Annotated in this window: 47 protein-coding genes, 3 pseudogenes and 1 riboswitch (1 of these 51 running past the window's edge); of the genes and pseudogenes, 12 read left to right on the plus strand and 38 right to left on the minus strand. The window is 33.7% G+C overall.

The window, feature by feature from the left end; all coding sequences use genetic code 11:
- Positions 1–299: 299 nt before the first annotated feature.
- From WQ54_RS33580 to WQ54_RS13210, 3 genes are all read right to left on the minus strand, one after another.
- Positions 300–446 carry a hypothetical protein gene (locus WQ54_RS33580; RefSeq protein ID WP_156177935.1) on the minus strand — a complete coding sequence of 49 codons (147 nt, stop codon included), beginning with the start codon at positions 444–446 and terminating at the stop codon, positions 300–302.
- A gap of 1148 nt (positions 447–1594) precedes the next feature.
- Positions 1595–2248 carry a hypothetical protein gene (locus tag WQ54_RS13205; RefSeq protein WP_052737777.1) on the minus strand — a complete coding sequence of 218 codons (654 nt, stop codon included), beginning with the start codon at positions 2246–2248 and terminating at the stop codon, positions 1595–1597.
- A 227-nt stretch (positions 2249–2475) separates the two neighbouring features.
- Positions 2476–3162 carry a YukJ family protein gene (locus WQ54_RS13210; RefSeq protein WP_046517297.1) on the minus strand — a complete coding sequence of 229 codons (687 nt, stop codon included), beginning with the start codon at positions 3160–3162 and terminating at the stop codon, positions 2476–2478.
- Between the two features lie 1290 nt (positions 3163–4452).
- On the opposite strand from WQ54_RS13210, the pseudogene WQ54_RS35475 reads away from it, so the two are divergent.
- The 5 genes and pseudogenes from WQ54_RS35475 to WQ54_RS35645 form a co-directional block, all read left to right on the plus strand.
- Positions 4453–4575 (plus strand): annotated as a pseudogene (locus WQ54_RS35475) (hypothetical protein); the annotation flags it as partial.
- Positions 4576–5082: 507 nt separating this feature from the next.
- Positions 5083–6990, plus strand: coding sequence for an esterase-like activity of phytase family protein (locus WQ54_RS31920; protein ID WP_052737778.1), 1908 nt, complete (start codon positions 5083–5085; stop codon positions 6988–6990).
- A gap of 1510 nt (positions 6991–8500) precedes the next feature.
- Entirely contained in the window at positions 8501–9457 is a 957-nt protein-coding gene (locus tag WQ54_RS13230) for a Na/Pi symporter (protein WP_231597524.1), read from the plus strand.
- Positions 9458–10339: 882 nt separating this feature from the next.
- Positions 10340–10519, plus strand: a complete 180-nt coding sequence (locus WQ54_RS35640) for a Na/Pi symporter (protein WP_084822031.1) — start codon at positions 10340–10342, stop codon at positions 10517–10519.
- On the plus strand, positions 10501–10650 hold the full coding sequence (locus WQ54_RS35645) for a Na/Pi symporter (RefSeq protein WP_369094757.1): 150 nt from the start codon (positions 10501–10503) through the stop codon (positions 10648–10650). The genes WQ54_RS35640 and WQ54_RS35645 overlap by 19 nt, the downstream gene beginning before the upstream one ends.
- Before the next feature lie 110 nt (positions 10651–10760).
- Here WQ54_RS35645 and WQ54_RS32635 read toward each other — a convergent pair.
- From WQ54_RS32635 to WQ54_RS13265, 7 genes and pseudogenes are all read right to left on the minus strand, one after another.
- Positions 10761–11012, minus strand: a pseudogene (locus WQ54_RS32635) (hypothetical protein); the annotation flags it as partial.
- A gap of 343 nt (positions 11013–11355) precedes the next feature.
- The gene (locus tag WQ54_RS13235; protein ID WP_046517301.1) at positions 11356–12630 is read right to left on the minus strand and encodes a hemolysin family protein; all 1275 of its coding nucleotides are present in this window, start codon (positions 12628–12630) and stop codon (positions 11356–11358) included.
- Between the two features lie 1045 nt (positions 12631–13675).
- A complete protein-coding gene (locus WQ54_RS13240) occupies positions 13676–13897 on the minus strand; it encodes a PepSY domain-containing protein (RefSeq protein WP_046517303.1) in 222 nt (73 codons plus the stop codon).
- 413 nt (positions 13898–14310) lie between these two features.
- Positions 14311–15609: a cation:proton antiporter gene (locus WQ54_RS13245; protein ID WP_046517304.1), complete on the minus strand. Its 1299-nt coding sequence runs from the start codon at positions 15607–15609 to the stop codon at positions 14311–14313.
- Between the two features lie 548 nt (positions 15610–16157).
- Positions 16158–16421 (minus strand): hypothetical protein, encoded by a 264-nt coding sequence (locus WQ54_RS13250; protein WP_046517306.1) that lies wholly within the window; start codon positions 16419–16421, stop codon positions 16158–16160.
- Positions 16422–16652: 231 nt separating this feature from the next.
- Positions 16653–17990 carry a S8 family peptidase gene (locus WQ54_RS13255; RefSeq protein ID WP_046517372.1) on the minus strand — a complete coding sequence of 446 codons (1338 nt, stop codon included), beginning with the start codon at positions 17988–17990 and terminating at the stop codon, positions 16653–16655.
- Between the two features lie 1424 nt (positions 17991–19414).
- Positions 19415–19672, minus strand: coding sequence for a hypothetical protein (locus WQ54_RS13265; RefSeq protein WP_046517310.1), 258 nt, complete (start codon positions 19670–19672; stop codon positions 19415–19417).
- A 648-nt stretch (positions 19673–20320) separates the two neighbouring features.
- Between WQ54_RS13265 and WQ54_RS13270 the strand changes: the two genes are divergently transcribed.
- From WQ54_RS13270 to WQ54_RS13300, 6 genes are all read left to right on the plus strand, one after another.
- A complete protein-coding gene (locus WQ54_RS13270; RefSeq protein WP_046517312.1) occupies positions 20321–20530 on the plus strand; it encodes a hypothetical protein in 210 nt (69 codons plus the stop codon).
- Between the two features lie 524 nt (positions 20531–21054).
- Entirely contained in the window at positions 21055–21678 is a 624-nt protein-coding gene (locus tag WQ54_RS13275; RefSeq protein ID WP_046517314.1) for a histidine phosphatase family protein, read from the plus strand.
- Positions 21679–23160: 1482 nt separating this feature from the next.
- Complete coding sequence (locus tag WQ54_RS13285; protein WP_046517318.1) at positions 23161–23784, plus strand: histidine phosphatase family protein; 624 nt, start codon at positions 23161–23163, stop codon at positions 23782–23784.
- Between the two features lie 333 nt (positions 23785–24117).
- The gene (locus WQ54_RS13290) at positions 24118–25701 is read left to right on the plus strand and encodes a PhoX family phosphatase (protein ID WP_084822035.1); all 1584 of its coding nucleotides are present in this window, start codon (positions 24118–24120) and stop codon (positions 25699–25701) included.
- A 478-nt stretch (positions 25702–26179) separates the two neighbouring features.
- Positions 26180–26386: a hypothetical protein gene (locus WQ54_RS13295; protein WP_046517319.1), complete on the plus strand. Its 207-nt coding sequence runs from the start codon at positions 26180–26182 to the stop codon at positions 26384–26386.
- 63 nt (positions 26387–26449) lie between these two features.
- Complete coding sequence (locus WQ54_RS13300) at positions 26450–27391, plus strand: Na/Pi symporter (RefSeq protein WP_046517321.1); 942 nt, start codon at positions 26450–26452, stop codon at positions 27389–27391.
- 398 nt (positions 27392–27789) lie between these two features.
- Here the strand turns inward: WQ54_RS13300 and WQ54_RS35280 are convergent, their stop codons facing one another.
- The 13 genes and pseudogenes from WQ54_RS35280 to WQ54_RS13350 all read right to left on the minus strand — a co-directional run bounded on the left by WQ54_RS35280 (position 27790) and on the right by WQ54_RS13350 (position 36452).
- Positions 27790–27915 carry a hypothetical protein gene (locus WQ54_RS35280; protein WP_269431571.1) on the minus strand — a complete coding sequence of 42 codons (126 nt, stop codon included), beginning with the start codon at positions 27913–27915 and terminating at the stop codon, positions 27790–27792.
- 261 nt (positions 27916–28176) lie between these two features.
- Positions 28177–28550 (minus strand): annotated as a pseudogene (locus WQ54_RS34715) (IS21 family transposase); the annotation flags it as partial.
- A gap of 119 nt (positions 28551–28669) precedes the next feature.
- Positions 28670–29122, minus strand: a complete 453-nt coding sequence (locus tag WQ54_RS13310) for a hypothetical protein (RefSeq protein WP_046517327.1) — start codon at positions 29120–29122, stop codon at positions 28670–28672.
- Between the two features lie 40 nt (positions 29123–29162).
- Positions 29163–29600, minus strand: coding sequence for a hypothetical protein (locus WQ54_RS13315; protein WP_046517328.1), 438 nt, complete (start codon positions 29598–29600; stop codon positions 29163–29165).
- Between the two features lie 177 nt (positions 29601–29777).
- Entirely contained in the window at positions 29778–29927 is a 150-nt protein-coding gene (locus tag WQ54_RS33585) for a hypothetical protein (RefSeq protein ID WP_156177937.1), read from the minus strand.
- Positions 29928–30636: 709 nt separating this feature from the next.
- Positions 30637–31410: a TerC family protein gene (locus WQ54_RS13320; protein WP_046517330.1), complete on the minus strand. Its 774-nt coding sequence runs from the start codon at positions 31408–31410 to the stop codon at positions 30637–30639.
- Positions 31411–31766: 356 nt separating this feature from the next.
- Positions 31767–32180 (minus strand): hypothetical protein, encoded by a 414-nt coding sequence (locus tag WQ54_RS13325; RefSeq protein ID WP_046517332.1) that lies wholly within the window; start codon positions 32178–32180, stop codon positions 31767–31769.
- 858 nt (positions 32181–33038) lie between these two features.
- Positions 33039–33209: a hypothetical protein gene (locus tag WQ54_RS33595; RefSeq protein ID WP_156177939.1), complete on the minus strand. Its 171-nt coding sequence runs from the start codon at positions 33207–33209 to the stop codon at positions 33039–33041.
- 13 nt (positions 33210–33222) lie between these two features.
- Positions 33223–33591, minus strand: a complete 369-nt coding sequence (crcB, locus tag WQ54_RS13330; RefSeq protein WP_046517333.1) for a fluoride efflux transporter CrcB — start codon at positions 33589–33591, stop codon at positions 33223–33225.
- Positions 33588–33965 carry a fluoride efflux transporter CrcB gene (gene crcB / locus WQ54_RS13335; protein ID WP_046517335.1) on the minus strand — a complete coding sequence of 126 codons (378 nt, stop codon included), beginning with the start codon at positions 33963–33965 and terminating at the stop codon, positions 33588–33590. Before crcB (WQ54_RS13335) ends, crcB (WQ54_RS13330) begins: the two co-directional genes overlap by 4 nt.
- A 57-nt stretch (positions 33966–34022) precedes the next feature.
- Positions 34023–34082: riboswitch (Fluoride riboswitch) on the minus strand.
- A 669-nt stretch (positions 34083–34751) separates the two neighbouring features.
- Positions 34752–35549: a hypothetical protein gene (locus WQ54_RS13340; RefSeq protein ID WP_046517337.1), complete on the minus strand. Its 798-nt coding sequence runs from the start codon at positions 35547–35549 to the stop codon at positions 34752–34754.
- A gap of 376 nt (positions 35550–35925) precedes the next feature.
- Positions 35926–36126, minus strand: coding sequence for a hypothetical protein (locus tag WQ54_RS13345; RefSeq protein WP_156177941.1), 201 nt, complete (start codon positions 36124–36126; stop codon positions 35926–35928).
- 110 nt (positions 36127–36236) lie between these two features.
- Positions 36237–36452: a hypothetical protein gene (locus WQ54_RS13350; protein WP_156177943.1), complete on the minus strand. Its 216-nt coding sequence runs from the start codon at positions 36450–36452 to the stop codon at positions 36237–36239.
- 445 nt (positions 36453–36897) lie between these two features.
- Between WQ54_RS13350 and WQ54_RS13355 the strand changes: the two genes are divergently transcribed.
- The gene (locus WQ54_RS13355; protein ID WP_046517343.1) at positions 36898–37095 is read left to right on the plus strand and encodes an alpha/beta-type small acid-soluble spore protein; all 198 of its coding nucleotides are present in this window, start codon (positions 36898–36900) and stop codon (positions 37093–37095) included.
- Positions 37096–37435: 340 nt separating this feature from the next.
- Here WQ54_RS13355 and WQ54_RS13360 read toward each other — a convergent pair whose 3' ends face one another.
- The 15 genes from WQ54_RS13360 to WQ54_RS13430 all read right to left on the minus strand — a co-directional run.
- Positions 37436–37717 (minus strand): GNAT family N-acetyltransferase, encoded by a 282-nt coding sequence (locus WQ54_RS13360; protein ID WP_052737779.1) that lies wholly within the window; start codon positions 37715–37717, stop codon positions 37436–37438.
- Positions 37718–38106: 389 nt separating this feature from the next.
- Entirely contained in the window at positions 38107–40086 is a 1980-nt protein-coding gene (locus tag WQ54_RS13365; RefSeq protein ID WP_231597525.1) for a family 43 glycosylhydrolase, read from the minus strand.
- 452 nt (positions 40087–40538) lie between these two features.
- Positions 40539–41684 carry a glycosyl hydrolase family 8 gene (locus tag WQ54_RS13370; RefSeq protein WP_084822036.1) on the minus strand — a complete coding sequence of 382 codons (1146 nt, stop codon included), beginning with the start codon at positions 41682–41684 and terminating at the stop codon, positions 40539–40541.
- Positions 41685–41748: 64 nt separating this feature from the next.
- Positions 41749–42762, minus strand: a complete 1014-nt coding sequence (locus tag WQ54_RS13375) for an endo-1,4-beta-xylanase (RefSeq protein WP_046517346.1) — start codon at positions 42760–42762, stop codon at positions 41749–41751.
- Positions 42763–42901: 139 nt separating this feature from the next.
- Complete coding sequence (locus WQ54_RS13380) at positions 42902–44056, minus strand: endo-1,4-beta-xylanase (protein WP_046517348.1); 1155 nt, start codon at positions 44054–44056, stop codon at positions 42902–42904.
- 159 nt (positions 44057–44215) lie between these two features.
- Positions 44216–45781, minus strand: a complete 1566-nt coding sequence (locus tag WQ54_RS13385) for a glycoside hydrolase 43 family protein (RefSeq protein ID WP_046517350.1) — start codon at positions 45779–45781, stop codon at positions 44216–44218.
- 91 nt (positions 45782–45872) lie between these two features.
- Positions 45873–46757, minus strand: a complete 885-nt coding sequence (locus WQ54_RS13390) for a carbohydrate ABC transporter permease (RefSeq protein ID WP_046517377.1) — start codon at positions 46755–46757, stop codon at positions 45873–45875.
- A gap of 41 nt (positions 46758–46798) precedes the next feature.
- Positions 46799–47707, minus strand: coding sequence for a sugar ABC transporter permease (locus tag WQ54_RS13395; RefSeq protein ID WP_231597527.1), 909 nt, complete (start codon positions 47705–47707; stop codon positions 46799–46801).
- 226 nt (positions 47708–47933) lie between these two features.
- A complete protein-coding gene (locus WQ54_RS13400; protein WP_046517355.1) occupies positions 47934–49592 on the minus strand; it encodes an extracellular solute-binding protein in 1659 nt (552 codons plus the stop codon).
- A 340-nt stretch (positions 49593–49932) separates the two neighbouring features.
- Positions 49933–51675 (minus strand): sensor histidine kinase, encoded by a 1743-nt coding sequence (locus WQ54_RS13405; RefSeq protein ID WP_046517356.1) that lies wholly within the window; start codon positions 51673–51675, stop codon positions 49933–49935.
- 25 nt (positions 51676–51700) lie between these two features.
- A complete protein-coding gene (locus tag WQ54_RS13410) occupies positions 51701–53317 on the minus strand; it encodes a response regulator (RefSeq protein WP_052737780.1) in 1617 nt (538 codons plus the stop codon).
- A gap of 32 nt (positions 53318–53349) precedes the next feature.
- Positions 53350–53991 carry a YesL family protein gene (locus WQ54_RS13415; protein WP_046517358.1) on the minus strand — a complete coding sequence of 214 codons (642 nt, stop codon included), beginning with the start codon at positions 53989–53991 and terminating at the stop codon, positions 53350–53352.
- 945 nt (positions 53992–54936) lie between these two features.
- A complete protein-coding gene (locus tag WQ54_RS13420; RefSeq protein ID WP_046517360.1) occupies positions 54937–56241 on the minus strand; it encodes a CitMHS family transporter in 1305 nt (434 codons plus the stop codon).
- A 68-nt stretch (positions 56242–56309) separates the two neighbouring features.
- Complete coding sequence (locus WQ54_RS13425) at positions 56310–57263, minus strand: hydroxymethylglutaryl-CoA lyase (protein WP_084822038.1); 954 nt, start codon at positions 57261–57263, stop codon at positions 56310–56312.
- Between the two features lies 1 nt (position 57264).
- Positions 57265–57671: the 3' end of a CaiB/BaiF CoA-transferase family protein gene (locus WQ54_RS13430; RefSeq protein ID WP_046517362.1), read on the minus strand. It continues 799 nt past the right edge of the window; the window shows 407 of its 1206 coding nt (coding positions 800–1206); the start codon falls outside the window, past its right edge; it ends in the stop codon at positions 57265–57267.

Genomic DNA, 57671 nt, shown 5'->3' on the forward strand with positions numbered 1-57671 from the left:
CGCTCACTTCCTTCAGATTCCATGTCACCATAGACACCCTTGTGTTAGGCTAACTGTTACTTCTGTCTTCACAGTTCGGGACTTTCACCCTATAGATTACACCCATGCTGGGCGCACTTAAAAAAGGATCTCCAATTTTATTTGAAGATCCTTTTTCATATGCCAAAAACGTTTTAGTTGGTAGGTGTTTATATATTATTCACTTCTTAACAAAATGTGTAATTGTTATCTTCGAATAGGAAGTTAGTCTTTATTTCAAAGAGTATCGCATTAGATTTGTCTAATTATGTACACCTTTTTTATTCATATTGTTTTAAATGAAAATACCCACATTTAGCGCAGCGAATAGATCCAGTTGCGTAATTATTTACATATGGCTTTCCTTTTTTGCATTGAGGACAAAATCTTAAATTCGTTTGTGTTATTTTTTCAATTGTTTTATTCATATTAAAACCACCTTTACATATAAAAATCAATTTTAATTTAATGCTGCAGATAATGGGAATAGACATTTTCATTATTTTAGCCAAAATCAATATAGGTGTGTATATAAATAAAAAGTGACTACCAAGGTGGGATGGTAGTCAAAGAAATAACAAAAGTCAAGAAGATGAATTTCAAATTATTTATATGTTAAGATCTTTGAGAAAATGGCAATAATTATCATAATGAAGCATTATCGGAACCATAAAAAGGGTTTTCCAAATTGGGATATCCACTTACAACATATTCTTCTAAAGGAGTTTTTTCAACCTCTTTAGAACTTGTCCTATATACAGACACTTCGATTGATGGCTCTGAATAACTATTATCAACATTCTATTTTGTATTATTCGAAAATGGTACTACTAAAATAGAAGGTACTATCAAAACTAAAATAAATAGTGTAGGAACTATCCAAAGTAATGGTTGTAATTTGTTCATTGTGCCTCCTTTAATAAATCATATTATTAAAGATTATGAATGATTCAGATTACTAATTACCAATTTTTACCAACAGCAAGCAAGATAAACAATATAATAATTAGAGCAATACCTGCTCCTATTTCACCATATCCAAACATTCTATTCACCCTTTCTTAATTGCTAATAACAAAATATGAATAAATTTAGAAATTGATAGGGCTTTAGTCAAAAATAGAAAAACCCCTTAACAATAAGGGATGAGGTGCCTAAATGTAGACATCTTTGCTCTGTAATACGATATACAAAACTAGTTAACATAAGGTCAATGATAGAAAGTAAGCCAAAGGACCAAACCCAGTAGTATCAAGGGTTTGGCTCTTGTCCATTTTTTATCGTTTATGCAGAATTTTATACATCCTAGTTGTAACAAGGTTTTAAGGTATATAGATTTTTCTAAAAGAAAATTTTTTTACATAAAAGCCTGTATATAATTTCATAATAAAAATGCCGTAATGAAATACCTAGTCAACGGTACACCATACACTTTTCGGAAATCATCTCTTATTGGAGATGATTTTGTTTTAACACACATACCCCCATCCTGCTTTTAATGGGGGTAAAATAATGTTTTATTCAACAATCGCGCCCGATCGTATTATAAAAAATACTATAAGAAAGTTCGCTTTACTTAGTTATCACTATCACAACTATATTTATATTTAGGTCCTGTTTGAATAAAGTAACCGCTTCTTACTTTTGCAGCCCAATTGTGTAGGACTTCCTCCCATTGAACACTATTAAAAAATTCATCAACAGGATCCTCACCTTCATTAGAAAACCATATTACAGGAGTAAAAGGTGCGAGTTGTCCACCGCCTCCCCAAATACCACCTGCTTGTTGCATAGTATTTTCTATTACTAGAAGTAATGGAAGTCCGCGTTGAAAAGCCATTGATGGTTCAATCTGTAAAAAAGGGGAATATGGTTCAAATTGATTTGGGCTTGGAATCGGTTGAAGAAGAGCAGCTGCCAGGCCATAACTTGAGTTAATCATTGTACGAACATTTTCTAATGTAGTATTAGGAAACTGGTCAGTGTTAGCTAATGTTCGAGGGAAAAGAAGTACACTTTTTATTTCGTTGAACATACGAATAATAAATCGTTGTCGAAGAGTGTTAAGAGAAAAAAGACCTTGATGGCTAAAAAAAATAGGAATTCTAAATAATGCTGAAGTAGCATCATTAAAATCTCGTACTTCTTTGTTAAATTGTTTAATTTTTTCCTTACTTAGACTTATCTTAGGCTGTTTCGTCTTTTTCTTCTTTTTATCTTTGCTTGACATGTTATCACCTCCATACTAAAGCTTATGCAGGTTGATAGAGAGTGTTTGGATAAAGATCATTATCGAACTAAGTGATTGTGTATGTCTTTGTGTTGTATATCATATACAAATCTAGTTTTTTTAAAAACGTCATCAATTTCATCGAGTGCAGCACCCCAACTGAAACGAATTCCTCATAAAAAATTCTTATATAGTATAGTTTGTTAAAAACATTTATATATATGTCTCTACTGATTATTACGATTTTTATGATTACATTCTTCAACTGGTTTGATTGCATCTCCATTTTCATCTGTACACCAGGATTGAGATTGGAAAGCTAGAAAAATTGCTACCCATCTTTTTTCTTGGTCAAAATGAATTAGAATTCCCCCGTCTTGCCAAATACCGTTATCATTTTTCCAGCGTCCCACATTTCCCTGGTTCATATGAATATCATGTATACCATTACCAGGTAAGAAATTAAAATACTTATCTGGCTTATCATCCTCTGGACCCCATAATTCCCCGAAAGCGTATATTATTGCATCATTATCAATAGCTTGTTGAATATATTTTTGAATTTTTTCGTTTAAATCGTTATCTGGACCCTCCAAATCTGCAGGTAGAGGAATCATCTTAGTAGAATCTAATAAATTTCCTCTAATATAATCAAGTCCAATGTCTGGATTATTATTTTGTATAAAAGTAAAACCAAATTCTAAATCAGGTAACTTTGTAATGTTTTCAGAGCTAAAATCCTCACCAACAAAGTATAATACTTCTGATGGATAGGATTGAGATTTTATATTAATGGCTATTCGATAGTATATACCTTTCTCATCTCTGATTAGTACTTGATAATGAGGCTTTTTTCCTCTTCCCATCATCGATTTGACTGCTTTTCCTTTTAAAATTCCATATTTTAAAGACAAATTTTATTCCTCCTGTTTTATTAATAAATATCAGGATTATGCGGATTTACAACGTTAAGGCAGAAAACCTTGTATCAATAGGGTTTAATCTATTGGGACATAACCGATTTTACGTCAAATAAAGCTTGCTAGTGTCTCGTATAACTTGTCTCAAAAGTCTTATCGTTGTTATATCCTTCATTTTTAACGCTGCAAACAGCTTAACGTTGTAAATCCGCATTTTCGGGACGCTACCTCTAGTAAAAAATGAGGCGGATATAAAATATTTTCCTAAATCTATTCTGGTCGGTAAAAGAGCTCTCCCTCCCTTATTCAAGTGAAGATTTTAAGTTGCTTAACACCCCGGACCATGCCATTTCATGCCACTTTAATGTTTGATCCTACTCTACTCTATTTCTCCATCTAGTGTGCCTTACTGAACTTCAGTCATGTTTTCATCCCTTGTTACATATGGGATTAGATTTTTAATCATCATGTTTCTTTTGCTTAACTCTTAAAATTTTACCTGATGTTGCATCAACCCCTACTTTGAACCTTTTACTATCTTCTGTTAAAATATAGAATTCATAAAACATAAAACCATACTCTAACTCCATATCTACATCTTAAATATTCCTAGGTACCCGTTTAAGGGCGATACCTTGAGCATGTTTCTCTGAAATTATTTTTTTATACTTTTTATAAATATCCTCCTAATTAGATTTCAATTTATTTATATATATGTATTAGAAAAATTATTGGTGTAACTTAATTCTTTTTTAAACTACCTATCTTCAGTAATTATTTATAAATTCTAACGTAAACAATAATAGGACTTTACTTGGAGAGGTGGGCATGAGAGGTTCGTTTCTATGCTTTGATGTAAAAAAAAAAATAAAGGGTGCATTCTATTAATATTTTTAGATTGATAATGTATATAACTTCCATTTTGTTTAACAAGAAAGAATGTTTCCATAATCTTATTTTTTAGGATCCTGCAAATCTATTACATAGTTTTAAAAAGATAATGTTGATTACCTGTTTGTTAAATAAAAGGTGTCTTGATTTAGTATGGATCAAGACACCTTTTATTTAATATAACGTTTATTATTAATTATCTTTTTTTGATCTAGAATTAAATTCTCATCTCCTGGCATTAGTCTCCATTTCCTTTTTAGTACGTAAATGGAACCAAACACCAGGTAAGAAAGAAGTCATTAATGCATAACAAGCACGGAAAAAAACTCCTGATGTTACGCTGGTTATTTTATGGATAAAGAAACTAATTTATATTAACTTCAAGCTCATTATTATGATCCTGAAACATCTGAATTTATTTCCAGAGACCCAGATTCTGGTGATGCAGATGATCCTATTACACAGAATGGATATACTTATGCTAATAATGATCCAGTAATTTACCAGTCAAAGTGAAACTGTTTTTATTCTTGTTGGAAAAGTATCTATTCTAATGCCGTTTTATAGAAAAATTTATATTAATGTTAAAGTTAATGTTTTTTTAATCTAACGAATAGTCAGCTATCTCAGGATCAATTTAGATGAAATCGACCTAGCCCATCATGAAAGTCAAGATTTTTGATTAATTTGCGATAAAAGGCGTATCGAAAAAACAATTTCCTCTTATGAAAGGCGATACTATCTTCTTTTTTCACTAACGATACAGATGAAGCCGAAGACTTAAAGGTTGAAGAAGAATAGATCAACGACCCTCTCTTCAAAATACAAATGGAAACAAAAGATGTGAGAAATATTACGGTGGTTGCAACCATTTGTATTACTAAAATTTCCTATTAAAAGGCTTTTACACTTACTGAAAATGAAGTTATTACATAATATAAAGTATCTTCTATCATGACTGAAGTGCTAGATAGGAGACTTCCCTATATAAAACTAGTATTATTCGCGTTTAGAAGTTACCTTATGAAAAAGGTAGGTTCAAATTCATTTGCTTATGTAATGATAAGGTTAAAAATGAAATGGGGTGAATTTATGTTAACGATTTATTTAGTTTGTAATGGGGAAACGCAATGGAATAAAGAGAATCGTGTACAAGGGTGGAAGGACTCTCCGCTTACTGATAAAGGAATAAAAAATGCTCAATCGTTAGGGAAAAGATTATCGAATATTGAATTTAATGCAATTTATACAAGCCCAATCGAGCCTGTCGTTAAAACGGCAGAATATATTCTTTCAGGAAGAAACATTCCTACTAAAACAGAAGAAAACCTAAAAGAAATTGGTTTTGGCGAATGGGAGGGGATGACAAAAGAAGAAGTTAGGGAAAAATATAAAAAAGAGAATGATAATTATTGGAACACCCCTCACCAATATGACCATCGACCACATAAAGGAGAAGGGTTAGCCGATTTTAGAAATAGAGTCGAGGGTGTTTTAAAAAGAATTCTTGCAGAAAACAATTGTGGAAATATTTTAATTGTCACACATGCTGTTACAATAAAAGCCCTTTTGGCCTATATCATGGATCTCCCTACCGAAAAAATTTGGGATACTCCATTCATTCATGGGGCTAGTCTTACTGTCTTTCATTGGGATGGAGAAAGGTTTCAGGTTGAAATGATAGGTGATACATCAAAGCGTTTTAACGTTTTAAGTGTTGCTGCATTAACTTCTCTTTTAGCTTTATCTCCTACTATTAATGCTGTTGAACATAATTCATCGCAGGAAAAAAATGAACAATCAATGAAGAAAAAAGATAGAAAAAACGATATAAACCAATTACATTCCGTTGGGAGCCTAAAGATGATTGGCGAGCAAAGGATCCCATTCAATGAGGAATTTAAAGGAACTGTTGTAGGTGGTCTTTCAGGACTCAGGTACGATTCTATAAATGACACATGGTTAATGATAAGTGACGACGGATCAAGTAACAATCCTGCACGTCTTTATTATGCCCAACTTAACTACGATATCAACAATTTTAATTCCATTAAATTAACCGATATGAAGTTTTTCAAGCAACCAGATGGTTCTAATTATCCGAATCAAACACAATACATTGCTCAGGGTGGAGAAGTCCCAGATTTTGAATCAATAGACTTGGATCCCATTGATGGAAGCATTTGGTACACAAGTGAAGGTGATCGTAATCTTGGCTTAAATCCTTTTGTGAGACAAGCCACTATAGACGGACAATACCTGTCTACTTTACCCTTACCAGAAATGTTTAAAGTATCACCAACAAAAGCGACTGGACCACGTAATAACATGGTCTTTGAAGGCTTTACTTTTGCAATAGATGGTAATTCGCTATGGGTGTCAATGGAGGGACCTTTATATCAGGACGGACCTGCACCTTCTATAGACTCTGGAGCATTTTCACGTATCACTCAATACGATCGTGCCGGGAATGTATTATCACAATATGCATACTCTATTGATCCAATTCCAGAAGCGCCTGGCCCTGGTAAATATGCAGTTAATGGTGTGGCAGAGATCCTATCGGTAAACGACTACAAGTTTCTACTAATTGAACGTGCCGGAGTTCAAGATGAAGATGGAAGCTTTAAAAATTACATTCGTCTTTATGAGATTGATATTAACGGAGCAAGTGATATTAGCAACATAGATTCGTTACAAGAAAGCAAATTTAAGCCTGTCAAAAAGCGTCTTATTCTTGATTTGAATACGTTAGGTTTATCTAAGCTCGACAACATCGAAGGCATCTCTTGGGGACCAAAACTTGCGAACGGAAATAATAGCCTCGTACTGATTTCAGATAATAATTTCAATTCTAGCCAGGTGACACAATTCCTTGCATTTGAAGTATTGCCAAAGAAGGACCAAAAGGAAACTAATAGTAAAATTTAACTTAGTATAATTGGACTGAACTCAGGGGTTTTGAACATAACTACCGTTTTTGAGTCTACTGGACACTATCATGAACCTGTTCTTGAGGAAAGTAAAATAACCTACTATTTCGTATTATAAGGTTAACCAAATTTTGGTTGACCTTTTTTATATAGTTTTATTATATCGGTAGTCGTGGGAGAACGTGGCACCCGTGGGAAAACATCCCGTCAACTAAACTGTTCACCCCTTACTTGTATAATCATGTTTCAGGCTAGTTGGATTGATGCTTTCATCCCATTAAATCCTATAGGTATGGAAAACGAGTAGAAGACCCCTTTCATTATGGCAAGGAGAATGATAAAGTTATTTACCCGGCTGGCCACCCAAGACTACTTACTTTTCTAATGTTCGAAACAAATCACAGGCAACAAAAATTGAATCCCACATATGCGCCGTATTGCATATATTTTAAATCCAAAATTATTATATATCATTAGATTGTTTTAAGTGGGTAAATCAAAGCTTATTCTTTCTTTTAGAGTATTATAGTAAACTCTAAAAACTTAAGAGTGTGTTCATTTTGTGGTCATGTGGTCAAATTGTTATCACCTCAAAATAAGTAAGGAACATGTTATTAATATAGAAATAGAAAAACTCAATAAAATAGGTAGCAATTAAGCTACTTTTTTTATTTTTAAATTGTTTAAACCAATATCTCAAAGTATGTTGTATTCTTTTTTAAGGGGGTTTTTTATGAAATATTACATCCAAGCCTATGTAGAACAATGATAAAAGGGATCACTTTCAACAGATAGTAAGTATTCTAATGGTTTAATCACATGTTCTGGATACCTTGTAATAAATATACTCTCTTCTAGATCATCGTAGTAAAGCGTTTGCTCTATGGAAAAAATAGGACTTTTAATAATTTTTTCAATCACTCCTTTAATTACTTCTAATTGTTTTGACCATTGCAACATACTTTCTTACTTATAGGATAAATTAAAAGGGGTGAGTCTGGTTTAATAAAATGAATCTATGCAATCAAACTTTAAGTTTAGGTACTCTTTAATTCTTCCATTGGACTTATTTAACAGTCTTTTGTATCAAAATTTTTAAGGCATATTAAGATTCTATATATTTATACTTTTAAATATTACATCCGCCCGTCATTCATTTTCATATTAAATAGCAAGAAATAGTTTATAAAAAAGGCAGTAAATCAACATTTATAAAAAGTTAGACATATTTGTTTTAAATGCAATATTAAACATCGGAGGACAAATTTAATTCATATTAAAAGCCCTTCTCATCTAAAGGAGAGGGCTTTGTTATTTTACCTCTTGTTGAAATCTTGTCCTGTCCGAATCACACCTACATACGGACTTAAACACTCTTTTCCCTCTTGTCATTTAACCATGTTAATTTTATTTCCTTTTAAATTTTTACACATTTTAACTAATTTTACTATTCCACCCAAGAATGTCCCTTTTTAAATACATATATTAAATTAAAAGGGGGTAATGGCATGCTCCAACTATTATTTTATGAGTTAATGCCCCAATTATTTTTATTTTATAGAAAAATGTTCGAAATTTTATCGTTTTTTCTCTTTATAGGATTATTCATTTTAGGAATGACGTTATTGAGGTCTGGACTATCTACCCTGTCTGCGACTTCTCTAAAGAAATGGATAACTACTTCATCAGAATCCACCTGGAAAGGATTAGTAACAGGTATTTTAATTACAACAATTTTTCAAAGCAGTTCTGCAGTAATGGTAATTAAATTAGTTTCAGTTAGATTGGTTACAGTTTTCCAATCCATTGGAATCATTCTAGGAACTAGTATTGGGACAGCTATGATAAATGAGTTTATAACGTTAGACATTGGTTCGCTAATTATCCCAATCATAGTTATTGGCTGCATTCTTATATTTAGGAAAAGTAAAAAGGTCCATAATACCGGGAAGATATTACTTGGTTTAACTTTAGTTTTTGGATCTATGTGGTTTTTTGAATATTTAGCAGTTCCTTTAAATGAATTGGATATAATCAACAAAATCATTCTAGGTATTAGTAATAATCATTTTTATGCTATTTTAGCTGGTATTGTAATTGTAGGATCGGTTCAATCAAGTAATGCTATTTTAGGAATTGTTATGGGATTCCTTTCAGCAGGGATAATGGAATTAGATACAGGAATTGCTATTATGTTAGGAGCAAACATTGGTACATGTATAGATGTATTATTTATGGGATTTATGTCTCGTGGTAAGGAAGAAAGGCTTGCTGCCTATGCATATACCTGGATTAATGTAATAGGGGTTGCAGCATTTTATCCCTTTATTGGCCTTCTTACTACATTTGGACAACAATTATCCATGCATCCAGATGTACAACTCGCGCATGTAAGCGTGATCGTTACTATAGTAACTTCATTTATTGTTCTACCATTTGCTAGCCAACTTAAAAGGTTGTTGTAAAAATTCTCGGTGGCAAAAAAAAAGTTTTTAATTAACAACAATATTTTATAGCTAGGGATTTTTTTCATTTTTTGTGAAGTTAGTAAAAATTATGGTATTCCTAATTAGAAAGTTAATTTGTCTATACAAATTCCCGTTCCTCATTGAACTTAAATACTATCGTTCTTTTATATTAATTTATTCTTGTAAATATCAATCTAAGGAACAGGTTCAAAAGGAAAAGTGGTCATAGATTCAGATCAGAATAATCAAACTAAGGTGATTAAACGTAAAGTCCTTGGCTTTCAACGTTATGATCATTAGAGAATAAAAGTTTTACCGCATCATTAATATAAATCAATTGATTTTCAAGGTTAAGGAGTAGGAGTATTACTCCTACCCTAACTTTTTAGATGTAGAGCCCTTTTTAGAAAAGTGCAAGCGCCCGTTTAGTGACGTTTAGTCAGGAGCAGGTTAAGAGTTAACTTGTATATTTTAAGAGGAAATCCGATTCGTTTAAGAATTTCAGAATTCCAAACATATGTTGATAGTAATTAGATATAAGAAATATGATTCAATTTATTCTATCTATTTTCCCTAGTTATTTTTTCAAACTTGAGATTACACTCTTAAAAAGGCTTTTGCCCATCAAAGTAATAAATGCATAAAGAAATAGTAGAATTCTAGGATTCCTAATCTAGATCATAACGAACTAAATACACATGAAATCAAATTCTTGTTTTTAATAAAGCAACTAGTACTTATAAGACTTATACTTAAATAAGTAATCCATGTCTATTATCTGCAAATTCAGGTCCTAAAAATATATCCATTCAGACGGAAGGGAAAAAGACCATGCTTGAATTGTTACTTTTTACCCTTTTTATAGGTATTCATTTTTGAATTTCCTTATTTGGCAAAGGACTATATAACTTTTCTGGAGATTCTCTAAAGAAATGGATTACTAAAATAGCAGATGTGCCATGGAAAGATCTAATAGTCAGCATTGTTGTCACAGCTATTCTGAATAGCAGTTCTGCAGTAATGGTCAATCAATCGGGCTCATTTCAGCAAGAATACTAACATTTCCACAAGCCATAAGGATCATACTCGGAACTAACATTGGGACAATTGTTGATGCGGAAATTATTACGCTAGACATCGATTCAGTAAAAATACCTATGTCAGTTGTTGGTGCAATCTTTTCAATATAAAAAAGGAAAAATAATACCCAATTCAGGTATTATTTTACTATTCTGTATTATATGGAATAGTGATTGCAGGAACGACACAATCAAGAGTGCTACTGTAGGAATTACCAAGATTATCGAAGATTGAATTTAACTGCCCTGTGAAAGCAGAATATTTTTCTTTTAGGAAGAGAAATTCCTATTACTGGATTTTTCCTTGTTGAAAATATTGCTTTTAGATCACTGATTAAACAACAAAATAAACCATGCTTTTCAAGTATAACGTTTGCAGCGATATCAAAATTCAAGGATCCTGCCGTTAGGAAGCCCATTATAATGACTGTAGTGGCTGTGCTTGATTGAATAATTCGGGGAAAAACTGTGCCAAATAAGACAGGATAAAAATATTAGTCCATGTTTTGTTAAATGGCTTTCTTCAAATAGTGGGTGTATGGAAGTATATACAACAAGGCAGCGTTTATACTAACGTCTAACAAAGGACCAGATGAATGGGGAAAATTCCTGGTGATTCAGCATTTATTACATTAATCTTAAACCGCCTTTTTCATCGAAGTGAAATATTGATCATTAACTAAGAGCAAGACAGTATCAGAATAAAATATAGAAAAGCATTATTCAATAATCAAAAAATTTGAATCTTAGGAGGAATAATATTCAATAAAAATATGGGAGTATTTTGTAAAATAACCCAAAAATATTCCCACCATTTTAAGAGGTATAGTCATCAGCTTTGTTATTGCTTTGAATTTCTACTTTAATTCTTTTGATCCTTCGACCTTCGACTTCATCCACAATCATTTTTAAATTCTCATATCTAAAAGAAGCTCCTTTAGAAGGTACAGTCTCCAGATTCTCTATAACCCACCCTCCTATTGTTTTATAGGAGCTTTTTGGCAATGGGATATTTACCATTAGAGAGAAATTATACAATTGATATTTAGGATGAAAAGTATAAACATTCTCACCCACTTGAGACATTAACTCCACTGTATCATCACGGTCATCCAATATCTCACCAACAATCAATTCTAATATATCTTTTAATGTTACTATCCCTGCTGTTCCGCTAAATTCATCTAAAACAACTGCCATAGGGACCTTTTGCTTTTTTAATTGAGGTAATAAAGATGAGACTTTCATTGATTCTACCACAAATAATGGTTCTCTTAAAATTTCCCTTATATTAGTATTATCATTTGCTAATAAATGGATAAAAAAATCTTTTTCTGTTAAAACACCTATAATATTATCAATGTTTTTTTCATAAACTGGAATTCTAGAAAAACGATTTTCAAAAAATAGCTCAATAATGTCCTCTATAGGTTGATTTATATTTATTGCAACGATATCAATACGTGGGGTCAAAATTTCTTTAATAGGGGTTTCATCCAAGTACATGGAACGGAGTATTAATTTCCTTTCTATTTTATCAATAACCCCCTCTTTCACACTTATATCCATTATTACCTTAATTTCCTCTTCTGTGACAGAAGGTAAAGGGTCTCTTTCCTTGAACAATTTTAATGAATACTCTGTCATTTTGGTAAAGAGTATATTGATTGGGCTACATATTTTAATCAGAATATTCATTAAGCCTGAGAAATATATTGCCAAACCTTCTGTATTTGCTTTCCCCATGGTTTTAGGGAGTACTTCGGCAAAAATAAGAATAATGATTGTCATTACTACTGTATTTAGTATTACTCCTAAATTTCCACCAAGTGTTTCAATAAATATCTGAGCCGATATAGTTGCTGCGGCTGTATTTGTAATATTATTCCCAATTAGGACCGTAGATATCATGCTATCGAAATCCTCAGCAATTCGAAGTGCCTCTTTACTTCCAGGTCGTCTTTCCTTTACAAATTGTTTCAACCTTATTTTATTCACGCTTGAATATATGGTTTCGGCACCTGAAAAAAAGGCAGAAAGAACTAATAATATAACTAACAAAAATATTGAACCCAATGGTATAAACTCCAAAAATTCCACCTCCTGTTATTTTTTCAATAATTTGTTTATAACATTCCATTCTAGTAATTATGAAGTGTACATAAAGCTAGATCATATCCTGAAAGAACAATGAACAAGTAAGCTTATCTATCTTATCCTCCTTACTTACCTAATACTAAATTATGCTTGTTTATTCTATTGGAATCTGCATTTGTCCTACTTTCAAAGCACATTCAAAAAATATGATGCTATAGTGAACTTTTTAGAACAAAAAAAGCATGGAACACGTCTCCTGATTTTTAACTTACTCTAAATTTTTATACATTTTTTGTTCGAATTTAGTAAGTTACTATACTTTATGCATTTTATCGGCTATGGAATGTGTGTTTATTAGAACAGATCAAAAATGTGCATTTGTTTTAATATTAATATTTTCATAACTGTTATTTATCGCATTTTTTCCATTTATAGGCGTTCTCGCTAAACTAGGAACGATGTTGGCAGATCAGCCTGATGTGCAGGTCGCTCATATAAGTGTTAATTTTAATTTTGATCAAGGTCTTCGACTACTGGTTTTCGGTCGGAATCACTATATAAAATATTTAGTCTATGAAATGTAAGATCTTTAATATTTTTTATTGTTTTGGAGTAATAAATAACTATATACTTAATGAAAAAAAGTACAAATAATAGAAAGGCTGAGTAACAGTTAAGCAGAGCAAAGTTAGAAGAGTTAGTTATAGGAGATAAAGTTTTATATCAAGATGAAATTTATAGTATTATACATATTTATGAATTAGGTTATTTCGAAATTAGTAAAGATAAATTTAAGGATGAGTTGGTTCATTACTTAGTAATTAAAAAGGTAGATCAGTTAACATAATAGCAACTATCTGCAAAAAAGGGTATAGTAACTAAAAGGTACTAAACCCTTTTTTGTTTTGGTCACTTTTCATATATATCTAGAAAATCGGCTAATGCTAAATGCAATACATAGGATTTATTAATCTTTTCAGTTTTACAAACTCATCTAAAAAGTTACCGCAAAACGAGAAAACAAGAGAAACTATTGTTATTAATCATCCTGTTTCTTTTGCTTAACTCTTAAAATTTTACCTGATGTTGCATCAACCTCTACTTTGAACCTTTTACTATCTTCTGTTAAAATATAGAATTTATAAAACATAACACCATACTCTAACTCCATATCTACATCTTGAATATTCCCAGGTACTCGTTTAAGGGCGATACCTTGTGCATGTTTCTCTGAAATTATTTTTTTATACTTTTTATACACTTTAAAATATCCTCCTAACTAGATTCCATTTATTTATATATATGTAATGGATAAAGAATTGGTGTAACTTAATTCTTTTTTTAAACTACCTATCTTCAGAAATTATTTATAGTTTCTAACGTAAACAATGATAGGACTTTACTTGGAGAAGTGGGTACAATAGGCTCGTTTCTATGCTTTGATGTAAAAAAGATAAAGGGTGCATTCTATCAATATTTTCAGATTGATACTGTATATAACTTCCATTTAGTTTAACAAGAAAAAATGTAGTTTCCATAATCTTATTTTTATAGGATCCTGCAAATCTATTACACAGTTTTAAAAAGATAATGTTGCTTTCCTGTTTGTTAAATAAAAGGTGTCTTGATTAAGTACTGGATCAAGACACCTTTTATTTAATGTAACGTTTATTATTAATTATCTTTATTTTGATCTGGAACTAAATTCTCATCTCCTGGCATTAGTCTCCATTTCTTTTTTAGAACGTAACGGAACCAAACACCAGGTAAGAAAGAAGTCATTAATGCTAGCATAACGAGTACGGAAAAAAACTCCTGATTAATAATTCCTGTCGTATATGCTACTGAAGCGAGGACAATTCCTGGACCTCCACGGTCATTTACGGCTATAGCAAGGTTAAGACTAGTTAAGTGGTCCTGCTTGATCAGCCTCGATGTTAGATAAACGGATAGAGTTTGAATGAAACAAGCAAATAATAGAAAACCAAGGAAATAAAATGGATCAAAGTGATTAATCAGATCTAATTGTAGCCCGACTATTGCAAAATAAATTGGAATAAACCAAGAAAAACCAACTTTTGAAACAACATACTCAACTTTATCCACTTCGTCTGCTGGAATGGCGAATTTGATCATAATCCCAGCAAGAAGAGCTCCAAAAATACTCTCTACATGAAGGTACCCTGCAATTGATGCTAGCATAAACATAACAAATAAGAAATAACCTAGGTGTGATGCTCGAAAAAGGAAATTATTTTTAAAAAATGTGAAACGATTAAATAAAAAGTGTGCTATGAAAAGTACCCCACCTATAAACCCAATGTTTATTAAAATTGTTTTGAGTCCTAAACTCCATGTAATGATCCCTTCATGGCTGGCTAGAGCTGTTGCATATCCTAATGCTACCCATAGTAAAATATCGTGTATCCCAGCACATGCAAGTACAATTTTAGCGAATCTAGTACGCATGATTCCTAAATCGTTAAATATTTTTGATATGACTGGTATTGATGTAACCGCAATGGATATAGCGATAACAATTCTTATAGCAAGTGGATCGTTTGCACTTCCTAAGTAGGCAGTGACATTTAAAAGATCAGCAGCAAACCAACCGACTACAAATGCTGGGATAGTTGCCCCCACCACTAATGCAGAAGTAATTTTTGTATCCTCTTTATTAAATTTTGTCTGGAATTTTAACCCTGAACTAAACATGAGCATAAGCAAGCCAATTTGATAAAAAATTCCAAACAAATGACCTTCCCCATCGAAACCTAAAAACATCCATTGGAAAACATCAGGAAAGAAATAACCTAACAATGTTGGTCCGAGCACAAGCCCTGCCGATATCTCACCAATAACTCTAGGAATCATGATACGTTCTGCTAAAAAACCTAATAGGTGAGCTAACGCTAATAGGAAGCCCATAACAAATAGAAAATGAGCGACATCTACACTCTGTATACTAAACAAAAGTATCCTCTTCTCTATGATTTTTTATATATATTATGCAAATAGGTGGAAGTATGTAAAGGTATAAGTACAATTAGATAAAAAAGGCCATTTTTAAGTTTCATTATCATGTCAGGTTTCCAAGCCAGATTAGATAACACAGCTAATTAAATAAATAGTAATAAACTAGCCCAGTCTTTATCTTTTCTTGTTCGTATTAATAGTTATTTATTCTCTCAACACATAGGTATCTACACTTCTCGGCTAATAGCGAATAGTGGCCCCTTAATCTCGAATGTTTTCCATACCCCTAAAGGTACGCCTTCGATGATTAAAAGCTAATTTTCTTTGTGTGTTCTCTTGTTTCTAAACTTAGATATTCATTACTAAAATGATTAAGATTAACTATCAACACAAATACTTTAATAGAATTGCAAATATCGGCATAAAAAGAGGTTGGGTACCTTTTATTTAGATACCAACCCTCTTTTTTTATATTTTCCAATTGTTGCAAGTGTTCAAAAACGAATAAAACAATTTCTCTCCTGTGAAGTGGTATATACCACTTCTTATTCTTGTTCTTGATCTTGATCTTGGTCCTGATTAGAATCAGCTTTGGCATTAACTTTTGCTTTTGATTTACTATCTACTTCAATAAAAATATCCACTTTGGAATTACCACTATTAATGACTTTTGCATTATTAACGTTTTTATCTTTTAGTTCAATATCATTTTCGTTATCTAATTCATTACCTAAGCGATTATCGACATTTGTCTTGTTATCTGCCTCTGCCTTTGCATGTGCTGACTTATCATTTTTCCATGAACCCATTTGTTCCACCCCTTTATTTTCTTACTAGCAATATATTCAAAGGAGCAATTGATAGAGTGGACAAAATTCCATAGTCAAGGATACATTTCCCAATGTTTACGTAATTAAAAAGAACTGTAAACACGTTTTTTGATTTGCTATTTAATCAAGGTTTTTAATGCGACGTTAGTGGCATTGAAAAAAAGATCTTCTAATCGAAGATCTTTTTAAGGGTTTTTTAAGGTTAACTAACTATGGAATCGAATTTTCAGCGTTAATATAACCTGCACCATATATGTTCGGATTTCGCTCTTTCGATAAAACAGCACCATTTTTTAGTAATTCTTTTACTTCATTTGGTGTTGCATCTGGTTTAGTCTGTAAAACGAGGGCTGCGATTCCTGCACATATCGGTGTTGCCATTGAGGTACCTGATAAGACGAAGTAATCAGACCCAACACGGCTTGATTTTTGTACCTTATCTAAATAAGAATTGGGGGAACGTAATGAAATGATATTGACACCCGGGGCTAAAATATCAGGTTTTGATATTCCGTACAGCGTAGGTCCTCTGCTTGAGAAGCTTGCTACATGGTCATGTTCTCTTGTCTCGGTAGTGTTTAGGTCATCCAAAGCACCAACGGTAATAATTTGATTGCTAATACCTGGACTGGCGATCGTTTGCGCTTCTGGTCCCTCATTACCTGCTGCTACACAAACAACTATTCCACGGCTCCATGCTAACTCCACATACTGAACCATAGGGTCATCATCTTCCCTATCATGTGCTTCTGGAGAACTTCCTAATGACATGCTAATAATATCAATTTTAGAAGTGTTATTAGTATCTTCATTGTATTTAATGCACCAATCAATTCCTTTCATTACCGTCTCCAGTGATCCTGACCCCAGTTTATTTAGTACTTTAACGCCAATTACATTCGCTTCAGGTGCAGGGCCCATATACTTCTTCTCTAAAGAAGCAGCCCCATTACCTGCTGCAACTCCGGCACAATGAGTGCCATGCCCATTATCATCATATGGCTCTGTTTTTTGATTAATAAAATCTACAAAATCTATAATTCTTCCTTGAAGATCATTATGGGAATAAATTCCAGTATCAATAATTGCAATGGTTACTCCCTTCCCTGTTAATGTTGTTCCGTTTCTCTCAATATTTTTTGCATTGGCAGACGGAACTGCTACATCTAACAAAGCGTGAACTTCACGGTTTAAATAGACTTTTTTTATCCATGAACAACTTTCGAGCATTTCTTCTAATGCTGATGGTGTTATTTCTGCACTTACACATGATACTAGTGAAAACTCTTGTTTTATTCCGCTTTTCCAATGTCTGCTAGCAATGTCATTCAATTCATGAAGAGCTGTTTCAAAAGAGGTTTCACTTTTTTCGAACTCTACAATCAACTCTAGTCTTTTTGAATTTTTAACCCACCCTTCTAACATCACATGCAAAAAACTGGGTGTCCATTTAAATGGTTTATAAAGATTTAATAGTGTTTTACGTAAGGGTCGATCAAGCTTGTAAGCATGTGTCTGTACCATTTTGACCATTGAATAACCAAACATCATTCCACCTCACCTCTATCAACTTTTTTACAATCTATGAAATAGATAGCAAGGCGGTAACGGTGTTTGTCCTATCTGATGCAAAAAGATTATTAAACTTAGACATACTTAGAATTAATAAAAACAGGTACATACTCCATGCATTTTCAGTTAACATAATCCTAGTGTTATCGGTAATAGAAAAGGAACTTCAATCTGAACCCAATAAGTTAGACGCGAAATTTAAGCAACTTCCTGGGCATGAATTCAGCATTGAACCGGACTCATGCCATTTAACTTCTCCTTATTCTTTTGTTAATAGTGTATATATTTTTCTAATTCTTGTTTGAAATGATGTTCCATATTTAAAATCTTAAGGATAAAGTAAGTCACTCTCTTTAATAACCCACAGAAACTCTCCATGGCGCTGGCATTATCAGATGAAGCAATATCAGAAGGCATTGAAAGAACAAGGGGATTACATAAAGCATGTCTCGAAAAGGCAACTGTTTAGATAACGCATGATCTGAATGAAGGATAGGGGAATCTCCTTCTTTTAAAGTTTCAAAAGCCTTATCCAACATCTTAGTAATAACGGATAAATTGGACGTTATTCAACATTATATGCAATAATTTCTCCGTTATATAAATCGAGGAAAGGTGATAAAAATACTTTTCATCGTGTAAATGGAACTCTGTTACATCTATTACTATTACCCACTTTTCATTAGGCATGGTTGCTTGGAAATCACCCTCTAAATATTTGCGGCGATTTTTCCTACTTTACCTCGGTATAAGCGATACTTTATTATACGGGCTAGACATTCTAAATTCATTTCTCTCATTAAACGACGGAAAGTTTTATGATTTAGAAAATAGCTTCTATTATCAAGAGTTTGGCTCTTCTCCGTTTGTTATTGATTATGCAGGATTTTATACATCGTTGATTTATCAATGTTTTTGGCTACTCAAAAAGCCTGGCAGCTGCATAAAAAGTTGAGGTTTTATGCAGATTTTTTTAAAACAATAAATAAGTATTAATAGAATCTATTTTTCCTTATATTGTAAATTTATATACAAGGTCATTAATTATGCTTCTATTTACAAACAAATTCGCAAACCTCATCATGAAAATTTATGAACGTAAAGCTACTAATTCATTAATCCCACACTTTTTATACTAATTATTAAAAAACATCTCCAAGGCAGGAGATGTTTTCATAAGGATAAAACTGTAAAAGTTAACCTAATCTTAGGCAAACAAAAAAACTATATACAATTCTACAGAATGACTAAAACACACGATCTTTTAATTTAAGTGCCTTTTCCTACACATAGCAGTATGTCTTAAGGGTCCCTCTATTTCATCCTCTTATAGGTCTACTTGTTAATATACCGATTTAGATAAAAATATATAGTTTACTTTTTGTTACGTACTTCTCATCTTAAAATAACCATGACTTGGGAGGGTTCTCTTTACTATTCTTTTGTTCTTCCTCTGTTGTAAATTCAATCATGTCTATTCTTTCACCGATACATATAAAAGTACTACCGGAATCATTTGTGAAATATGCGAGGTCTCTAAATTTGTCATATTTTACAAATCTCTGAACTCGTGAAACATCTTCTCCATTAATCATTAATTCCTTTACAAGAGTGTTAGTAGGGGTTACTTGCAAAAGTTTACTAAGTGGTGAACTCAACTTAAACACATCCTTTACTATTGTTTCTATATTTTATTCCTATCCGGGGCTTTTGTATGTGCATTTGATGAAGTATTATAAAATGTGCATTTGTTTATCAAATGTTTTTGAAAGTAGTGTAAGGAAACCAGTATCTAATAAGTTAAGTTAAAATGACATTCCATCTTAATAGTTTTCTACACATTTTGGTCTTCTTTAATATCCGGCTCAAGCATATACATTCCTATCACATAAAGTAACTAATTAGGGGGGGGGAATAATATGCTATAAAAATTCTTATATTCACTTATCTTCAGTTTATTTATATATGGAATATATATTTTAAGATTTCTTACAAAACGTCAAATAAACAACACTATTAAAACTTTTGTAAAAGATCGAGTGAACGGTGGATTAAATCCCTCTCTTTCTTGTTAATAACCCCTTCTGTTTCACTTTCATTTTCATTCATTAACTTTTTAACTTGCTAATATCTATAGATCTTCCTGTTTTCACTTATGTAGCATAGTTCCCAAGCGCCTATTTCCCTTTTACTTTCCTCCTACTAGTTTTTTTAAAAATTTTACGCATGTTTTTATATTTTCTACTCCCTCTACCCAACCATATCGTTTCCACCAACATATATTATCTGAAAAGGAGGTTTTTAAATTGTCAAAATCACTTTGTAAACTATTAGAAAAAACACCTTCTGGAACACCTGTGAATCAAATACTGGTAAAGGGAGAAGATTGGACAGGGATGGATAAATTTATAAAATATGATAAAAAAACAGGCCTTGCTTACTTCATTAATAAATCCAATCATACGTTTGTAGCAGTCGCTGAAAGAATTGATATGATTGAGTTTACGCACGAGTGACATGTGTAAAAAAATTCATATCCTTGCTCAAACTAAACCGTTCCGTTTTGAGGTGCATTTCACATAATTGGCAATAGAAATGGCGTGTAAACTGACACCAGTTTGGCACGCCATTTTTCTTATTTATTCCGTTAAAGTGTTACTTTTTACAGATAAGCTCAAGATCTAATAGATAAAAAATAGAACTATTATTTTCCCCTGATTTTTTGAAAGCTAGCTTCTATTCTTAGGGACTTTTTATTTAATCTATTTTCCAAGATGAAAAACTAGATTGAGAAATATTATAGAAGTCGTTGCTATTTGTACTACTGACCAACTTCATATAAAACAGGCTTTTGCACTTACTAGAATTGCAGATATTACATAGTATGAAAGTATATTTTAACCTGTCCAAGTAGTATATGGATAATTCCTGTACACATCCAGGGATATTCGGTTTTACAAATCTCATTTGAAAAAAGCATTTCAAAGGAGAATTTGCATATGTCACGATCAGGTTAAATTTAAAGTAAGGAGGAAAGTTTATGTTAACGATTTATTTAGTTCGTCATGGAGAAACACAATGGAATACAGAGAAACGTCTACAAGGATGGAAAGACTCGCCACTTACTGATAAAGGAATAAAAAATGCTCAATTGTTAGGGAAAAGATTATCAAAGATTGAATTTAACGCTTTTTATTCTAGCCCAATTAAACGTGCTTTACAAACAGCGGAATATATTCGTTTAGGAAGAGACATCCCCATTTTAACAGATGAAAACCTAAAAGAAATTAATTTTGGAGAATGGGAGGGTAAGACAAGAAAAGAGCTCAAGGAAAAATATGAAAAAGAATTCTCTAATCTTTGGAACTCACCTCACAAATTTGACCATAAATCAATTAAAGGGGAAGGGTTAACCGATTTTAGAGAACGAATCGAGAAAGCCTTAAAGAGAATCATTACTGAAAATCCTAACGGAAATATTTTAGTTTTAACACATGCCATTGCAATACAAGCAATTTTGTCCAATATTCTAAAGTACCCTACCGAAAAGATATGGGATCATCCATTCATTCATAATGTCGGTTTAACTGTCATTAGTTGGGACGGAAATAGATTTCAAATTGAAATGCTAAATGATACAACACATTTAAAAGATAATAATTAAGTGTAACAATAGTAAAAGGGTACGAGGAAACCATTTGTAACCAGTTAGTTTCCCCCAATCTATTGCGGTTACTTCTATATCAGTTATATCCAAAATATTTAATAATTTAAGAATTATACGTACTAGATTTACTAAAATTGTACTTGCATGTGCAGGTATACACGATATTATACTATGGATGTCTTTATGATATGCATCAACTATAGCAGCCAAGAAGGTATTATTACATTTAACCTAGGGCTTAAAACGCTTTTAATAAACCTTAGCTTTATAGATGGAATTCTTGCATACTTTTTATTTAATCCCTCACCATTAAATAAGCTGATATTTTTCTGAAATTTGTGTTTTCTTGAAGAAAACTCACTAATTGGTTTTTTAAACTTACGATATCCTTTATGATTCCTTGTTTCAGTGCTTTTTGCACTGTTCTCACGTATAACTGTAATAAAGTAAACATAACTTAATTAAGAAATTCCATTCTCCGCTCCATTAATTCATTTCTGTCTGGCTTTAATATTTTTATAGAGCATGATTATTTTTAGGGTTAGCAAACGGAAAAGAACCAGAAAAGAAAACCCTAGCTTATTTACTCTTTTTCCTAAAATGGTGAAAGTGCGCTTACAGCTCATCTATTAGAATTAATGAAAGAGCTTGTCCCAAATAAGGCAACCAAAATATATACCAGGTAAGTCAGAAAAGGTGGTCATTCCAGATGACAAGGACTCTATTTCTATTACACCACTTTCAATCTTAAAAATGATTGATTCTTCTTGAAAAGAAATTGAAATCAAACCATTTTGGAAAAATATCCTTAAAGGTATTATTAAAAGCCCCATACTTTTCTAAGTCATTTGTTAAAACTTATAAATTCCTTATTTATATGAGGTAGTTGGCATTTATAAGCCGGTATAAATATCCCCTCTTTGGAAGCGTTACTACTTCTGAGATATGAACGTCCACTGCAGGAAATGGGTCTGTATAGACCTATTGATAAATACTAACCTTTTGATTCACAAGTAAGGTTATACTTCCTTTTTTATCTGTTGAATTTGTAACGTCTTCCATTCCTTTCAATTCAGAGTTTAATAGTTTATTTAAGATGTGCAGAAGTGTTGTTTTGCCTGAACCATTATACCAACAATCAAAGTCATTCTTGGATGAAAGTGTAATTTGATAGATTGAAATTGATTCCACTTTTGAATTGATAATGCTTTCACAATCATTTTCTCACCTAGTGATAATAGTTTTTGTTCAAGTTAATTTATGTAAATGAGACAAGAATGTATAGATATACACAAATGAATCAGAAAATTTGTATTAAATTATATTACAGTGGTTAAAGTCATTTGGATGAATTACCAATTTCATATAAAAAAGGCTTATACACTTACTGAAATTCATGTCAATACATAATATAAAGTATCTAATGTCACTACAATGTTTTATCCAATGACTTAGAAAAAATTGAAATGGGGTGAATTTATGTTAACGATTTATTTAGTACGTCATGGGGAAACGCAATCGAATAGGGAGAATCGTTTACAAGGGTGGAAGGACTCTCCTCTTACTGATAAAGGAATTAAAAAAGCCCAATTGTTAGGGAAAAGATTATCGAAAATTGAATTTAATGCGGTTTATCAAAGTCCAATCGAACGTGTAGTTAAAACGGCAGAATATATTCTTTCAAGAAGAAACATTCCCACTATAACAGAAGAAAACCTAAAAGAAATTGGTTTTGGCGAATGGGAGGGGATGACAAAAGAAGAAGTTAGGGAAAAATATAAAAAAGAGAATGATAATTATTGGAACGCCCCTCATCAATATGACCATCGACCACATAAAGCGGAAGGATTAGCTGATTTTAGAAATAGAGTAGAGGATGCTTTAAAGAGAATTCTAGCAGAAAACGATAGCGGAAATATTTTAATTGTTACACATGGTATTACAATAAAAGCCATTTTGGCCTATATCATGGATCTCCCTACCGAAAAATTTTGGGATACGCCATACATTTTTAATACTAGTCTTACTGTCTTTCATTGGGATGGAGAAAGATTTCAGTTTGAAATGGTAGATGATACATCTCATTTTGAAAAAGACTGTTAATTGAATCAATTTCATAATGTAGTTTTTTAAATATTGTTAGACTAATTAAGCAGCAGTTTTCCCCCCTACTTGGTTGTCAAGAATCATTGGTTCCCTTATGTTTTGATGAACTAGTATAGGAAACCATAAACTAAGGACAAAAGTCATCGATCGATGGCTTATTTGTCATGCTCTTTTGATTGGAATTAGTGTTAGCACAAGATATTTCAGACATATTCTCCTCTGTTATTACTATCTAAAGATTCTAAATATCATTTAATATACAAATTTCTTAGAACGTGCGCATATACATGAAATGCGTAAGTCTAATTCCTAAAAAGAGGTGAATTCCTTTTGACTAATTGGTATTATCCTTTTCATTTGCAAAATTCCGGTGAGCAATATCAACAGTATTTTCCCTACGTATCCCAATCTCAAGGATTAATGAGTAATAACACAACTCCATTCTCTCAATTTCAGGCAATCCGGCCATCTGGTCAAGATCAGCTTATTCTTCCAAGAGGATATAAATACGATATTATTGCGACTTGGGGAGACGATATAGGCAATGGGGAAAGATTTGGGTTCAACAATGACTTTACCTGTTATTTTCCAATTGACTCATATGAAGGTTTATTGTGGGTGAATCATGAATATGTCCATAACATGAGTCTTTTCGTCAGCGGTTTTAACCATTATTCCAACGGTGTCAGAACAGCTGAGCAAATCGATATTGAAAAATATAACCTTGGTGGTTCGGTCATCCATATTCGCAAAGAAAACGGGGCTAATTGGCGCATGATTAAGGGCTCTAACTATAACAGAAGAATCACCGCCAACACCCCAATTGATTTGACAGGGCCTGCAAAAGGGGACTCTGCAGTCGGGGGCGTGACAGAAGTGGTTGGAACGTTTGCCAACTGTTCAGGTGGAAAAACACTTTGGAATACAGTTTTTTCCTGTGAAGAAAATTTTCATGACATGGTCGGGGATTGGGCTGGAAATCCTGATGTACCTGAATTAGATCCTACCCATTACGGCTGGGTCGTAGAGGTTGATCCATTTGATCAGACATCTAAGCCGAAAAAACATACAATGCTCGGAAGAATTGCCCATGAAAATGCCATGATGACACTAGGCAGAAGCGGCCGCATTGTCGTGTATACTGGGGATGATGCTAAGGATGAATGTGTCTATAAATTTGTGAGTGATGATGTTTATCGTCCAGAACTTGGAAAAAGGAATAGCTCCCTGCTTGAAAAAGGAACACTTTATGTGGCCGATATGGGGGCTAATAAGTGGATACCACTTGATCTAAATAAAACCCCTAAACTAAGAGAAAAATTTAAAACGCAAGGTGAAGTACTAGTCAACACTCGAGACGCTGCAAAGTTCGTAGGCGGGACACCCCTAGACAGGCCAGAAGATGTAGAGATTCATCCGTTTGATGGTTCAGTATATATAGGATTTACAAATAATAAAAATCATGGAAATTATTTCGGACAGATTTACCGACTTGTTGAAGAAGACAATAACCACGAAAGTACATCTTTTGTATATGAAATTTTCGCATCAGGAGGGCCTCAGAGCGGTTTTTCCTGCCCGGACAACTTGATGTTTGACCAGTTGGGAAATTTATGGGTCTGCACCGATATCAGTTCCGAATTACTTAATAAAGGAGCGTACAAACCGTTTGGAAACAACGGATTGTTTATGATTCCAACAGAAGGACCTAATAGAGGAAGAGCGATACAATTTGCCTCTGCACCCGTGGAGGCCGAACTTACTGGAACATGGCTCTCACCTGATGGAGAAACCTTATTTATGTCCGTGCAGCACCCCGGAGAAGAGACTAAAGATATCTCCAACCCTACCAGCAGTTGGCCTTTTGGTGATATTCCAAGGTCATGTGTTGTTGCCATCTCAAAACTATATTAATAAAATCTTTTATTTCCCAAAAATAGATGTTAGCGTCTGCTAGCATCTATTTTTATAGGTCATGCAGTTTTTATGACCAGAATAACTGGATGTATCTCATTTCGCATAATCACTTATGATGCCATTCATTACACTCGCCTAAATAACTCATATTCATAATGTTTTCCTATTAAGGGCATCCTAATATCCCATTCAAGTTAGTTTTAAACTCAAAAAAAGCTGTCGAGGCCTTCTTGAGCTTGTCAACATCTTACTTATTTTCCTACTCTTTGATAGAGAGATTTTTTCCAATAATCGACAGATTGAACTAGACCATTTGAATTCCTCCTTTACTTCGTATTACTTATCTGTATTTTATTCAGCCTCTTTTTATCCCCATTTAATCATCCATTTTTCACACATTTTTTCTATTCAATCATCATTTATCCAAGCATTCCAGAATGGCAAACATATATTAATAGAAAAAGGAGGTGAGAACATGCTCCAATTAATGTCTTCTATTTTTCTCGTTGGCCTATTCATTCTTGAGGTTGCCCTTTTAAGAATGCTTATTGCCCACCATACTAGCACAACTCTTAGCAAAATCGTAAAAGAACTTAGTTTTGTTCCTGAAAAAAACAATCTGCGAGCACACAAAGACCTAAACTTTGTTATGAAAAGTGTACCTACTCGTATCAAAGACTAGTAGTTTTATAGAAATCAACTAGGTCATGGGTAAAAGTAGACTAGATAGAAAGGAGGTTAGAAAATGCTTGAATTAGTTCTACTTCTACTTTTTGTAGGTACATTCATTTATGGTATGTTCTTATTTAGCAAAGGGTTATTTAATTTCTCTGGAGAATCCCTTAATAGTTGGCTCTTCAAATTAACAGGTTCACCTTGGAAAGGCCTGCTAGTCGGTACCATCGTCACAGCCGTTCTAAATAGCAGTTCTGCAGTAATGGTCATTACGATTGGACTGATTTCGGCTAGAATACTGACATTTCCACAAGCCTTTGGAATTATTCTCGGAGCGAATATTGGGACAACTATCGATGCGGAAATTATTACGCTGGACATTAATTCTCTCATCATTCCCATGGCAATTGTCGGCGCCATCCTTGCATTGGTAAAAGGAAAGGTACTTCATAGCACTGGGATTATCTTACTTGGTTTGGCTGCAGTTTTTGGAGCTATGTGGGGATTCGAATATTTAGCAGATCCATTGGTAGAATTGCCATTTATCAACAACATACTTGAAGCTATCGGTAACAATGCTTTCTATGCTGTTTTAGCTGGAATCGTGATTGCAGGAACGATTCAATCAAGCAGTGCAACCGTTGGGCTTGCAATGGGATTCCTTTCAGCAGGCATTATGGAATTAGAAACAGCAGTGGGGATCATGCTAGGGGCAAATATTGGTACTTGTGTAGATGTACTGTTTGCAGGTTATGTCTCACGTACAAGGGAAGCATTACAAACTGCCTGGGCACATGTTTGGATTAATGTATTAGGGGTTGCAGCCTTTTTCCCTTTAATTGGATTGCTTACTTCGCTTGGAGAAAAATTAGCATCAAGCCCAGATGCTCAACTCGCACATGTTAGTGTAATCTTTAATGTAATGGTTTCACTTATTTTCTTGCCATTTGCAAAACCATTTGGAAAATTAATTGAAAAAATATACGGCGGTAAAAATAGCACTTCGTTATAAATGAGCATTGAAAAAGCAGAATCGGCTACACTTAACGGGACAATAAAATTAAGGTTAAGTAGACTTACCACCAAAGTATTTTAAATTCTTTAAAATGTTTAGGACGTTGCATTACGTCAGCTTCTTTGCTATTTAGATTATAAAATATCTAATTAGAGCTTTCCAATTTCAATTTGGGGCTATAGAGTTTTAATGTTTAACAAACATTTTCCCCACAGCACCACTTGGACTCTAATCTTCTATGGAGTACTTGAAGGTATTGATCTATTCGGTTGGTTTATATAAATGTCAATGATAATATGTACATTTTTGATCATTTTTAGAATAGACAATTTTGTTCCCCCAACCTTTTTAAGGGACGGGGGAATATTAGGAAATAAAATGGTATAATCCTTAGTTTATCTTCTAACTTTTCTTTTTCCTTTCTTAAATGATATTTCACTTTTTAATTCAGCTACTTCTTCTAACAATCTTGCAATTTTTGATTGATCATCTATTCCTTCTTCATATGCTGTGCTGTCCATCTACAACACTCATAAAATTCGTAAAGATCATCCTCACAAACTTGATGATCGTAATCCTTTGTGGTGGAAGTAGCGTTAAACCACTCTTCAACCAACTTCTCATCACTATTTACTCTGTATGAACGAAAGAACTTTATCGCTTCTGTTAAAGCCAATACATACATATTTATCTATTTCCTTGTTTTTTGTTTTCTTTATCAAATTGGTACTTTAGACGATACTTTGAGCCTTTGAGATAGATAGGTTAAATGTTTGAAATCATGAATGGCCAAGTAAAAGTACACAAACATTTACATACAATATCTCTCCATCTTTGTGACACTCCTTCCTTCCAATCCAATTGAGCATGTTATGCTGGAGGTGTTTCGAATCGAATTACTTCAGTGTTTGAGCTCTTGCGTTTCCCCAAATCAAAATAACGTTGAAATTCAGCTTTACTTGATATGTACTTTCTAAAATTGAATTGACTGCCTTTTAATCCTTGATTATCTTTTAAATATTGCCATAAGACTCGTTTGCAATAAAAAATTTGCTTAGATTCTTCCGAAAGCAATAACGATAATAACTTCATAATAATCATCTATTTTTGATGTCCGTTTTCGAATACTTTTAGGTTCAAAGCCCTTGAGATACTCAAAGCTAAATTGCAATAGGCAACAAGAAAGAAAAGAGAAAGATGAGTGACATTAATGGCATATTCCAGGTATAAAAACAAGAGCTACTGCCTTTTTAAGTCGCAGCTCTTGTTTTATTGCTAATCCTTTATTATCAATAATCTTTTCACAATACCAAGCAGTTGTCGAAATCTTATCTGATTTTCTAAAGGCTCTATACTTATGATAAAGTGAAATGTGGCGTCTATGCGTGCTCTGGGATCAGTGACTCTTCGAAATACATTCATAGTTAGAGGATTTGAACAGAGGATATTAGAAATTTCAAGTTCTTGCCTGGTAGTTTCACTAAAAATGGGGTCAATTTCTTCCACTTGCATTATTATTTTAAGATTTACTTCATTTTCGAAAAATACATTCAAAAGATTTTGTTTCACTTCAAAAGTATAAGGATAAGGTCCTTTATGAGGGACATTTCTTCTCACTTTAAGAATTCTATCAAATGAACTCAATGTAAAGAGATATTCATCTCTTCCTATTTCGTTATTTCCGTTCACTTTAATTTCTTGCAGATCAACTTTAACAATAAATGGCAAAAATGATGCACCTCCCTTTAAGGATATTACCTAAAAATATCTACTCTGTAGGATTATTAATAAATGGTTCAATTTTTACTTGAAAAGTTAATTTTCCAAAGATACCTTTTAATAAGTAATTAAAATTATAGTTAGTAACATCAAAAGATAGTGTCATCAAAAGAGAGTTTTGACCAGGTAAATCGACGATAATGGCGGCTTGATTTATATCATCGAAGATAGGTTCATCTACATTTATACTGGCGGAAATGTCAATTTTCAAATTCTCATCTTCAACAATTTGTGTAAATATATTTTTATTAAAAAAAATAGTGTCAAAACCAGTTTTACTAGTTTGAAAATGACCTGAATGATGGTGGTGAGTGATGAAATTATTTACTTTTACCGTAATGGTACATTCGTCTTTTCCAGTCCCTTTTTCTAATAAACCATCTTCGAAAGACATATCAAGCAGATCTACTCTAACAAGATAAGACAAATTCATTCACCTCCATAAAATCTAGTATTCTTGCATATTATTATATTCAAAAACAATTTAATTGCCTGTCCGAAGTCCCACAAATCAAAAAAATTGTTTTTAAGTTTTCATCTAAAGGCCATTCAGACACCTGATTTTGCATTAACCTCTACTTTTTTCATCTTCTGCTATCTTCAGTTAAAATAGTGAACTTATAAAACATAAAGGCTTTCCCCCTACATTAACAGGAGACATATTACCACCAAGCTCATAATACAGTTCTTTTGAAATAGCTTCTATTTCTACAGCACAGCGCACAATCAAATCAGCAATATGCATAGTATTCATAACTTTATTCCCCTTATCAACTTTCTATTCAATATTTGCATATGTTCTTATTCAGAAAATTTGGGCTAAACAAACATCTCTTAAATTACTGATTTATCGTGGTAAAAGCTGCTTGTTTTCTTTGCAATCTGCTCTCTCAACCTCGAAAAATTAGAAAACATCTAACCCGCTCTATCACAGGTTACTTTTCTCCATATTATTAATTAAAGCGCCCTTTTCTTGAATAAGCTTGTTCATAATAGAGACGAAGTGCACATTAATTAAAGTAAACCCAGCTCTCCTTTACATACAAAATATCCAACAATATTCCCCATAATTGGTGTATGTTTCAATTAAGGAGTGATGAAATGGAACTTCTAATAGGATTATTACAGTTCCTCGGTGATATTACCTTGCTGTAGCTACGGAAACTTTGAGTCATTTTCATGAAAAAGTGGAACATAAACAATTATTAAATAGGGGCTACTGTTGAGTGACCTCTTTTTTATGTGTACATTGTGTCAAATATAAAATTAGACGCAAGTCATTATTAGAGAATTGCGCCCTTTAATTAAAGTGAAGCTTTTCATAAGATGTCTAATATTTCTCATACAAATTATTTCCGATATAATTCTAATTCAAAAAAATGCAGACTGTATTCGCACATGTCAGGGGTATAATTTGCTAAATTCATTAATTATACACACCTTCCTCTTTTATTTATGACTTTTTAGGATTTTCTTCCCTCGACTGCCTTATTGCTCGGTGAAAACCAACCGATTAGTGCAATAGCAACTAGTACTCCATAGAAGATCAATGTCCATGTGGTACTATGAGGAAAATCATGATCTAAGATACCAATATCCTCGTGGGCAAGAGTAATGACAACAAGTTTGACACCGACCCAGGCCACAATGGCATATGCTGTTGTTTCCAATGCGGGTCGTTTTTCAAGAAGATGCACAAACCAGGTTGCTGCATACTTAATCAAAATTAGACCAGCAATACCTCCAAGAAGAATAACAAGAAACTGTCCACCATCCATGCCGCCGAAGTTATCGAGCGGTGAATCCGGAAGACCAAGTGCTAAAGCAACCGCTGCTAGGATCGAATCAATTGCAAAAGCGAGATCAGCTAAAGCAATCTTCCCTACTGTGGGCCAGAAACCTTTCCCCGCGGCTTTCTTTTCATCGTACTTATGAATATTCTCATTTTCTTTCCCGAACCGTGCCTGAATGACATGCTTTAAGCCTAAATAAAGTAGATAAGCTGCTCCTATCGCCTGTACCTGCCAGACGTTTGCGATAAAAGAAATGGCAAAAAGTGCACCAAATCGGAAAACGAAAGCCAAAAAGATCCCGTAATTAATCGCTTTTCTTTTCTGATCATCGGGTAAATGCTTGGCTATAACAGCTAGTACAAGGGCATTGTCAGCTGATAACAATCCTTCTAATCCGATTAGAATTAACAATGCACCAGCATACTCTATCCAGAGGGCCTCCATCCACCTCTCTCCTTCCTAAAACTTAAAATATAATTAAAGGGTCCGCTAATATTAAAATGGTTTAAATAGCAAGGTAATCCTAGAGATAACGGCTCCAATGATTTAACAGTGATCATTTTATTCCTTTGATCTTAAACAATAGCGCCCAATAATGGAATAACTAAAATATGATCTCAATCTTAAAATCAATTAATTCTTTCACTAAAGCTACCCGGTAGTGAAGTAACTATTGTTTTTCAATATAATCCACGATCTCTTCCAAGTTAGAAGTTTTTTTCTTCATATGCGGACATCCTAGAAGAGAATGTATAATAGGTAATACTTTCTGTTTATTACTATTCGGCATAAAAAAGCACTTATGATGTAATTTCCTTCCTGTCATAAGAAAAGATTAATTCATTTGTTAAAGAAGTATTAACAATAAGCAACTGATCGACTTCGTTGAATGATGTACCAATTTTTATTTTTATTTCAAGAACACAGGGACCAATAAAATCATAATAACTGTTATGACTAGCAGGAATCATCCATGTTGCACCATCAGGATTTAATTGATGATGACCTAACCTAGCTCTCCCTTTTTTAATATGAAAAGTATAAAGGTAAAAACCAGGTGAAGTATGCAATAAAATTGAATCTGTTCCTTTTTTTAATTGTCCCGTTAAATGATAGTCTTTATTTTCTTTTGCTATTATCAATTTGTTTTTTATTAGAAAGATAAATATAAGTGCAAAGAAAAGAATGAATAATACACCATAAAAAATATTCACTGACCACACTTCTTTCTCTTTTTTCTTGAAACCTTGGGTAACCTAAAAAGCTTGGCAATGCTACCTGCGACAATAGCAACAATAATGACACCAAGCAGAGCAGGAAGAAAGCCCGCCAGCATAGGCCCCTTGTGCCAAATAAGAGTGTACCAATCCAATCCCCAATGAAACCAACTACTACCATAGCCCCGGCCATATTAAATGGAAATAACTTATCCGCAACAGTACCAATACCATTGCAATAAGAACAGAAAGAAGAATAGTAATAATACTCATTCTATAAACTCCTTTTTTCCAGTTTATGTAATTCATTTACCAGGGGTTCGAAATGCTAAAAAAAATCCGCTAATAATATACAAATACTACACTTATGCGACTAGTGTTATTTCTAATGATAGCAACCACCCAGAAGATCTTAGTCAGTATTTGTTCTACAACAGTATTAAACTCTTGCAATTTTTTCACCTGTGAAACTTAGTTCTACCTTTTTCTTAATATTAAGCACCTTTATTGTCATCTATTTTGAATCGGTTTGTAATTATTTAGTTTTTTTAGAGGATTCCTCCATTATTGCAGCAAGGTTCTAAATATAAGACTCCGTTAATTTTAAAGGAATATATCCTATACGCTCCCGAATGAGATTTTCCAAAACAAAGCATTTACGTGTGTAAAATTCATATTCTTTAAAGGTATATTGTTGTTCACCCTCCTCAAACTGATTCTCTCCTTGCTTTAATACCTGGATGAATGTATGAAGTTGTTTTAAATAAAGGATCGTTCAGATCGTGTTAATTTCAAAAACATAACAATTCTACAATGCTAAAACGTATTAATTCTGGAATAGATTTTTGAAGAATATTAAGTTACAAAAAAGTTCTTAATTTTTATCCCGACTGCTGCCACTTCTTCTATTCCTAATTTCGAAATGAATAAGGTATTAACAAACCCATCCATACTTTGAAGTAAACTTTCAATAATGGCTGGAATAGTTAATAGTAAAATAGCTTGCGGATATAAATTTAGTTTCATATCTTCACCTGTCCTAAGAGATATACTGTCCCATCCCAATCCCTAAAAAAGCTAGTAGAATACCACCACAGTAACTAATTAGATTATATATATAAAATTCTTTTTTCCTTTTGCTTAAATGAAGTCGTATCCCTTCTAGTTTAAGCGTTGAAAACGTCGTAAATGTTCCCATAAAACCCGTGCCAAGCAATAGTAAGGCATATTCGCTTATTCCGATTCCTACAATCAACCCTAGAAGGAATGAACCCAATAAGTTAATGAAAAGGGTGGAAATTGGAATCTGAAAAGAAAACCTTTTATTGATGAATTGACTCATTGAAAAACGAGCGATGGCTCCAAAGAAACCTCCAACCCCAACTAACAATAAATGAAATAATGTCATCCGATTTCTTCCTCTTTTCTTACACTAAATCCTAAACGACTCATAACTAATCCCCCAAACATACTAATCAAAATATAGATAATTCCTAAAAATAGATTGCCACTTTGAAATAAATGGACTGTTTCCACACTTAGCGTTGAAAATGTTGTAAATGAACCCACAAATCCCGTTCCAATGACAGTTTTAATATGAGCAGGCATTGAAAACTTATTCAACAGCCCTGTTGTAAACCAAGTCAAAAGAAAACTTCCGATCAAGTTAGTTACCAAAGTAGAAAACGGAAACATCAGACTTTCATCGAATAATGCTAAACCGATCAAATACCTTAAAATAGCTCCCAATAATCCAGCTAATCCAACAAGTAAATAAACCATACATATATCAATCCTCCGACATTATTTCTAAAAATAAAAAGACTCCTGCCAGTAATTTTACTGGCAGGAGTCATTAGCCAACGGCGGTTAAAGGTGAACTCCATCACCTATGTTAACTTGTTTTTTATATTTTAAATCCAATTTCTTCTAAAAAGGAAGATTTCCTTATTTAAAAAGTTCTATATTACATCCTAATCTTATTTAAATCCTGCCCTTTAACGGAGTAAAGAACAAGAAAATGGACTGCTTAAACAGCACATTATGTTCAATTCTTGCACCCTTTAATGGAATACACAGGTTGTTCTCAATCCTAAAATCCCTTAATTCTTCTACAACTAAAGATACATAGCCCCCCCCCTATAACGTAAAATGATTCAAGTCAATAACAGGTGTAATTTCTTACATGACCGTTAAACTGACCGTTTCACTAAACGAGATAAGAGGTGGATGTAGCGGAATTTTACTTCTAAATTTTAGCGTCCCAGGAGAGATTCGAATTCCCAACCAAATTTAACTACCGCTATACTGAAGTTTGTCAACGAATAAATTTATAAAACTGAAAAGCAAATCGAACCCGCGTCAAAAATTTAACAGCACCTTCCTCTAAAAAGAAACGACACTAAGACCATTACTCTAGTGTCTGATTATTGAGTATTTATCCTTTTATTGTGGATGGATTTTCACCTGTTTATGATGCAATTAATTATCTTTTGATAATGGGATTAACCTGATCTTTGAAATAATGAATAACAAATAGGCTTTAGAAGAATGATAAGCGGATTTTTATTATATGTTAAGTTTCGTAATAAAAAATAATTCATTTTGAAACTTTTCTAAAAGTTCGTTGAAAGTGGAATTAATTAAAAGTGGAAAAAGGCTTTCTATTGCTTCGTGATAATCCTGACCTGAAAATTCTCGTAGGACAATAAATTTTTGAAAGAGCAGTGCTTTTTCAAAATCAATACCTAACTCATATAAGCCTTTGTGTAAGTCTTCTTTAGGAACTCGTTTAATTTTATTATAAATTTTTTTATTTTTTTCAATAAACTTCATCTCAAAAAAATGAGTAACATAATCTGAATACACTTTTTGACCAATTTCATTTGCTTCTTTTTTTGAATAATTAAAACCAATAACACGGCCCTCCTTATTTTCACGGATAATAAATGTTTTATTTCCTTGTAAATGTGTAATAAAATTTTTTACGCTTTTATCAAAAATTTTATTAAATTCAATAATTTGATATAGTTTGACCGCAAAATCTGTATGTTCTTCACCGACAACAAATAGTCTGTCTACAATTGGTAATAGTTTTAAAGCCTCTTCGGAAAGTTGACTAGATGCATCGTAAATAATAATATCGTATTCTTTCTTCATCCTTTTAACATTCCTTTTTTGTTCTGTTAAGGATAATTTTGAGAATTCGTGAATAAGTTCATTTGATGTCTCTTCTTTTTCCAAAGTCCCATAAGAAATGAATGCCACAGATAAAGTCGTGTTCATTTTAAGCCAGTAATAAATCGATAAAGACAATTCAGTTACACCTGATTTTGCCTTTGGCGAATAAAAACCAACCAAATACATTTTAACTCACTTCACTTTTATTTTATTAATATTCAAAAAGGAAATTTATGTTTGGGACAAACCCCTACTTTTCTTGCTTTCTTAAAGCATTTTACATTTGTTTGGGGACCTTATCCAATCAGCCGCATTACTAATAAAATGTATGAAGAAAGGATTCTGGAATTAAACGAATAATACAGCCTAAATTATATGGATTGTATTTATACTTGGGGAAGGATATTGACAAACTATTAGCAGTTCTATTTAAGTGTACCCCTTCGTAATTCTTTGTTTATACCATAATAACAGGATGGAACCTATATGATTCCATCCTGTTCATCCTTCTTGATTTAAACTTTAATGGCTCTCTAAAGGCTAAAAATAATTTTACTCATTTTCAGATTTCATCCATCCTGAGCTCCTTCGATTGACAGCCTAGAAACTTCTTAAAATATTTCTTGTCAATTGGTCGTTCATCATAAGTCGAAAAAACAATAATTCCATCTTCATACATTAATTTGTCCATAAGCTCTTTATTCATTTTTCGAATAGCTCTGTATTGTTTATTTTCTGATTGAAGGTGGGCTGCTTTTACCATTTCTTCAATCTCCTCGATTTTTTTCAAATAAGTGTCTATAAAAACGGCTTTTTCCTTCATGTAATCTCTAATACAGTTGGCTACTGTTTTTACTCGTATACGGGCAGAATCTAAGCTATTTGCTCTTTTACACGGATTTGGTTTACTTCCAGCTTCATCTTCCCTTTAATAAACTTTCCTTCACTACTTGGTAAAAACTCCACGCTGCTTATTTCCAGATACTTTAAAAGGTCATCTCTTGTCTTTGGATGCTCATAAAGAAAACGATTTAAACTGTCGGCAATCTCTGTTATTAAACTATACCTATTATAAATAAAGGAATACATCCAAAAACGGCTCTCAAAAGAGCGGTATACATTCTCCAGGCCATACACAGCTAGACGAATACTATTATCAATATCCATGATTGAGTTGTATATGTTTGCCTCTTGGTTAGTCTAAATAGTAGACATAGTTTCTCTTATCTCATATTCAGTAAGGAAACCCTTTCCGCGTGTCGCTTTTTCAGCATTACTATTGGCAACCAGTAGAGCTTTTTCATAGTAACTTCAATCGTCCAATAATACTTTTCTTGGAGAGCCTCCAGTTCAGCAGCTTTTCTATTGGCTAATTGCTCACGATACTCCTTGTCCCAATTGATCAGTGTTTGTTTTTAGTAATATATATTCTTATTACAACATTATCTACATGTATAAATTTTGTTTAATTCATCAAACTACAATTAAGCAAGCTTGCATAATCTAATACTTACAAACTTAGGAGATGATTTGTATGGCACAAAATAATAACAGCAATCAATTAGTTGTTCCCGGTGCTCAACAAGCTATTGAACAAATGAAGTTTGAAATCGCATCAGAGTTTGGCGTTAACCTTGGTGCTGAAACAACATCAAGAGCTAATGGATCAGTTGGTGGAGAAATTACTAAACGTCTTGTTGCTATGGCTCAACAATCAATGGGACGTTTCTAATACCTTTTACTTAAATGGGGGGAGATAAGAAACTCTCCCCCTATTTATCTCTTATTAGATAAAATACAATACCTCAACTAAAACCTCTTTTTCTTAAATAAGTAGGAAGTGATAAAAATAGTATTATGTATGACAGATAGTATTTTTAATAAATCTAAATCAACAAAATAGATAGTAAACTCACAAATTTATATCCATATGCACAGTATTTCAAATTGGATCTTCTTCAGATAGTCTCACTAGACTTGAAACCCTTGAGATTTCCAAAAAGTGATCGCACCTAGCAGAAAGGGATGTGTATGTAAATATAGTTTCTGATACCCAGTATCATAACTGAATACTAGAGCTTTCTTGAATAATGTAGTCCCAAGCGCCTATAATCTGAATCTAAGTAGCACATTACAATTTCAGCTGTTTGAGTATTGTAATAATCCTTCAATTGATTAAATCTACCATTGTAAGGATAGATACCAATTGTCCCTAATATAGTTCCATCATTAAAACAAGCTGCAAAAACCACTGAATTTTCCCGTTGAATATAATGTTCTTGAAAATGAAGTAAATCGTATGGAAGTTGCTCTTGTGGTAACATTGGAAAAGTTTCTTTTCGTATTTTCATCATAAATTCTATTACCTAACGAATATCATCTTCTTCAACTTTTTTATAGTTAATGGTTGTTGTAAATTAATCCAATACACCTACTTTATTACCAAGTTTCACTTTAATACTTCCCCCGCGTAGAAAGTGAAACCGAAGCAAACAGTATCCATCCTTTCAACCCCCAATACTTATGATTTACTCGGTAGTAAAATCTTAAAGGTGGTTCCCTGATCTATGACCGAAGAAACTTCTATTTTCCCTTTATGAAACTCAATAATTTGTTTACAAATAGAGTTATTCTTGACAAACACTCTACACACAATAAAAAGGCATAAGTCCGGATAAATACCGTACTTATGCCCAGCAAGATGTTTGATAAAATTCTTGATTCCGTTTAGTTGTGTTTCATCTCAGTCTTCTGCTGCTGTAAACTTCCAATAATCAATATTAAATAAGTTATTTTCTCCTTCTCCTTTGAACATGAAGAAGATATTGTGTGTACCGCTAACGTTCTTTACATTCGTTTTCATCAGTTGCCATTCTTGTTCTCCACCAGTAGGTTTAACATTAAGTGTACCAATAACTTTACCAACTGGACTGTCCAGTCTCATTTCAATTGTGCCGCCTACAGTTGACGCAATATTAGCTTCAAATGTTGCAGCTTCTTTTTTCCCAAAATCAGCTTGCGATACAGCCATCCAGTCTCTGTTATTGATCTCTGTTACATTAAGGTTGATGCTCTCAACTAAACTGCCGGGAGCTTCTGCTTTCTCAGTCGAAATCCCTGCATTCCATGCAATAGTTTCAGCCTCGTTTCTCTTATATGGATCTAGGCTGGCAACCTGGGATACACCTTTCATATCTGCTTTGACATCTTTTATATAACCATTTTCATCATATTCAACCTTATTAATGTGAGGAGAACGGTACCCTTGAGCAGTTCCTAATTCTTTCGCTAATGTTTGTGCATGATAGGTTATATATGTTTGACCCTTAAACTCAAAGAAATCTTGATGATTGTTTCCGCCGACACCAAAAAATTGATATGGATTTTTAAGTGCTGTACCCATGTACGTTAACGGTCCCATTGGATTATCACTTATCATATAAGCAATTTCACCAGTCTTCGGATCGTGTACCTCACGTACACCAGAGAAGTTTGTACTATATGAGTAGTAGTACTTACCATTATGTTTGTGAATACCTGAAGCTTCAAACAAGAATGGTGCATCAATTACTTTTGCTTCCCCTTCTGTGTGTATCATATCATCACTTAACTTAATAACTCTGGCAGTTTTCGGGGATTCAGCTTGCTCTTGGGATGGTGGTGAACCTGGTACCCCTCCGCCGTAATACAAATATGCTTGACCATCATCATCGACAAAGGCTGCAGGGTCAAAGAGCCATGTTACACCCTCAGATTCAGGTGTATTCCGGGCGACTAAAGGTTTTCCAAGCGGATCTGTCCAAGGCCCAATAGGAGTATCTGATGTAAGCACACCAATACCTGACGCGTTATTTGAAAAATACAAGAAAAATTTATCCTTACCTTCAATAATCCTATGCTCAACTGAAACGGCCCATGATTGAGTTGCCCATTTTGCTGCGCCATTATGTCCAGCAACAGGAATTGCACCGTGGTCAGTCCAGTTGACCATATCATCAGAAGAAATGACAGTAACCGTATTAATTTTGCCATAAGTATTTGGTACGACATTTCCGTTAGCATCATATTCGTACTGATCATTTGTTAAGTAAATATAAACCCTTCCATCAAAAACCATCGCATGTGGATCTGCACCAAATTTATGACTGATAAGTGGATTGGCATTACCAGGAATTTTTGCAACTGCACCTGTATCCAGTAATTTTAATCCAATGGTAGCCACTGCATCTTGAACTGAATATTCAATGTCTCCACCATCAATCTTGATATAATTGGTCCTGATTACATCTGTCTTATCTGATGTCACAAAATCTTTTACTTTTAATTTAATTGTTGCGAATAAATCAGATTTTTTATGTGAGAATCTTACATTACCACCCTTGACATGAAGCATTAAATGATTATTGGAATAAGTATATGAACTTGCTCCAGTAATATTTTTTGAACTGAATTCCACCCCAGTAACAGTAAGACTCTCAGGGATATTAAATGATGCAGCAATAGAGGAGTGTCGTCCTTTTGACAACTCATCCATTTTCACAGGGACTTCTAACTCTATATTTGGAGCACCAACGACTTCAGAAACATCTCCTAACTCTGCACTCAGGACTGTTGGTGATTTAACTGTCCTTTTTTCATTTAATTGAGCAAATGACGTTTTACTTGGTACAAAATTAAGTAACATAGAAAACATTACTATGAGTAAAAAAAGCTTCTTATACATCTTAAAAATCCCCCCCTACTAAAATTTTAAAAGTCAAAAATATCTTACATGACATAAAATAGGAAATTTATCGAAAAACTTAGTTTTATAATAAAATTCTTCTATCCTATCATTTTTATTGCACGCACATTTTATTTTCCTTATATGCCCCCTTTTAAAGTTAAAGAGATAGAAACATAGATTGTCCTATATTAAATAGATAAGAAAAAGACTTGTGTAATTCCATAGGAGGTATTATACGTATTTACTATTTTTCTCATTTAAAATAGTATTTAAGCGCTTTCTAGTTCAGAGTTACAAAGTATTTCTTGTAATTATTTAATGCCATTCAGGTTATTGTTGTGGGTTCAGTTCACATTATCCACTCCGTCAATCCCTTTATTCATCCTTGATAAGCTTAAACATCACGGCTGCTAGCCTTCCAGTTTGTAAGAACAGAATCTATTCCGAAATTAAGAACGAGGAAACCAAATCTTATAATTTCCACTTAATGCAAGCATACTAAACATATATAAGCAGTTATCATAATAACGTCTTTTTCCCTTCCGAACAGGTGTATTCCAGAATAGATCAACCATTTTCCTTGCATTTAGACCATCGATTGCTGCCAAAGATGCCATTGCATTCGTTGCGATTAGTCCAACCGGATGAAGGGACTTTTCATCAAAGGGCCTTCCCTCAATAGTGTATCGACGATAATCATTTGGGTGTTTATCTGCAAAAAAGGCTTGGATTTTATTTGCTTCTTCTGTTTCCCATTTATCTCCTCTAAACCACTCGTAATCGAGTCCAATATTAGCGGCTACTCGATAAGAATCACTGAAGAAGTGTCCGTAGCCTCTTTCATTATTTGGTGTCCCATCATAATGAGCATATTCAGGTGCCAAACCAGTTAGAGGATAACAAGCTATTTTTAAGTACTCTCTGCTAGCATCTGCTGCCTCCTTCCAAAATGGTTGATCCTCTGGATAAGCCCACAATGCAAATAGCTCATAAAAGTGAGGAAGATGATAGGATGGGTCAGTGAACTCACAATCGGGAATAAACTTAATAAGCTTATTAACTGGATTCCACATTGGATAACCATCGTTGCCTTCCCCTTTATGAAGGCAATCTTTTAACAATTCCTTAGCCTGAACACTGTAGTTAAAAGGCTCTTCACCATCTCCCCATCGATGTGCGGCAAAAAACAATGCTAACGCAAAGTATTCTTCCCCATCCGGCGCAGGTCCATTTGAATTCTTTTTGCCATCTGGTTTACATGACCATGCAAAATAACCTGAATGTGTCCCTTCTGTCATATACATGTTTTTCTTAGCCCATAACCAAATTCGATCAAATTCGTCCTGCTTATCAAGTTGAACAGCCATCATCATTCCATATGACATGCCCTCTGTACGGACATCAAGATTACCAGTATCTAATAAATATCCCGTATTATCTTTATTAGAATAGTAAATTTTTGTATCTTCATCTCCATAAAAGAGTTGATTCCATGTGGCTTCTAGTCTTAGTTGGATTTCTTCCTCCGAGTACCCGTATTCTTTAAATACATTGCGATATTCTTTTGTATAAAAGGCACCTTGCTCCTGTGTCAACCTAACATTCCACCTTTTTATGAATTAATTAAAAATACTAAATCATCATAAAAATTGAGAGAGATTATCTAAAACTCGTAATTTTCTGAAGCGCTTGTTTTGGGAGTTGATTGACATCAAATAATAACGGCCAATTCTTCCTTCCTTTTACAGGAAAATTATCTAACCATGTATAATCATCTGCAACACCCCAGAAAGTAACGCTACTGATTACGTCCCTATATTCACGTAACATAGAAAACAGCTGCTCATAGCGTTCTTCTTGTAACGCAATCATTTCAGTTGTTGGCTCTTTTAAATCTGTTCGTCCATCGGTAGTATCAAATACTGACACATCTAATTCAGTAAGCTGAATTTGCAAGCCAAGAGATGCATATTTTTCAATAGCAGCACGGATGTTATCTAACGATGGACTGGTTAAATTCCAATGCCCTTGCATGCCTATTCCATGTATTGGAACTTGTTTTTCGATTAACGATTTAACCAATTTATAAATTTTGTCACGTTTTTGAGGGTGACACTCATTATAATCGTTATAAAAAAGCAATGCCTTTGAATCGGCCTCATGAGCAAACCGAAATGCCTTTTCGATAAAATCTTCTCCTACAATTTCCAAATAGTTTGATTTTCTTAAAAAGAGAACCTCACTGTCATCAATTACTTCATTCACAACATCCCAACTATGGATACGCCCTTGATACCGTCCTACAACGGTTGATATATGCGTTTTCATACGGTCTAATAGTAATTCTCTTGATGCATCTGAACCGTCTTGTTCCTTAAACATCCAATCTGGCGTTTGATTATGCCATACCAATGTATGTCCACGCATTTTCATATTATGTTCTTCTGCAAAAGCTACAAATTGATCTGCTTTTTCAAACGAAAATTTGTTTTCATTAGGCTGGAGATTCTCTGGCTTCATTTCATTCTCAGCTGTTATACTGTTAAAATGCCTGGTTAAGAGTTGTTTTGAGCTTTCAATTGTCCGTTGATTGATAGCTGCCCCAATTGAAAAGTAATCACTATAAACGTCTGAAAAAGATGGAATATTTAACTTAGATTGAAGCTGATTCATATCTTCCCCTCCGATGGCTAATAGATATTATAAAGATAATTAATCCTAAATTAATTATTGTTTTATAAAAGGCTTTTGTGCTCTCTTCTTTTCTAGAAAAGGAGGTTGCCCTCCCATCTAGAAAATACAGCCTGCATGTTTAATCCATAATTGACCAATATGCTGGTTTAACGTTGTATTCAGGATCAAAAACAAATGGTGCATCTTTTCCGACTCCGTTATTGTACTGTTGTGCACGGTCGTCTAACCATGTATGGTTATCAGCAATGCCCCAGAATGTGACATTACTAATCTTATTATCTAATTTCTCATATAGAGCGAATAAGGCATCGTAACGTTCAGCTTGTGCTTGGAGCTTCTCTTCTGGAATGTCTTCATAAGTCTCATAAGCAGGTCTTGGTGGCCAACCATAAAGACTAACATCCAGCTCAGTAATTTGATTATCTAATCCAAGACTAGCAAATAAATTAATTGAATCTTCAATCTGTGGAATAGATGGCCAGCCAATTTGGATATGAGACTGATGCCCAACACCATCAATTGGAACCCCCTGCTCCAATAAATCTTTCACTAAATTATATAAATTTGTTCTTTTCGGTTCTACTTCTGTATTGTAATCATTGATATAAAGCTTTGCGTCTTTACCGGCATATTTTTTAGCGGTTTCAAATGCTACTTTAATGTAGTCAGTGCCAGTGATTTTGTACCATGGAGATTCACGTAAACCTTTTTCGTTCTGTGGGGAATCATCGATTACTTCGTTCACAACATCCCAAGAATCCACCTCATTTTTATACCGTTTAACGATTGTTTTTACATGGGTTTCTAAGCGCTTTAATAAAAGTTTTTTGTTTTTCTCACGTTGTTTCAGGTCTGTCTCGTCTACCATTGGATTTCCTTCCTTATCAAGGAAAAACCATTGTGGTACTTGGCTATGCCAGACAAGAGTATGAAATCGTAAATCCATATCATTCTCTTTAGCAAACTTGACTATTTTATCTGCCTCTTCAAAATTAAACTTTCCTTCTTCTGGCTGTATATTAATAGGCTTCATAACGTTTTCTGCAACGATGCTATTATAATGGCGCTTTAGTATATCGGCAGTCTTTCCTTCTAATTGGTAAGGCTCTACGGCAGCACCAATAGAGAATGAATCTTCATATCTTTCATCAATTGGTGCTGCATTTAAAGCGTCTAATGGTTGGTCTAAAGCAGATACACCATTTGCTCCTAGAGGTATTAATAAGACTAATGCTAATCCAGAGAAAATTTGTTTACGTGCAATTTTTAACATATATTTACTCCTTTGCATTTTTTGGGATATTTAAAGTTATTTAAATGAGAAATGGGACTTTTTTGAGTAATCATACGAAGTTGATATAGTTCTTAACTTGAATTAAAAAATACCCCTTCGTTTATTGATACAATAAACGAAGTATCCAAAAATTACTTTCTAATTACCTTCTCTAAAAATAGTATCTTCTATCCTGAAATAATCAAAATCTACGAATCCATCCGTTGTTTTTGTGGCATAGTTAAATAAAGCAAAACGGTAGCCCATAAAATGGTCTAACTTATAACGCATTTGAAGGATATTTCCTATAGGATTCCAATTAACATGATCAAGACTATAATAGAAATATGCCTTGTCAGTCTGACTCCAGAAATTAAAATCAATCTTAAAATATACTCTCCCCTGGGTAATAGGAATACTTTCAATAATCTCTGCAGGGCCAAAGCTCCCATTTACCATCACAATGGATTTAGAATCGCCAGACATTTTTACACCAACAAACCCGTAATCTTTCTGAAAGGCGGCAAAACCAGAAACATCTCCGTCCCTCATGTTCGAGATTTCTATCGCAATATGACCCGAGCAATCTGGTCCGAATGTTCTTTGGGTAAGCGTATTTTTAGCATCCTCTAAGTTTGTAGATATCCATCCGTTTCTTAATCTTAGATAGCCAGGACGTTCGGTCAATGACCAATGTTCATTATCAGGATTATGATTCCATTGCCAAACTAATCCAACTTTATCGGTATCAGAATTAAATTCATCGGAATTCGCAATGAGACTACTAGACGTTTTATCACGAAATGGAGAAGTCATACATTCTGGAAGCTTACTTTGCTCGCCAAAAACAGGCCACCCGTCTTCCCATGTAACCGGGATAAGACAAGGAGTTCGACCAACGGATTCGTTATCGCAAAACAACATGCCGTACCAAGTACCGTTAACTGTATCAATAATTCCTCCCTGTGCAATACCACTCGGATCATCCATAGCAATACGACCTTCATATTCACCATCAATACCCTTTGCACGGTGCACGAGTTGAACCCGGTTACCATTCTTTGGCCATGTTATTGTGAATACGTAATAATACCCATTGATTTTTTGGATGTGTGAACCTTCAGCCTGCAGACCCACGTCTACCTCCGCACTTGCAACTAGACTAGCATCTGGAATAATTACTTTGTTTAGTCCACCTCCTTTAATTGCTGTTACATCTTTAGTAAGTTCAATTACTTTTATATCACCATGACCATAAGTCATATACACGCGCTCATCATCATCAAATAGTAGTGACATGTCATGATAATACTCATCTAGAGTAAAGCGTTCCCAAGGACCCTTTTCAATATTTCCCGTTTGAAAGATATAGGTTTTCCCAGTAGCTAAAGAGCCCACAACCACATAGAAGGTTTCCTGATGATAACGAAGACTGCTTGCCCAGGAACCTTTTCCATATTCATTTTTCCCGTTAATTAGCTTTTGTTTGTCGTTTTCAGCAAGAATATCATAAACATAATTAACGATTTCCCAATGCAAGAGATCGTACGATTTCATAATTGGTACCCCAGGGTTCATGTGCATAGTGGTACTAGTCATGTAATACGTATCACCTACCCTAATAACATCAGGATCCGGTACATCTGACCATATTATCGGATTTTCAAAGGTGTTTTGATCGTGTTTCATGAACAATTTTGATTGTAGATTTATATTTTCACTCATTGTTTTGATTTTCCCCTTAATCCCTTTCTTTCCTGTTTTTTTTCCTTTAGATGAAATTACTTGCTATATCCTTAAAAGAAAAAAGATTGAATTATTTAACTGCCCCTAATGTCATACCCTTAACAAAGTATTTTTGTAGAAACGGATACACGCAAATAATTGGTAGACTCGCTACAATGGTCATCGTTGCCTGAATTGACTTAGGAGTAACAGCTTGGACAGCATGTTCACCATTTGCTTGGGCGGTATTCCAATCACCGTTTGAAGTTGCAGTATTTTGGAGAATTTTCATTAACTCATATTGCAATGTCGTTAGATTTTCATTGCTTGAGTTATACAAAAATACATCAAACCATTGGTTCCATTGGCCAACAGCAACAAATAGTGATACGGTTGCTAATACCGGTAAGGACAGAGGCAACACAATTTGAAAGAAAACTCTAAAGTCTCCAGCCCCATCAATTCTTGCTTGCTCAAATAGACTTTTTGGAAGACCTTCTATAAATGAACGCATGATAATAAGATTAAATGCACTAATTAATCCTGGTAAAATATACACCCAAAAAGTTCCAATTAAATGCAAATCTCTCATTAGAAGGTAAGTTGGAATTAATCCACCATTAAAATACATTGTCATAATAAAAATGATTGTTATCGATTTTTTGAAAATAAACTTTTCTTGTGCAATCGCATATGCCACCATAGCAGTACATAATAATCCAATTCCTGTACCAATAACTGTTCTTGCTACCGATACAAAAATGGCCTGAATAATCGATGCTTGAGTAAATACATATTCGTAGTTACGGAAAGTAAATTCCCTTGGCCATAAATAGATTCCACCTTTTACAGAATCAGTTGCAGCATTAAAAGAAAGGGCTACTTGGTTTAAAAATGGGTATAGCATAATGATACTAATTAAAATCATGAAAATAATGTTACAAGTATCAAAGACGACATCTTCTCTCGTTCTCATTAAACTCTTTCCTTTTATACCTCTTTTCACTCTGTACCCCCCTAGTATAAACCGCCTTGTCCCATTTTTTTCGAGAATGAATTAGCTGCCATCAAGAATAGTAAACTAATAACCGTTTTAAACACTCCTGCCGCAGTAGCCATTGAAAAATTAAACATTGATATACCATAGTTGATAACAAATACATCAATATTTTCGGAGTACTCTACGTTCTGTCCATTCCCTAATAAATATTGAGGTTCAAATCCAGCCTCAATAATATACCCAATGTTCATAATTAAAAGGATCACAATAACCTGCTTCATTCCAGGAAGTGTAATATAACGTATTCTTTGTAATCGAGAAGCACCATCAATTTTGGCTGCTTCATATTGTTCTTGGTCGATCATTGATATTGCCGCTAAATAAATAATGGTATTCCACCCTACATTTTTCCAAACTTCTGAAGCACCTAAAATCCCCCAGAAATACTCACCGATGCCCAGCCAAAGAATTTCCTTGTCAATAAGATGAAGTCCCATCAATATTTCATTAATAATTCCATCAATAGACAATACAGATGAAACAAGTGCAGCAGCTACAACCCAAGAAAGGAAGTGAGGTAAATAGCTAATGGTTTGAACGACTCTTTTAAATTTAAGATTTGTTAATTCGTTTATTAGTAATGCTAAACCAATCGCTGTAACAAAACCTAAAATTAAATTAATGAGACTTTGAGCCAGCGTATTTCTGAGAACTCCTAAGAAACGATCATCTGTGAATAGAAAGATGAAATGTTTAAAGCCTACCCATTCTTGTTCTGTAAAAGGACGAGCTGGTTTAAAATCCTGAAATGCCATTGTCCATCCCCAGACAGGAAAATACTTAAAAATAAATACCCAAATCACAAAAGGTACTGTCATCAATAATAAAGCTTTTTGACTACGGCATATTTTAAGGAATTCTTTCATTCCCTTTGCTTGATTTGGTAGCACCCTTGGAGATGAAAGCGCTTTTTCTTTTGTTTGTAATTGCCCCATTTTATTCCCTCCTATTCCCATTTAATTAGTGAGCTTTAATCCATAAAAACTTTTAACTACAGATACAAAAAAAAGCAGCACAAAGGAAATTTTAAACAAGGAAGGCTGAACTTCCTTCTATAAATCATTCAGCCTTCACCTTAAATTCTTTTGTTGCTTATTTGGCAAGTTCAGCTTCTTTTTTAACAGATTTCTCCATTACTTCTTCATAGGCTTTATATGGTAGCTTTTCAAATTCCTTCTTAAATTTTTTCCATTCGGCATCAAAATCAGATGGATCAGCAAGTATGATATCCGGGTATGATCGTTTGATTAAATCACGAGACTGTTGGTCATACAACTGTGCCTCAGAACCAGTCTCAATCGTTGCATCCCAAAATGGGAACCATGGTGCTGGTTCTGGCTCAGTGAATAAATCAGTAAACGTTTCAATGTTATATGCTTTTAAAAACTCTTTGTCCACTTCATCATATGCAAGCTGGGCAACTTCAGGTTGAACAGCTGGATCAACAGAATTACCGTCATCAAATTTTCCGCTCATAATTGGCCAATACCATCCTAGTGCAGAAAACCCAAATTCATCTCTAAACTCTTCTTTATTGACTAAATCAATTTGTTCCTGTGTTCGATGAAAACGGCCTTCCTCATTTACTTCATACGTTTCGCCCTCAATACCCCACGTAATAAGTTTTTGAGAATCAATTTTAGCGATGTGATCTAAAAATTTAATAATCCTAATTTGATCTTCTTCAGGAGTACCTGTCGTTAGTCCCATCCCTGGAGATGTTACAAAAGATTCCGGATTCAAGTACTGGTCTTTGATTCCTTCCTCGAATACAATAGGGAACGCCATAAAATCATTATAAGGATCATCATCTTGCTCAAGCGTATCTAAAGCTGTACCTGATTCCCAACGAGGACCAAACCATCCTACAACACGTCCTGATGATATTTTAGCTAAATACTCATCATAGTTTTGTGTAAAAGCTTCTCTATCAAATAGTCCTTTCTCGTTTAATTCATTTAATTTTCCCAACCATTTCTTGGTAATATCCTTATTATGATAAACGGAAACATCTAGTGTATCATTATCAACAATAATTCCTTCCTGCTCACCTGATAAGAAGGCTGGCGGATCAAATAGTTGTCCAACATGCCAATCATACTGTAATAATGTATACGGAATTGTATCTGCACCATTTGTAGTCGGATGGGCTTTTGAATATTTTTCAATGATATCAAAATATTCATCTATTGTTTTAGGATGTGGATAACCAAGCTCTTTTAATGCTGCCCGTTTAATAAAGAATGCACTCTGTCCAACATTTGGAGGCTTTAAATATCCATTAGAGACACCAGATGGCAGAATATATATGTTCCCATCCTCTTGTTTCATTTTTTCCCAGATTGGGTCATACAACTTTCTTAGGTTTGGAGCATGCTCTTCAATAAGATCATTTAGCGGTACAAATCCACCTGCATTAATAACATCCGCTGTTGCATTTTGAGCATTTAGTAATTCCGGATATTCACCACTAGCGATCATTGTACCGATCTTTTGGTTACTATCCCCTACAATATGTTCAATATCAAAGTTAACTCCTGTTGCCTCTTCGAACATTTTCCCAATCTTAGTATCACCCGTATTAACATCTTTTCCTGTTGAAGATGCATTAAAGAATGTGTAAGTAAAAACTTCTCCGTTTTCACTAGATTTATGATCTTTTCCCGATTCTTCAACTTTCGTACATGCAGTAACAATAAACAACATGACCACTAGAGCAAAAGCTAGAAATATAGACCTTCTTTTTAACATTTTGACTCCCCCTTTGTTAATGTTAAATAATACATAATACAATGTAATACTGTTATCTCACCTCTGTAAGCACTTTCATTATATCTCTACTGCCAATCTAAAGTGACCATATAAAGTATAGTTTTTACTTTGTAAACTATAGCAACTTAAGTAGAACTAAAACATTGAAATATAGATGTATATGTTTTAAAACTTATAAAACAATCTGAATGACGACTATCTCTGTCACGAAATTCTTCCAAATAAATGAAACCAATACACATCGGTCATACGACCGACACGTATTGGCATCAAAGTTAGATTGTTATCTAATTTAGAATGCTATGATAACGCTGGATTTTTACTTTTGAAATGGTAAAACGATTCTAACTGTCGTTCCTTCTCCCTCTGCACTTTTCACTTTAAAATCAAAGTGATTTGAATAATGCAACTTTAAACGATAGTAAACATTTTTTATCCCCACATGTTCACCAATGCTTTCAACCTCTTCAATAGATTGCATTAACCTTTCGTATTCTTCTTTTTCAATACCCTGCCCATTATCCTTTATCTCACATATTATTGCATCACCATGGCACTTTATCGATATGTTGATCAAACCGTTTCGTTTTATCGGTTCAATTCCATGTATACTTGCATTTTCTACAAAAGGAATAAGAGACATGTTCGGAATAATGCACTTTTTTGCCTCAGGGTCAACCTCGATATGGTATTGCATTTTGTCATCAAATCGATAATGTTGTATTTCTAAAAAGCAGTTTATTAAATAAATTTCTTCTTCTACGCTGACCCAATCTTTTCCCCATATGAAAGATTTTCTAAGCATTTTCGCCATATTTTGAATAATTTTTGCTGTTTCTTCCTCTTTCTTTAGAATACTTCTCATCCGAATGGTTTCCAATACATTAAATAGGAAATGTGGGTTAATCTGACTTTGTAAAGCACTTAGTTGTGCTTGTTTACGTTGTAATTCTAAATCCTTTTTTTGAATATCGGCTATATATACATCATTGATAAGCTCCTTAATTTTGGAAGCCATCCGATTAAATGCTTGAGTAAGCTCACCTATTTCATCCTGATAGTTCACACCTTTAATCAGTTCAAAGTTTTGACCCTCTGCTTTCCTCATATGCTTTAATATACGTAAGATACGTAAATGAAGGGAACTTGTTATATAAACAATAAAAAGAGATGGAAAGACTAAATTAATAAGAGCTAAATAGAGAATAAAATTGCGGGAATCTTGAACCTCCTCAAGTAATAACCTCTCTTGAGTAACACCCACTACCTTCCAATTATTTAAATAAGGCACATTAAATGATTCTTCAAAAACCAACGCATCCTTTGATAATGTAAGAGAATGATATTGGATATCTCCTTCTGACCAATTCACCTTTGGATTTGTCGTATATTCAATTATCCCTTGCTCATCCAGTAAATAAATATCACCTGGAAAAGTCACATTATGAAAAATATGCTCCATTAATCCTAAATCGAATTGTAATTCTAGAATTTTCTGTGTGGAATCTTTTGTTTTATAATAATCCATTTCTCTTATCAAACTAAATGTATCCAGCTTTCCTGATTCTCCAATTCGACGAGTCAAAACAGGATAAGATTGTCTAATTAACTCTGATTCCTTATACCAATGAGACTCTTTAACAAGGGTATCAATTTTATTGACACCTCCTGCATAAATAACTGTATCATTATTTGTATATAAGTTTAATGAACGAACAGTTGAAAAAAGTGGCACTTCTTTATAAATTCCTATGTAATAATCGTGATAAGCATGGATAAAATCTATGGTTTTTTCGTACTTGTTTTCTAGAAAATTGTACAACTCATAATCCGTATATAACTTAGATGAAATTTCTACAGCATCATCTATCGCTGTACGAAAATCATTCGAAATTTGCTTTACAGAAAGGGATATGTCATTCACCTTTTGTGTTCTGACATTGTTGGAAGTAATTTGATAAAATGCGATGTGTGTTAATGTGATTGGGATGAAAACGGAAACAATATAAATAATTAACAGCTTATTTCTTAATCCTATATTATTAAAATTGAATCGATTCATTTTATCTCCATCTTAAAATCTTCCATTATAGTTTTTTTCGATATTGAGTTGGTGTCATCCCAGTCGTTTTTTCAAATTGAGTGACAAAGTAATCAGGATTCGAAAAACCCACACATTCTGCTACCTGATAGATTCGCATATCTGTCTGCCTCAATTTTCTTTTCGCTTCATTTATTCGCACTTGTAGAATATAATCTTTAAAATACATGCCATATGTTTTTTTAAACAATTGACCCATGTAGACCGGATTCATAAAGAATTTATTCGCTATAGTTTTCAATGTGAGGTCCTCTTTGTAGTGAGTATCTACGTATTTTTTTATTCTTCTTATGTTTCCTGACCCACACTCCTTATTGAGCTGATTTAACAGAGCAGCTGCCTCTAATAAAAAGTCTAGAAACAAGTTCTTAATTTCAGATAAAGTTCGAGGCTGGTTGTCCCAATTTAACATATTCTGTAATAAAGTTAACTTACTTTCATCCCCATCCATCGACTGTAAGGTTTTAACCACTTCATGTACAACCCGATTTATAGATGTTCTTACTGCATCTTTCGCGAAAGCTTTTACTTGAAACTGTTCAAACATCATTGCAACGTTTTTTCTAATTTCAGAGATTCGATTTTCTTCTATATGTTCCATTAACGATTGGTATTGTGTTTGATCAAGCTCAATGTAATTAATAGACTTATTCTTTGTTTTGCCATATACAATCGGTTTATCTGATGCTTCCACATACTTAAATTGAAGTACCTTCATTGCCGCTTCATAAGAATCCTTAATATTAATTGGATGGTCTACTAACCTTCCGACGTAGATGGTGACATCTGTCTTCAAATGAATCGTTAGCTGAGCTTTTAATGTTTCTGAAAAATGAACAATATCACTGCTAAATTGTTGAATTTCTTCATTCTTGACTAATAAGCCAATACGGTTATTATCGTGTTCACGAAACAAAGTAGTAGCATTTAAATCCTCACCATGAATGGTTTTGCTAATAATTTCACGTATCTTTATAGTATTTACAGCCACGTTATTTACCTCTATGATAATGTAGGCAAATCCTATTGATTGATCAATATTTAGTTTTTTAACACAACCATAGAAGAGATCTTCTTCAAGTTCTCCTGTTATTAAATCATTGAAAGCAGTCGCTGCAAGAAAATTTTCTCTATTTCTTGTTAACTGTAATTCTTTTGTATACTTATCTGCTACTTTTCTAAGTGTATCTTCAATTTCCTCTTTATCTACTGGTTTTAATATAAAATCGTGTACACCATACTTAACAGCCCTTTGTGCGTAGCTAAAATCACTATACCCACTAATAATAATGAAGTTTGGTCTTGTTTTTTTTAGATCGACTGTATGCTTTATTAATTCAAGACCATCGAGGACAGGCATCTTAATGTCTGTAATGACTAAATCTGGATTAAACTTTTGAATATACTCCAAAGCATCTTCCCCATTATCTGCTTCTTCACAGACTTCGAAGCCACAGCCTTTCCAATCAATAAGATTAATCAATCCTTTACGCACATATCGATCATCATCCACTAAGAATACTTTGAAAGCCACCGCAATCATTCCTCCATTCACAAAGGCACTAGATAAATCAACATCACCTTGAAATAATAACGCTTTCATTTTAAGCTGTTACCATTTTATCCCCAATATCGTCACTTAGAGATCTCATTTGCTCGCTGCTTATAATCAAGTCTATTAAAAACAACTAGTGAACAAACCATGATAATTAAAGCAATTATACTAGAAGTTATAAATGGAATAAGGCCTGGTATAGAAACAAGTAGAAAATATAAGAGAGTTAATCCGATTATAATGCCCACCGTCATGAAAGGACTAACTATACCGATTAAAATTGCATGCTTAAAGTATTGAAAAAACTTTAATTCGTAATGGACGTAAACAGGTAGAATGTATAGTAAGGTAATAAGATAAAGAATACCTACAAAAATTAAGCCTGTATAAAATACATAATAAGAAAATCCTGTAATATTGCGAATAAACAAGAAATCAAGATATAGAAAATAGCCTATTGATGTCATGATGATACCGATCCCATTAGACTTTAAAAACTCTCTTTTATAGGTAAAAACAAATGTCTTAAAAATTTGCTTTCCAGTAGCATCTTTTATAATCAGATGACGAATGACTGTAAACATTGCAACTGTTGCTGGAAAAACACCGAATACAATTAGTCCCAAAAGTACACTACCTACCCATAATAGATTAATATAAACTAACCACATGATCCATTCTAATAATCGGTAAAAATTAGCTATGTTGAGAATCTTCCCCATTTAACCCCCTCTTTCTATTAAATTATTATTATAGTACCATCGATTACAAAAACGTATAGGCTCCTCAAATCCTGATTATTAAAATATTTGTCAAAAGATTATGTGGAGGTGAAATATAACGATTTCACTTTGGTCTAAATACTTTTAATTATAACGGAGACACTTTTCTTCAATCACTTTATAAACTAAAGATTTTCCTTTGAAAAATTTAGTTGTTGAAACAAAAAAGGTACCTTTTATTTAACGAACAACTACCTCACCAACTAGAACGTTGAAAGCATCTAAACCACTCTTCTTATTTAAAATATTATGTCATGTCGTTACTTTAAAGAATCTATCAGGGGCACTCACTCCTTTCATTAAGTAAGTTTGTTTATCACGTAAACTAAGTATATATGAAATAATTTCATCTTTCAATTTTTTTAAAAACACCCTTTCCAGTTACCTAATACTCTTTCTATCCAAACATCCCTCTCCAGCTGGGTTAAATGTATCATTTTTTCCATTTTTATTAAGAAATAAAATTCCTTCTTCAGTTAATTTACAGCATTAAGGCTTTCAGCTTTTTATTTAATAAAATACAGTCTTGAGACACTTTACGAGCTAATATAAGTACACGTTTATTCGTTCTTCGCTTGTTGTAATAACATCCTTTTCATACCATGATTACGAACAAACTCCTTGCCTTATAAGGCAAGGAGTGGGCAGCGGTTCCCCGAAAGGGTGTGATTGCTGATGATGACGAAAAAAGATACACAAGAGGAATGCTAGTCGTAGCAATCATCGCCATAAACCAGAAAAAGTAACCACCCTGTCTGTTCGGCAAAACGGTAGAGGGTAGGTTACTTTTTCTTTTAATTACTCAACCTGAGCAGTTGCTTATTTTTAATACAACTAAGATTATTTAGTTGGAGTATAAGCACCAGAGTCTTTACAGTATTACAATTAAATGGACAATGCACCTGTAATAATACCAACCACTATCATTACAAGAGCGCTACCAACAGCGTATTTCGTAGAAAATTTAATATGTTCCTGGAAATTCACACCAACAAGGCCGATTAATACGTAAACAGAGCCAACAAGCGGACTTAACAAATGGAGAGGCTGACCAAGAAGTGACGCTTGAGCAATTTCTAGTTTATCAATCCCAATTTGTGAAGCGGTTTCAGCTAGAATTGGAACAATCCCAAAATAGTAAGGATCATTTGCCATAAAGAAAGTAAATGGCATGCTCGTTAAACCCACAATTAATGGAAGTTGAGGAGCAAGGAAATCAGGAATCACTTGGACTATAGAAGTTGCCATGGCATCTACCATTCCAGTACCTTCTAATATCCCGGCGAATGCTCCTCCAGCAAATATAAGTGAAACAACAGTCAATACATTTCCAGCGTGTGCTTCTATTCTTGCTTTTTGATCGTTTAAATTTGGATAATTGACAATGGTTACTAAAACGAATCCGAGCATAAACAAAGCAGGTAATGGAAGGACAGCTGTTAATAACCCTAAAACCAATAAAATGGTTATAACCAGATTAAACCAAAATAGTTTAGGTCTTTTTAATGATTCAGCTGACACATCCATCACAGTTGCTGCCATTTCCTCTTCCACCTGAAAATCTGCAGAAACCTCCTGAATACCCAGCCTTTTTCTTTCTTTCAAACCAAAGAAAACGCCCAGGCCTAACACATAAAGGGCCGCTGCGAGAATTGAAGGAATCAGTGGAGTAAGTATTGTCATCGCATCATAGTTAAAAACAGACATAACACGTGCAGTCGGCCCACCCCAAGGAAGAACATTCATAATCCCCATCGACATCGCAGGTAAACAAGCGAGGATTAGTTTGTTCATGCCTAAACGTTCATAAAGGGGCAAAAATGCTGTAACAACGATTAGATACGTAATGGTTCCATCGCCGTCTAAACCTACCAGCAAAGAAAGAAGGGCCGTTCCAATTGTTATTTTAAGAGGGTCACCTTTTGAAATTTTAATCACTTTATTCACTAATGGATCAAACATTCCCGCATCAATCAAAGTTCCAAAATACAATATGGCGAAAGTCACCATGATGGCGGTTGAAGCTACCGTTTCAGCTCCACTTAAAATCATGTCGCCCACATCTGTGAAACCTGCCAAAAGAGCAAATAATGCCGGAATGATTATAAGAGCATTCAGAGCGTTCATTTTATTACTCATAATTAAATACATAAAAACGACGATCATTAAAAACCCTAAAAATGTTAACAATTTCTCCACCCCACTTTTTAGATAACGTTTTCATTTAATGGACAAGAAAAGGCTCCCTAAACCTTTTCTTATCCAAGTTTTTCCTGACCTTCGGGTTTACAGTGCAGCTTTGAATTTGGACCAGCTTTCAACAGAAAGCTTCCTCCGTCATGTCCAATCGTTTTCTTAACCTCTTTTGCCGCCTCAAGCAATTTATCTAAATCAATTCCTGTCCTTATACCCATTTCATGAAATGCATGAACGATATCTTCAGATGCAATATTGCCTGCTGCATTTGGTGCATATGGACAGCCTCCAAGACCTGCTATTGAACTATCAAAAATAGTAACACCCTGTTGGAGTGCTGCTACTGCATTTGCAAATGCCATCCCCCTTGTATTATGAAGATGCATTGAAAATATGAATCCTGGAAACTCTTGTTTCATTATACCTAAAACGTCATAAACAAGTTTTGGGTCACCTGAACCGCTTGTATCTGCTAAAGAAATCTCAGTTATCCCCATTTTACGGTAGTCTTCAAGGATTGATAGTAATCGTTCAACAGGAACTTTTCCTTCAAAAGGACAACCAAAAGCAACAGCGATTGATCCACTGACTTCGACATTGCTTTTATTGGCTAGGTCAACAATTGAAAGTAGATTTGCTTGTGCCTCTTTAACCGTGGCGTTAGAATTTGACAGACTATGAGAATCAGTTGCAGAAAGTAACAATTTCAGCTTTTTTACGCCTACACTGATGGCTCGTTCTGCTCCCTTCACATTCGGAATTAAGGCACGAAATTTTACGTCTGTTAAATCTTGAATGCTTTTTACAACTTCTTCTGCATCCTTTAGCTGTGGAATGGCTTTTGGATGAACAAACGAAGTAACTTCAATATGCTGGATACCTGTATAAACAAAACGATGAATAAGGCGAATCTTTTCTTCCGTCGGAATCCATTTGCGTTCCATTTGAAATCCATCCCGAGGACATACTTCCCAAATTGTCACTTTTTCAGGGAGCATCAATTTGTTTTCAATCATATTAAATAACTCCTTTTTCATATAATTGTTCAATTTGTTCTTCAGTTAAGCCAATTTCATTTTTAAGAATTTCTTCGTTGTGTTCACCAAGTTCTGGAGCGCGATGTCTAATTCTTCCTGGAGTTGCAGAAAACTTCGGTACGATTCCAGGCACTTTTACAGACCCAAGACGAGGATGTTCTACTTCTAAAATGTTTTCTCGCGCTTTGTACTGTGGGTTATTGAAAATATCTTCAATACTTAAAATTGGTGAAATTGGCACACCGTCAGTATCCATTTTTTCAATAAGCTCATCATTATTAAGACTTCCAATAAACTTTTTCACAACCTCTTGCAAACCTTCATCATTTTGCATTCGTTCCATATTTGTTTTATACCGTGGATCATCAATTAAATCTGCTCTCCCCA

The organism is Bacillus sp. SA1-12 (assembly GCF_000981385.1).
GTDB lineage: Bacteria > Bacillota > Bacilli > Bacillales > Bacillaceae > Metabacillus.

What these genes read in the sequence shown, in the direction of transcription:
- WQ54_RS33585 (WP_156177937.1), bottom strand. Translation starts at nt 29,927, where the DNA reads ATGAATACTATGCATATTGCTGATTTGATTGTGCGCTGTGCTGTAGAA.
- WQ54_RS13395 (WP_231597527.1), bottom strand. Translation starts at nt 47,707, where the DNA reads ATGAAAGAATTCCTTAAAATATGCCGTAGTCAAAAAGCTTTATTATTG.
- WQ54_RS13255 (WP_046517372.1), bottom strand. Translation starts at nt 17,990, where the DNA reads ATGTTTGGTTATTCAATGGTCAAAATGGTACAGACACATGCTTACAAG.
- WQ54_RS13345 (WP_156177941.1), bottom strand. Translation starts at nt 36,126, where the DNA reads ATGGTAAAAGCAGCCCACCTTCAATCAGAAAATAAACAATACAGAGCT.
- WQ54_RS13350 (WP_156177943.1), bottom strand. Translation starts at nt 36,452, where the DNA reads ATGTATTCCTTTATTTATAATAGGTATAGTTTAATAACAGAGATTGCC.
- WQ54_RS13285 (WP_046517318.1), top strand. Translation starts at nt 23,161, where the DNA reads ATGTTAACGATTTATTTAGTACGTCATGGGGAAACGCAATCGAATAGG.
- WQ54_RS31920 (WP_052737778.1), top strand. Translation starts at nt 5,083, where the DNA reads ATGAAAAAGGTAGGTTCAAATTCATTTGCTTATGTAATGATAAGGTTA.
- WQ54_RS13425 (WP_084822038.1), bottom strand. Translation starts at nt 57,263, where the DNA reads ATGATTGAAAACAAATTGATGCTCCCTGAAAAAGTGACAATTTGGGAA.
- WQ54_RS13410 (WP_052737780.1), bottom strand. Translation starts at nt 53,317, where the DNA reads ATGAAAGCGTTATTATTTCAAGGTGATGTTGATTTATCTAGTGCCTTT.
- WQ54_RS13275 (WP_046517314.1), top strand. Translation starts at nt 21,055, where the DNA reads ATGTTAACGATTTATTTAGTTCGTCATGGAGAAACACAATGGAATACA.
- WQ54_RS13400 (WP_046517355.1), bottom strand. Translation starts at nt 49,592, where the DNA reads ATGTTAAAAAGAAGGTCTATATTTCTAGCTTTTGCTCTAGTGGTCATG.
- WQ54_RS33580 (WP_156177935.1), bottom strand. Translation starts at nt 446, where the DNA reads ATGAATAAAACAATTGAAAAAATAACACAAACGAATTTAAGATTTTGT.
- WQ54_RS13415 (WP_046517358.1), bottom strand. Translation starts at nt 53,991, where the DNA reads ATGGGGAAGATTCTCAACATAGCTAATTTTTACCGATTATTAGAATGG.
- WQ54_RS13355 (WP_046517343.1), top strand. Translation starts at nt 36,898, where the DNA reads ATGGCACAAAATAATAACAGCAATCAATTAGTTGTTCCCGGTGCTCAA.
- WQ54_RS13205 (WP_052737777.1), bottom strand. Translation starts at nt 2,248, where the DNA reads ATGTCAAGCAAAGATAAAAAGAAGAAAAAGACGAAACAGCCTAAGATA.
- WQ54_RS13295 (WP_046517319.1), top strand. Translation starts at nt 26,180, where the DNA reads ATGCTCCAATTAATGTCTTCTATTTTTCTCGTTGGCCTATTCATTCTT.
- WQ54_RS13365 (WP_231597525.1), bottom strand. Translation starts at nt 40,086, where the DNA reads ATGTATAAGAAGCTTTTTTTACTCATAGTAATGTTTTCTATGTTACTT.
- WQ54_RS13385 (WP_046517350.1), bottom strand. Translation starts at nt 45,781, where the DNA reads ATGAGTGAAAATATAAATCTACAATCAAAATTGTTCATGAAACACGAT.
- WQ54_RS13380 (WP_046517348.1), bottom strand. Translation starts at nt 44,056, where the DNA reads ATGTTAAAAATTGCACGTAAACAAATTTTCTCTGGATTAGCATTAGTC.
- WQ54_RS13375 (WP_046517346.1), bottom strand. Translation starts at nt 42,762, where the DNA reads ATGAATCAGCTTCAATCTAAGTTAAATATTCCATCTTTTTCAGACGTT.
- crcB (WP_046517333.1), bottom strand. Translation starts at nt 33,591, where the DNA reads ATGACATTATTTCATTTATTGTTAGTTGGGGTTGGAGGTTTCTTTGGA.
- WQ54_RS35280 (WP_269431571.1), bottom strand. Translation starts at nt 27,915, where the DNA reads ATGGACAGCACAGCATATGAAGAAGGAATAGATGATCAATCAAAAATT.
- WQ54_RS13320 (WP_046517330.1), bottom strand. Translation starts at nt 31,410, where the DNA reads ATGGAGGCCCTCTGGATAGAGTATGCTGGTGCATTGTTAATTCTAATC.
- WQ54_RS13360 (WP_052737779.1), bottom strand. Translation starts at nt 37,717, where the DNA reads ATGATGAAAATACGAAAAGAAACTTTTCCAATGTTACCACAAGAGCAA.
- WQ54_RS13300 (WP_046517321.1), top strand. Translation starts at nt 26,450, where the DNA reads ATGCTTGAATTAGTTCTACTTCTACTTTTTGTAGGTACATTCATTTAT.
- WQ54_RS13250 (WP_046517306.1), bottom strand. Translation starts at nt 16,421, where the DNA reads ATGGGTTCATGGAAAAATGATAAGTCAGCACATGCAAAGGCAGAGGCA.
- crcB (WP_046517335.1), bottom strand. Translation starts at nt 33,965, where the DNA reads ATGGTTTATTTACTTGTTGGATTAGCTGGATTATTGGGAGCTATTTTA.
- WQ54_RS13340 (WP_046517337.1), bottom strand. Translation starts at nt 35,549, where the DNA reads ATGTATTTGGTTGGTTTTTATTCGCCAAAGGCAAAATCAGGTGTAACT.
- WQ54_RS13390 (WP_046517377.1), bottom strand. Translation starts at nt 46,757, where the DNA reads ATGAGAACGAGAGAAGATGTCGTCTTTGATACTTGTAACATTATTTTC.
- WQ54_RS13230 (WP_231597524.1), top strand. Translation starts at nt 8,501, where the DNA reads ATGCTCCAACTATTATTTTATGAGTTAATGCCCCAATTATTTTTATTT.
- WQ54_RS33595 (WP_156177939.1), bottom strand. Translation starts at nt 33,209, where the DNA reads ATGAAACTAAATTTATATCCGCAAGCTATTTTACTATTAACTATTCCA.
- WQ54_RS13405 (WP_046517356.1), bottom strand. Translation starts at nt 51,675, where the DNA reads ATGAATCGATTCAATTTTAATAATATAGGATTAAGAAATAAGCTGTTA.